This window comes from Malikia spinosa (assembly GCF_002980625.1).
GTDB lineage: Bacteria > Pseudomonadota > Gammaproteobacteria > Burkholderiales > Burkholderiaceae_C > Malikia > Malikia spinosa.
Window position 1 is genome coordinate 108,693 of sequence record NZ_PVLR01000024.1, and the last position, 53,892, is coordinate 162,584.

The following is a 53,892-nucleotide window of genomic DNA, read 5'->3' on the forward strand; positions in this document are numbered from 1 at the left end:
ATGCCGATGCCTGTCGACACCAGAACGACCAGGAAGGCGGCATAGCCGGTCAAGGCGGATGCGATCGACTGCAGGCGGCGTGCGCTGCGGGGCAGGTCGCGGCGGTGGCGGAAAGTCATGGCTGCGTCTCCAGCATGGCGTAGCGCGGCAGCACGGCGGCCGGAACCGCCTCGATGCGGTCGCCTTCCAGGCGGGCCAGCTCCAGGCGCACTGCGGGCGCATCGCGACCGGCCTGGCCGATCGCGTCCTGCAGGTCGGCGGCTATGGCCTGCTCGAATTCGTGGTCGCTCGGGCCGTCGAGCAGTGCTGCGACAGCGAGCAGGCCCATCGTGACGGCGGCCACCAGGATCAGGTGGTTCACGCGGTGGTACACGCGGTTCACGCCACCACCTCGGCGTCGTCCACGCGCTCGACAGATTCGATCGCGCAGCCGGTGATCGCCGCGGCGGCGCGCTGGGCGTGCTCGGCGCTGCTGGCCTTGACCTGGATGATGGGCAGCACGCCGGATTCGGACAACTGGGTGCCGCCGTAGGCGTCCCGTGGGTGGTAGGTGCAGCGGTAGCTGCGGGCAGGCGTGACATTCATGGGTGACTCCTGGGGTGGGTAGAAAAAAGCCCGCCAGTGCGTCGTGGCAGCTGGCGGGCAAAACCCCGTCGTTGCGACAGGGCAGGGAGGTCGGATCGGCGGTGGACGCACCACCCGGGAAACGCCCTGGCGGAACACATATCTCCGCCTGCTGGCCCATCCAGCCGGTCGGCGTCAGGGCATTTCCTGGGTGGTCCCCGTCTCTCCGGGGTGTCTGTGGCCGGTCAGGCGGTCGTTTCGGGCTCGGCCTCGGTAGCCTGCGCGGCCGATTCCACGGCCTGGCCGGCTGCCAGCAGCGTGACCAGGTTGTCTTGGCTGGCGACCTGGATATCGAAGCGCGATTGCGCCGCGTGTCGAACGGCTTGCGCCTGGTTGGCAGCGCGGATCAAGCGCCGGGTCTGGGTGTCTCGGTCGGTGACCAGGTAGATGCGGGTACTCATCGGGGTGATGTCCTCTGGTGGTTGAAAACCTGAGCACCCTCAACCTGAAGGCGCTCAGGTTTTGCCCGTCTTTCCGGGCTGTCACCCATATCTCAAGCGCTTTCAGAGGTGCGCTGTATCCTTTGGTTTGTCACAACTGAAAGGATTCGGGATGATTCTTGAGATCTGCACCAAGAATGGCGCGCTCGTGCGCTCGGTGGAAATCGACGCGCCCCATGTGCCGCGCGTGGGCGAGGTGGTGTATTCGCCTGCGGACGCCGACGACCTGCAGGGCATTGATTCGCTGCTGGTGGTGGACGTGCACCATGTGCTGAGCGAATCACGGCTGACCACCGTCGTGCGCTGCATGGCGCGCGGCGAGCCGACCAGCATGCGACTGGTTGAGCTGCAGGAAGCTGGCTGGCTGCCGTCAACCTAAAGCTGGCTGACCTCGACGATCAGCTGCTTGATTTCTTCCTGGTACTTCATCATCAGCTGCTCGCCGCGCTGATGGTTGATTACCTCCAGGCTCAAGGCGTGCTCTGCTGCGAATGAAGCACCGAGCGCGTTCTTCAGGTGTTCGATGGCCCGCTGCTTGAGCATGGCCTTGTTGAAGCCTTCCGGCTCGTCTCTGACTTGCATGCGTACTCCTTCAGAAAACCCCAGCCCCCTCGATGCCAAGGAAGCTCGGGTTTTCGGCCTACCGGTTTCGTTTCTGTCCAGCCCACCTACTATTTCTGATGGGCTTCCATGGTCCGACCTGTCAGGCCTGTGCCTGTCGTTACCACGCCACGACAGGTGTGTGCTGCCTTGCTGCGACAGTTCCTGCGGCTTCATTGCCGCTCACATCACCGAAATGACTAGGTATCGTTTGGCTTCCACCAGCTGCCGGTCTGCTTGAATGGCTGCGCGCAGCTGTGCTTCGCACGCCAGCTGCTCGTTAAAGTCCATGCCGTGCGTGTCCAGTGTCAGAAACAGCGCTGGCCCGGTCTCTTCCTGCTCGATGCTGATATCGAGGCTCAAGCGCTGCGCAGCTTGGAAGGCCTGGGTCGTCATGTCACAGATACGCTGCACCGCATCCAGATCGACTGCTGGAATTTGCAGCTTGATTTTTTGGGTCAGCTCGAAAGAAAACTGGCTCATGGGCGTGCTTGTCCTCGCTTGGTTGGAAAACCCCAGCGCCCTCAATGCAAAGACGCTCGGGTTTTCGGCCTGCCGGTTTCGCCCTTCGCGCCTGTCCGTGTGTTGCCACGGACCTGCACTACCTGGTGCGACCTGTCGGGCCTGGTGCCCAGGATTACCCGCCATCCTGGGCGTCCACAGGCTCTTCGAACTTCCTGTGCGACTGGCGTCCTTTGCAGGACAGCCCCGACATGTGACACGCCGCAGGATCGCTACGGGCGTGCCGGACTCATGGCCGGGCTGTTTTCGGCCCTTCATCCGCTGGCCGGTGTGTGGGAGCGGGGCCTCATCTCACGACTGCGCCCAAGTAATCCCGTCTGTTCTGTGACTTTTGAAAGATCCGTTCAGGCTGCCCAGTCGCATGGCTTGCTGCGCACTGGGCGGTTTCGGCGCTACACATTGCCTATGCGCCGAAACCTGCCTGCTGGGCTGTACGTCGATCCGTTGGCCCTTGCCGCTGGCTTTCGCTGCGGCATGGGATAAATTAAACACCACGTTTAATAATATGTCAACGCTACGTTTACACGCTGTGTGTAAATTTTTCCGGAAATCTTTACCCACTTACTTCAATGCCTGGCGCTGGGCGGGAGGAGGCTGGCCTGCTGAGTCCGAAAAATTTGCAGGGGCATGACGGTGAACGGGATGGGTGGTCATCCTGCGGGCTTGTTCTGGTGTTGACAGTAACCACCGCTGGGTTATCATGACCACCATGAACAGCAAGCAAGTCATCAAGCAACTGGAGGCCGACGGCTGGTATTTGGCCCGCGTGAAGGGCTCACATCACCAGTTCAAGCACCCCAGCAAGCCAGGCTTGGTGACGGTCAAGCACCCAGACGGCGACATACCGACGCCCACGCTGTACAGCATTCAGCGCCAGGCCGGATGGCGCAAGTAACAGGAGCCGAACACCATGAAATTCACCGTAGTTCTTCACACCGATGACGGTCAACGCTACGGCGTGACCGTGCCTGACCTGCCGGGCTGTTTCTCGGGCGGCGACAGCTTGGATGAAGCGCTGGACAGCGTGCTGGAGGCGATCGACCTGCACGTCGAAACGCTGCTCGAGGATGGAGAATCGCTGCCTGCCCGTCAGCCGCTCGCAGTCCATCAATCCAACCCGGACTATGCGGGAGGTGTCTGGGCCGTGGTGGATGCCCCGGTCGAGAAGTACTTCGGCCCCGCCGACAAGATCAACATCACGGTGCCGCGTTTGATCCTGGCCCGGATTGACGACTACGCCAAGCGCCACGGCATGAGTCGCAGCGGCTTCCTGGTCGAGGCAGCGCGCACGGCCATGCACGCCTAACCAGGCCAAAAAAAACCGCCCGAAGGCGGTTGGATGAGTTTGAAAGCTGAAGGCCTGCTCAGTCTGTGTTCGGTGACGCGGCGGCGATGGGATGGCCCGCCTGGTCCAGAATCTCTTGCACGCGTTGCATCCACTCGGTGCTGGTCATCTGCAGGTTCGGGGAAGCGGTTGCGATGTGACCCAGAATCGACCGGCACATCTCGACCAGCGCTGCGGTTGGCATCACCAGCTCGCAGCGCACGCGATGTTTTTCGTGGTCATGGTGCTCTTGCGGCGGAGTCGTCATCACGTCATAAAAATGAACCCGACTGTTGGGAAATCCCAGCAACATCTGGGCGATCCCCTCCACATAAATGGTGGGCACATCTTGTGGGATCACGAGGCTCAACGGGCGCGGAGTAGCTTTGGATGTGGTCATGACTTAGCAAAGAAAGTGTGGACGGTTGTGTGCATGGAGCTGCCTATGTCGGAGCTCTTGATCCGCAGCCACGCGCCGAACGTGGGTTGCTCCATAGAAATCTGTTTCAGTGATTGGTTGCTCGCAAGGCTCTGCGCTGGCTCGTCAATGACCATGTGGTAGGAAGGCGTGCCATCGTCGAAACCGACATATTGGGCTTCTTCCTCGAACGCGGGGACCAGGCGATTGGCATGCTTGGGGTGGTAGGTCTCCTTGAGCATGGTCACCAGAGACACGAAGCGCACCTGAAGGCCGGTGTCGAACGCCTTGCTGAGTTGAAAAAGTGTTTGCAGCGAGAGGCGCCCATAGTCAGGGTTCTCCAGCCGGGATACCACGGCCTGGGTAGTGCCCAGGCGTCGCGCCAGTTCGCCCTGAGACCAGCCGCGCTGCTGGCGAATGGCGCGGATCTGGTGGGACAGCGCAGTCGTGACTTCTGCCTGCACATAAGCATCGCGTGCCTCGGTGCTATTGACCATCTTCCGGAAAGTTCGCTCCATCGACCTGGAGAGCAGCAGTCGTTGCTTGACCAGACCGGATCTGCTCCATTCTGGTGTGGGCGGTATTGAAGGCACTCGCCGGCTTGTAGACCTTGTCCTTGTGGTTGCAGATGACAAGAATGACAAAGGTGCCGGCGGCATCATCGAAGTAGCCGAGCGCGCGCTCCTGTCGCCGGAACGCTTGGTATCGGATTTCGTAGAGCGGGTCTTCATTTTTCAGCTTCTTTCCGTGTGGTTCGTCCCATTGCTTCTTGGGCGAGACTGCCAAGTGCATGACGGCTCGTTCGAACATGGTTTGTCCGTAGATGTCATAGCCGTCTATCGCATCTTGTACGTCATTGCGCCCAGTGGGCGAGACATACGTTTGGAACTTCCATTGGAGCATACCAAATTTGCAATGTGTGTCTAGATCGTGGGGGCTTGGCAGAGGCTGGAAGCCCCTTGACGCTCCGACGGGCTTCGTGGTCGCGCCATGGAGTGAGCAAAGGTCACCGCCTGATCGCCCCGCGCCGCACCCGGCCGGCCACCAGCTGGATGCGCAAGATCTCAGCCAGCGGGATGGTCAGCGGGCCGAAGTGGTTGTTGATCGACAGCAGTTGCACCTCGCCGTCGCGCGCCCAGTTGAGCTCCTTGAGCAGCTTGCGGCCGTCGTGCAGGGCCACCACCACATCATCACCGGGTTGGGCTTCGAGGCTGGGCTCTACCACCACGAACTCGCCCGCCCGATAGCGTGGGTGCATGGAATCGCCGCGCACGCGCAGCGCGTAGGCACACGGATCGCTGGTGGGGTAGTCCACCACGCCCTCGCCATGACCGACCGGGTAGTCCAGCTCGGTCAGGTAGCCGTCGTCGCCGCCCTTGACCTCGCCGACGACGGGGATCTCGCGCGTAGGCTTTACGGCTGGTCCCGCTTCCACGTTGGGCTCCACTCTGCGGCCTTCCGGCAGCATATCTCCTTCGCCGCTCTCCAGCCAGCGGGGGTCTATGCCGAACAGCTTGTTGGCCTTCAGGATGCCCTGCTTCGATATTCCGCGACTTTTCCAGTTTGTGATGGTGGCTGCGCTCTCACCCAGGAACTGAGCTGCCTTCCCTGGCTCTTTGTAGCCGTCTATTTTTGCCAGCTCAACCAGAGCATCAAAGAGGCGTTTTGTCGTCGCATGCATCCCTGTATTTTTCAACATAATGTTTAAACATGACGTTGACTTAAAGGTAAACATGATGTTTAATGTGCTCCATGAAAGACGCCGAAACCATAAAGTCTCTTGGGGGACCGACAGCAGTCGCCAGGCTTCTCGGTCTAGAAATGCCGGACGGATCACGTCGCGTCCACAACTGGATCAAGCGTGGGATACCGGCGGCCATCAAGGTAAAGCACCCGGAAATATTCCTGAAGGCATACGACCACCCGTCAGCCTTCAGCGATGTCATGCCGCTTCACCCAACCCCGGCTGGCTCGGATATCGAAACGGCTGCGGCCGGGAAGGGGGCGTGAGATGAAGCCGAAGAAGGTTATCGCATGGCGACGCCGAGCTGCGGCTGCCGAGGCGCTGGCTCGTGAGGCGCAGCTGACCGCGCGCTCTGTCGAGTTCCAAAAGGTCGTGGCAGAGGCTTTGCTGAGAGAGCTGCACGGCTTGCGTTTTGAAGTCGAGGTCCTGCGCGACGATCTCAGGCATCGCACCATGATAGGCGGGATGGTGTTTCCTATCACCTCGGCGGGTGCGACTCGTCCTGCTGATGACGGAGTGTCGCAATGACGCTGGCAACCCCCTCGAGCTCCTCCAGGGCCAATTTGGCCAATTCGTCCCAGCGTTGCCTCCTGAAGACTTCGACCTCCTCGGCGGTCATGTCTCTCGTCATGGCTCTGGCCATCTCTATTCTGCGCTTGCCAATTTCTGCTGCAAGCAAGAGTTCTTCTGTCGTGAATTTCATGGGTCGGTCCTTTTCTGGTGAACGTTGGCAGAGTGAGAACTCCAATGGTAGCCGACTGGACCGACCCGCCATTTTTCCGGCCACGGCCGGGCAGGGGGCGTGATGTTGAAGTCCATGCGCGCAGTGGACCTGCTGGCTGACGAGCTACCCGACCGCCATGCGCTGAAGATCCAGATCGACACCGACCAGGCGCTCGCTGACCTGGATCTACTTGCCAAGACGGCCGCGCGATCGCCGCAGCTTCGCCAGCGATTGCTCGACCTTGGCGATCTCGGCGCGTATCTGCGTTTTGCCCAGGTCGAACTCGCTGCCGCAGAACCGGCAAGGCAGCTTCTATACCGCCTGGAGCTTTGCGGCCGTCTCGATGATCTTGTGCTGGCAGTGCGAGCAGGGAGTGTGAGATGACACCCACCCTTACCCCCGAGCAGGACCATGCTTTGACGCTGGTACGGGAATGCTTCGGCGGTTTGTCCGATGAGTTCCTGCGCTTCTGCCGTTTCCTGGTGGAGCACAAGCAGGGGCAGGAGTGGAAGGACGAGCCTATTCCGCCTGGCGCTTGGGCGTCAGCAGCACGTACTCCACCTCCCGGCCGTTGATGCGCTGCCAGTCCGACACGGCCCGTATACCCATGCCTGCAAAGCAGCTCACCATGGCATCCCATCCATCCTCCGGCGTGCCGGCTCTGAAGTACGCGTTGCGCAGCATCAGCCAGAGTGTTTCGGCGTGGCCGTTGCGCTTGGCCTCTGCTGCCAAGTGGTCGATCTCGTTGCCTGCTTTCATGGGCCGATCCTTCCTTCGATGGGTGTGTGAGAGCTTCCATCGTACCGGGCTGGACCGGCCCGCCATTTTTTCTGCTGCCCGCCAGGCTTGGCTGGCAGCGTGCAACGGTTTCCACCGGGTGGACGCGACCGATCGCGTTGGCCTGGACGCGGCGGAGCGCTCCTGCCCGCCCTTCGACCAGGTCGGTGGTTTTTTCTTTGGAGCAGCCGCTCATGTCAACTGCTCAACCAGGCGGTCGAGGGCGGCGAGTTGCTGTGCAGATGCAGATCCGCTCCGGCGCATGTGCGCGCCGGCCAGTCTGGTCCATGTGGCCAGCAGGGTCGCGGTGATGGCGGGCTCCGTCTCAAGCAGCAGCACCAACTGTTGCAGGAACAGTTCGATGGCGTCCACCCGATCCTCGATGGAGGGGAGTGGCGATTGATTAGCAAGGGAGGCGTGGCTCATGGCGGCGTGTCCTTTCAATGGTTTAGCAGGAGCGATTTCATGAAAACAACTATCTCAATTTCTGGCTCATCCTCAAACGTTAATTCGGAGTGGGGGGAGTACATCAGGACAAGCATCGACGTGCTTGATGCGGCCTATCACACGGCGCACCGCTTCCCGGGCGGTGTGCCTGCGCTGGCGGGGCGCATGGGCATAGTCCCAGGCGTGCTGCAGAACAAGGTCAACGCCAGCAACACCTCTCACCACCTCACCTTGCGCGAGGCCATGGCCATGCAGGAGATCACCGGCGACGTGGCGATCCTGCATGCCATGGCCGACGCGCTGGGCTACGTGTGCGTGCGCGGCACGCCCGCCAACCCCGAGAACCTGCAGGCCCTCCATTGGCAGATGGTCTCCGCGTATGCCGATCTGGGGCACTCGATCGTCGACGCGATATCGGCTGGGGCTGTGTCCCGGAACGCCATGCGTCGCTGCGAGGCAATGGCAGCCGAGCTGTCGTCCGCGATCAATGCGGTGCTGGGCTCCTTGCGTGCCCGCATGCCGTCGCCACCCAAGGGCAGTGAAAAATGATCGCGCAGCCCCCCTCCCCCTGGTTTGAGAGAGCGCACAGGTGTGCGAAACGCGGCTCTGTTCCTGCAGCGATGCGGGGTCATGCCGGTCGTGGGTCCTCCCCCGCGGATACCTATGCGGGTAATTCGAGCCCCTCTGTCTGTGTAGTCAGTGAGTGGAGGACTTACTGAATGGCGTCGAACTACGAGGATGTGCTCGGCCAGCTGCGCGCCGCTGGCTTGCTGGTCGACAGCCTGGAGGTGGGGCGTCTGCGCCGTTGCAAGGTCGACGGGGACCGCGAGCGACGCGGCTGGTACCACCTGCACGAGATGCGCCTGCAGACCGGCGACGACTTGATCGTCGGCAGCTATGGCATCTGGCGTGGCGCCGAGAACAACGCGGTCAAGGTTGAGCTGCGCAGCACGGCACTGAGCCAGGAGCAGCGTGACAGCCTGCGCAAGCGCCTGGCCGAGGACCGACGTCTGGCTGAGGCGGCCCGCCAGGCGGACGCGAACCGCGCAGCGAACAGGGCGGCAGCAGCGTGGAAGCGCTGTTCGGAGGATGGCGACTGCGAGTACCTGCACCGGAAGGCGGTGGGCGCTCATGGCGTTCGCTTCAGCCCGCAGGGTGCGATGGTGGTTCCGCTGCTCGACGTGGGCGGCAAGATCCACGGTCTGCAGATCGTGCGCGGCAAGCAGGCCGGATCTGCCAGGCGCCTGGAAAAGGAATACTGGCCGCAGGGCCTGATCAAGAAGGGGCACTTCCATCTGATCGGCATGCCGGGTCCGATCATCCTGGTGGCCGAGGGCTACGCGACGGCAGCGAGCCTGTTCGAGGCGACGGGCCTGTGCGTGGCGGTGGCCTTCGACGCCAACAACCTGGCGCCGGTGGCTGCAGCGCTGCACAAGCGCTACAAGGCGGCGCGCATTCTGGTCTGCGCTGACGACGACGAGGCCCAGAAGTGCCAGAACAGCGCCTGCCGCCAACGCGTCTGGCTTTCCGACGGTCCTGATTGCCCGCACTGCGGCGAGCCGCACAAGGCAGGCAATGCCGGGATCTCGTGTGCCAGCAGCGCTGCGATGGAGGTCGGAGGAGCATGGGTTGCGCCCATGTTCGCCGACCAGCCCGCGCGGCGCTTGGCCTGGCTCGAAAAGGGGTCGAAGCTCAGCGACTTCAACGATCTGCACCAGGCCGAGGGCTTGCATGTCGTTCGCACGCAGATCGAGGCCCGCCTCACGGTGTTGGGCTGGCGGATCGCCCAGGTCGTCCAGCGCGCTGCCCAGCCCAAGGGGGAGGGGGGCGTGCCGGAAAAGGACCCGCTGCGCCCCATCGATTCCCTGGATGAGCTGCTCGAGCGCTTCGCCCTGGTCTATGGCCAGGGTGGCACGGTGTTCGACCATCAGGAGCACTGCCTGGTCACGCTGAGCGACATGCGCGACGCCTGCCTGAAGCGCGAGCTGCACCGGGCCTGGGCCGAGCATCCGGACAAGTCGATGGTGCGCGTGACTGAGGTCGGCTTCGACCCGGCCGGTACCGACCCCAACATCCGCTGCAATTTGTGGTCGGGCTGGCCGACGACGCCGCGGGCGGGCAACTGCCAGAACCTGCTGGACCTGTTGCGCTACATGTGTGCGGCTGACAGCCGGCCTGAAGAGCTGTATCAGTGGGCGCTGCGCTGGCTGGCCTATCCGATCCAGCACCCTGGCGCCAAGATGAAGACCACCCTGGTGATCCACGGACCGCAGGGCACCGGCAAGAACATGTTCTTCGAGGCCATCATGGCCATCTACGGTCGCTATGGCCGGGTGATTGACCAAAGTGCGATCGAGGACAAGTTCAACGACTGGGCCAGCCGCCGGCTGTTCCTGATCGCCGACGAGGTGGTGGCCAGGTCGGACCTGTATCACATCAAGAACAAGCTCAAGGCCTTCATCACCGGGGAGTGGATTCGCATCAACCCCAAGAACATGGCGGCCTACGAGGAGCGCAACCATGTCAACATGGTCTTCCTCTCCAACGAGGCCATGCCCGTGGTGCTGGAGGAGGATGACCGCCGGCATGCGGTGATCTGGACGCCCGAGAAGCTCAGCCCCGAGTTCTACGCCGCCGTGAAGGCCGAGATCGATGCCGGCGGCATAGCCGCTCTGCATCACTACCTGCTGCATCTGGATCTGGGGAGTTTCAACAGCGCCACGCTGCCGCCGATGACGGATGCCAAGCGCGAGTTGATCGACCTGAGCCTGGACAGCCCCAGCCGGTTCATCCTGGCCTTCGAGTCCGGCGACGTGGCGGGCTTTCCCGCCAAGCGGGCACCGGCCCTGCTGACGCCCTGCCTCGGCCAGGACCTGTATGACCTCTATGCCGCCTGGTGTCACCACGCGGGACTCAAGGCCTTGAACCAGCCGCGCTTTGCCAACGCTGTCATGCGCAAGCACAAGGGCGTTTCGCTGCGCAAGCGCTACGACAGTGGTGCCGGCACTAAGGGCCCTAGCGCCATCACCTACCTGCCTGGCGGTCATGAGGCCCCAGTGGGGAGCAGCGAGACCGTGTGGCTGGGCGAGCGTATCGAGGTCTTCCGCACCGCGCTCAAGGACTACAAGGGCATGAGTTTCAGGGCATGACCACCATGAAAACCTCCATTCGTCCTGTTCTGTGCGGTATGTGCGGTATCAAGTGCGGTATTCCGTGCGGTGCTAAGTCATTGATTTTTATTGCTTGTGCGGTATGTGCGGTATCAGCCTTTACACGGGCGTGCAGGCGGGCGTGCGCGTACACATGCAGGCGCGCACATGCCTGCACACATTCGCATACCGCACATACCGCACACACCGCACACGCCTTGCACATCAAGCACTTACGCGATTTCGCATACCGCACACCATCCCCCACATACCGCACAAAGAAAAAAATGGACGAACCAACCTCTACCCGGGTCATTCGCTGCACCGAGGAAAACGTGAAGGAGTTTCGGCAGGTGGTCAAAGCCTGGCCGGAGCTGCACGACCTGGTGAAGGGCCTCCAGGAGCAAAACCTTTTCCCGGGCCTGCGCGCCATGCAAATCACGCTCACCGGCAGCGCTGAGCATGTCGGCAAAGGGTTGGCTGCCCTCCTGCCGGAAAACGCGCCTGTGGCCGCGCAATCCACCCACGCCGGCTGACTGGGGAACGCCATGAAGATCGACATCAAGATAAACGGCATCGAGAAGGTGAAGAAGGAACTCGAGGCCCTGAGCGGCCCGCAGTTCAAGAGCGCGGTAGCCACCACGCTGAACCAGATCGCTGGCCGCTACGCCCGAGGCATCCGGAATGAAATGTCCCGGGTCTTCGACCGTCCCACGCCCTACATCCTGAACAGCGTCAAGGTCGAAGCGGCGACGTCGTCCAGTCTGACGGTCACCATTTCCCCATCGATCAAGGCGCCATCCGGCGGCAAGGGCGGCAAGATCAGCGTGGACCCTCAGAAGATTCTGAGCGCACAGGCCTTGGGCGGGGCCCGCAGGGACAAGAAAACCGAAGTCCTGCTGCGTCAGCGCGGCTGGCTGCGCGCCGGCTACCAAACCGCCATACCCGAGACGCCCTACCCAGGCAGCGACGACGGCCGCGGCAACCTGCGGGGGCCTTTCCTGCGCAGCGTCATGAGCTACCTGCAGATGTACTACGAGCAGGGCCACTTCCAGAACATGAAGAAGGGCGCAATCGCCAGGAAGGAAGACCGCCGGGCTTACAGCGTGATCGCCACGCGCCGTTCTGGGCGGGACATCAATGGCGTGGTGTTCTTCATTGCGGGCCCGCAGATGACGCTGCAGATCGAGGGTGGCGAGCGCGCTGTCATGCGAGCGACTGGGGGCTCTCGCTCACGGCATTTGCATCCTGGCATCTGGGCCAAGACGGGCGGATCGCGCGGCGCCAAGCTGCAGCCAGTTCTGCTGTTTGTGCGCAGCGGCACCTATCAGCCACGGCTGGACATGGACAAGATCGCACGCGAGCTGGATGTGCAGGGACTTTTCGCGAAGTGGTTGCGCGGCAACATTCGCGACCAGTACCGGATGATTTCGGTAAAGGCAGGTGCTTGATCATGACCGCACCTGAACAGCTCAGCAAACGGGCCTTTGCCGATCGCATCGGCGTCAAGCCCAGCTACGTGCGCCAACTGGAGATTGACGGCCGACTGGTGCTCACGCCCGACGGAAAGGCCGTCCTGGTGGCCGAGTCCATCGCCCGCATCGAGGCCACGCGCGACCCGAGCAAGCAGGCGGTGGCCGAGCGCCATGCCACCGAGCGCGGCGCGCCGGCCCTGACTGGGCATGATCGCGCGCCAGTTGGCGATGATGAGTCGGTAGTTGATGAAATGCCGCTTCCCCAGTATGACTTCCAAATCTCCAAGGCCAAGAGAGAGCATTGGGCTGCTGAGCGCGAGCAAGCTGCCTTCCGCAAGGAGGCTGGTGAGCTGATCGAGCGCGCCGAGCATATTGCCGCCTTTGCCCGCGCGGGCGCCAATCTGCGCGCCAAGCTGGAAGCCTGGTCCGCCGTACTGCCGCCACAGTTGGTGGGCCGCGATGAGGCTGCAATTCGGTCCACGCTGGTGGAGCAGTTGGAACAGGTGCTGCGCGAGCTGGCAACCGCCATCACTGCCCAGGCGCAGGAGACGGCTCATGCTGGCTGAGTCCATGAGCTTTTTTTGCTCGCCGGAGGTCGGCCTGCGCGCCATGGCCCGAGCTCTGGCCCCGCGCAAAGCCCTCACCGTCAGCCAATGGGCTGATGACAACCGGCACCTCTCCAGCAAAGGCAGTTCCGTTACCGGGGAGTGGGTGACCGATCGCAACCCGCCGCTGCGCGAGCCGATGGACTGCCTGAGCGCGCGCAGCAATGTGCGCGATGTAGTGCTGATGTTCCCGATCCAGTTCGGCAAGACCGAGGTAGCCGTCAACGCCTTGGGCTACTGCATGGACCACGACCCCTGCCCGGTGATGGTGTGCCTGCCCGGCGAGGTCAGCATGCAGAAGTGGGTGGCACAGAAGCTCAACCCGGCCATTGACGAATCTCCGGCCATGAAGCGGGCCCTTACCAGCGTTGCCAGCCGCGACGCCACCAACACTCGAACCTTCAAGGATTTCGCCGGCGGCCAGCTGTACGTCGAGCACGCCGGCAGCCCGAGTCGCCTGAAATCGACGACCGTGCGCAAGCTGATCGTGGATGAAGTGGATGAGTTCGCCAACAACTTCAGCGGCGGCGACGACCCGCTGGAAATGCTCAACGGCCGCACCAGCGCTTTCCCCACCACCAGCCAGCGGTTGTACATCAGCACGCCGCAGATCAAGGGCATCAGCCGCATCGAGCAGCTGTGGCTGAAAAGCGACCAGCGTCGCTACCATGTGCCGTGCCCGCACTGCGGTCACCTGCAGCACCTGGAGTGGTCTGGCCTGCACTGGACACCCGACGTCAGCCAGGTCTGGTACACCTGCCAGGAGTGCGGCGCCCAGATCGACGAACACCACAAGACCGCCATGATCGCGGCCGGCCAGTGGATCCCTGGCAATCCAGGCGCCAAGGTGCGCGGCTACCACATCAACTGCCTGTACTACCAGTTCGGCCTGGGCCCGCGCTGGGCCGAGCTGGCAGAGGCCTGGCGCGAAGTGCAGAGCGACCCCGCGCGCCACAAGACCTTCATGAACGACCGTCTTGCCGAGCCCTGGGAAGACGCCGCCATGCGCGCCGTGCGCCACAACGCTATTGCCGACCGGGCCGAGCCATACAAGCTGCGCGTGGCACCCATGGGCGTGCTGGCCGTCACCGCCGGCGTGGACACGCAGGACAACCGCCTGGCCGTGCACATCACCGGCTGGGGCCGTGGCATGGCCTTCTGGACGCTGGATTACGTGGAGCTGATGGGCGACCCAGCCGACGACGCCGTGTGGGTCGCGCTGACCGAGCTGCTCAACACGCCGATCCAGCACGAGTGTGGTGCCACCCTGCGCATCGAGGCCATGGCCAACGACATGGGCGGCCACCGTGGCGAGGCGGTCAAGGCCTATGTGCGCGACCGGCGCGTGCGCCGGCCCATGGTCATCTTCGGCGCCACCGCCAACAACGCGCCGGTGCTCGGAAAGGGCAAGTTGATGGACGTGGACTGGCGCGGTCGCGTGGACAAGCGCGGCGTCACCGTCTACCAGGTCGGTACCGTGGCGGCCAAGCACTGGTTGTACGGGCGCCTGTCCACTGACGCCGACAAGCCCAGCGACCAGCGCCAGACCCACTTCAGCCAAGACCTGGAGCCCAGCTACTTCGCTGGCCTGGTCAGCGAGACCTACAACCCGGCCAAGAACCGCTTCGACAAGCGCCGCGGCGCGCGCAACGAACCGCTGGACACCTGGGTCTACAGCTACGCCGCCGCGCACCACCCGGAGCTGCGGCTGCACCGCGCCACCAAGGCCGATTGGGACCGCCGCGAGGCACAGTTGCTGGCCATGGCCCAGGCAGGCAGCGCGCCTGCTGAGGTGCTGGTGCAAACCCAACCTGTTACCGCATCCACTGCGCCATCGACCAATCTGTTCGATCTTGCCTACGGAAGCTGATCCTATGACACCCGAGAACTCGACCCGCATGAAGAAATTCACCGACAACATCGACCCCGTGGCCGTGATCGAACAGGAGGCGCGCGCGGTCGCGCTGTCGTTTGGCGTCAGCACGCCGGACGATGCCGCCGCCGCCCTGGTCGAGCGGGTGCTGATGCGGTTGGGAGGAGGGCAGCTCTACCTGCCCAAGAGGTCCGCTCAGTTGCAACGTGCTCGGCACCAAGAGATTCGTGCCCGCTTCAAGGGCAACAATGTGGATGAACTGGCGCGAGAGTACGGGTTGACGTCGCGCAGCGTGAGGCGGATTGTGCAGGTTTGAGAGGCGTGTTGCATATATACCGCATCTGCGGGTGCTTGGATATTGTTATCAATTTGACTTTGTGGTTTATCTTTGCTGAAATGTCACTTAGTAAAACACAACCGAGGACAAACGATGATTTCTTTGTATTATTTTTTAATTGAGCACTGGAATGAAATTGTAATTAATCTTACTGCTAGTGCCATAGTATTTCCAGCGGAGGCATTAATAACAATATTTTGCATCAATAAATTAATTTCACGTCGAGAATATAAACGGTGGAGGCCGGCTCGTAGGAACGTTGTAAAAGTATTGTATGAGGCACATCGCACGTTATTCAATGCGGCACATCACGTTGTTGATCCTGGTTTCCATGTTGAAAAGAGGGGGCATATGATTCCAGAAAGTGTAACGCAGGCGGATGCTAATTATTGGGGTAAATCTGTTTTCATACCACCTTTGGATGATGTTATGGATAGGCTTAAAAAAACTATTGAGTACAATAATGCTGCACTTGATTCTGAATTTCTTCCGGCAATTTCTGATTTTTTAATCTCGGCAGAAGAGTTGCATGGAAATATTAAATTTATGATTAATGCGTACAATCCAAAAAATCCTCAAGGTATTTCATGTTTTCATCCGCGAGAACATCTTTATAAGATGGAGTTGGTCTATAAAAAAATGATTAATACATTTCCAGAGATAAAAAATGATTTTGGTAATGGCCCGGTGGCTATTTTGACGGCTGTGCAATTGGAAAAAATTTACGATAAGGCCGCATTGAGTAATAATAAAATTGAGTTCATCGAGAATCGGGGTGTGTGAAATATTCTTTCGTAATAAATGCGGACATTTTTTTGTGACGCCTGTCAACTAGAAATGTCCGAGCCAGCCCGGCAAAGTGCTGGGCATGGGTATCTACAGCCACCTCAGCACCGATGAACTGACAGCCAAGCGCGACCGTCTGCTGGCCGCGCTTGAGTCGCGCCTGACCGGCCCGAGCAGTGTGTCGTCCACCGGCCGCTCGGTCGGCTACCAGCACGCCAACCAGACCGCCGAGATCCGGCGCGAGCTGGACGCGATCAACGTCGAACTGTCGCGCCGCGATGGTGCCCCGGCCCGTGGCCCGATCTACCTGGTGTGACGATCGTGGCAGGCATTCCGTCGCTCATCTCCAAAGGCTGGCGCTCCGCTGTATCGGTGCTCGGCCTTGGTGGTGGCGCGCAGATGTCTGCCCACCAGGCGGCTGGCAACAGCCTGCCGCTGATGAACTGGAACCCGCTGCGGGCCAGCGCCGACGCCGACACGCTGCCCGACCTGTCCACGCTGACGGCGCGCTCGCGCGATCTCGCGCGCAACAACGGCCTGATGGCCGGCGGCATGCAGACGCTGCGCGACAACATCGTCGGCGCGACGCTGCGTCTGAGTGCAACGCCCGACTACCGCCTGCTGGGCTGGAGTCGCGAGCAGGCGCGCGAGTGGGGCAACCAGACCGAGTCCAAGTTCCGCACCTGGGCCGAGACCAACGAGTGTGACGCCTCTCGCACGCTCAATCTGCTGGGCCTGACGCTGCAGGCGCTGGGTGGAACCATGCTCAATGGCGATGCGCTGGCCTTGCCGCTGTGGTTGCCAAGCCCAGGGCTGAAATGGAACACCCGGCTGCTGATGGTCGAGTCCGACCGCCTGTGCACGCCGCAGGAGCTGCGCCACCGCGATGACATTCGGGGCGGCATCGAGTTCGATGTCTACGGCGCACCGATGGCATATTGCGTGCTCAAGCATCACCCGGGCGATTGGATCAGCACCCGATCGGGCTACCAGGAGTGGGAGCGCATTCCGGCGTACACCGCCTGGGGCCGCCGCCGCGTGCTGCACCTGCACGACAAGGAACGCACCGGACAGAGCCGGGGCAAGCCCGTGGTCGCCAGCGTGATGACCGAATTCCACATGGCTGGCAAGTACGCAAGCAACGAGCTGCAGGCCAGCCTGGCCAACTCGCTGGTGGCGGCTTTCCTCGAGTCCGACTTGGACCCGACATCGGCCGCCGAGATTTTCGGCACCGATGTCAGCGGTGCCTGGAAGGACTTCGTGCGCCGCAAGCCCACGGTGCGCCAGATGGAGGGTGCCGCCATCCTGCCGCTGCCGCCCGGTGCCAAGCTCAACAGCTTCACCCCAGGGCGGCCGAACGCGGCCTTCGAGGCCTTCATGCTGGCGAGCCTGCGCAACATCGCCGCCGGCATGAACATGCCCTACGAGCTGCTGCTCAAGGACTTCAGCAAGACCAACTACTCGTCGGCACGCGCCGCGCTGCTGGAGGCCTGGCGCTACTTCAACGGCCGCCGCCGCTGGCTGACCGACTACTGGCTGCGCGAGGTCTACCTGTTGTGGCTGGAGGAGGCCATCAACGCCGGCGAGATCGAGGCCCCCGGTTTCTACGACAACCGCTATGCCTACGCACGTTGCCGCTTCATCTTCGGTGGTCGTGGCTGGGTGGACCCAGTCAAGGACGCCACCGCGTCCAAGATCCGGCGCGAGTCCCAGGTCAGCACGCTCGAGCAGGAATGCGCCGAGCAGGGCCTGGACTATGAGGAAGTGCTGGACCAGCTGGCAATCGAGCGCCAGATGATGCTGGCGCGCGGCCTGAACCCGGATGCCGCCAGCCCGGTGGCCGTGGCTGCTGCCAGCGCACCAAGCTCGCCGGATGAGGCATCCGACCCAGAGGACGGCACCGACCCGCAGGACGGCGCCGATCAGGAACCACCCCAGGACCCCGCCGCATGAGCTTCGCCCGCCATTACCCGCACCTGGCCGCGCGCGTGTTCAACACGCCGCTGCTGGTGCACCCACAAAAACTGGACGCCATCATTGCCGGCATTGGCCCGCGCTTGCTCGGCCTGGGGGATGGTGCCGATGTGGCAGCGCTGAAGGCCAGTCAGGCCGGCGCGCAGCTGCTGCCGGCCGAGCTGTTCAGCACCAAGCGCGACACCAGTAGCGATGGCCAGCCCTACGCGGTGTCGGATGGGGTCGCCTACATCCCTGTCAGCGGCGCCCTTGTGCACCGCAGCCGCATGGAGGCTGATTCCAGCCGTCTGCTCGGCTACAACGAGGTGGCCATGCTGGTCGAGGAGGCAATGGCTGACCGCTCGGTCCATGCGCTGCTGCTGAACTTTGACAGTCCCGGCGGCGAGGCGCAAGGCGCCTTCGAGTTTGCCGACCGCCTGGCCGCGCTGCGCGGGCAGGGCAAGCGCATCGTTGCCATGGCCGATGGCATGGCTGCCAGCGCCGCCTATCTGGCAGCCGCTGCCGCCGACGAGATTGTGTTGACCTCGAGCGCCTACGTCGGCTCGATCGGCGTGGTGATGCGCCACGTCGACTTCAGCCAGGCGCTGGCCAGCGATGGCGTCAAGGTCACGCACATCTATGCCGGCGCCCACAAGGTCGACGGCAACCCCTACGAGCCGCTGCCGGCCGCCGTACGTGCCGACATGCAGGCCGAGATCGATGGGCTCTACGAGATGTTCGTGCAGTCCGTCGCCGCCAACCGCCGCCTGGAACCGTCCGCCGTGCGCAAGACACAGGCGCAGGTGTACCGCGGCGCCGCCGCACTCGCCGTTGGCCTTGCTGACCGCCTGGGCACCACCGATCAAGTCATCACCGAGCTGGCCGCGCAGCGGTCCCGCTCTTTCCCTGTCGGGCAGACCGCCCGCGCAAACGCCACCCCTGGAGCAACCACCATGGCAAACCAAGCAGGCGGTCAATCGGCCGCCCCGGGCGCGCAAGCGCCGCAACCGGCCGTCGCCACTGCCACCACTCCCTTCTCTGCCGACCCGGCGCAGGCCCGCAGCGAGGGCCACGCCGCCGGCGTACAGGCCGAGCGCGAGCGTGTCGGCGCCATCCTGGGTCACGAGCGCGCTGGCGCCCACATGGCCGTGGCACTGACCTGCATCAACACCGGCCTGAGCGCCGAGCAGGCGGGCCAGATCATGGCTGCGCTGCCTGGCGCTCAGCCGGTGGCTGCTGCTGCTGCTGCTGCCGCTGCCGCATCGGCCACCACGGCATCGGCGCCCAACCAGTTTTCCGCCGTCATGGCCTCGATCGGCAACCCGGCCGTCTCGGGTATCGAGCCCGCTGCCGCCAGCGCCGCTTCCGAGCAAGAAACCCTTGCCGCGCAAGTGCTGGCGACCTTCCGCGCGAACACGCGCTGATCTGAAAAAGGAGCAACGCTATGGACTACCAAGCCACTTTTGGCACCGAGGGCGTCTTGGCCCACGACGCCCTGATCGCAGGCAACGCCCACCTGCTGGTGGGCCGCAAGATCACCATCGCTGCGGGCCAGAACCTGGTGCGCGGCGCTGTGCTGGGTAAGGTCACGGCCACCGGCAAGTACCTGCTGTCGCTGTCGGCCGCCGCCGATGGCAGTCAGACCCCTGACCTGATCTTGGCCGAGGACTGCAACGCCAGCGCCGCCGACAAGTCGGTGCTGGCCTATGCCCGCGGCGACTTCAACAGCCGCGCGCTGACCCTGGGCGCTGCGCACACCGTCGCATCGATCACCGAAGGCCTGCGCGCCAAGGGCATCACGCTGCTGGCGTCGATCGCCTGAGCCGTCTTCTTACCCACTGAATCCAGGAGATCCCCATGGAGATTTTCAGCACCGCCGTCTTGGGCCGCGTCGTGGCCGAGCTGCCGCTTCCCGCTCCCTTCATCCTCAACAGCTTCTTCGGCATGATCCAGACCGAGACCAGCGAGGAAATCCACTTCGACATCGACAGTGGCAGCCGCCGCCTGGCACCCTTCGTGTCGCCCATCGTGGCGGGCCAGGTCGTGCAGTCCAAGGGCTACCAGACCAAGACCTTCAAGCCGGCCTACGTCAAGGACAAGCGCGTCTTCGATGCCAGCCGTCCCTTCAAGCGTCTGGCGGGCGAGAGCATCGGCGGCCAGCTCGCTCCGGCCCAGCGCCTGCAACTGGCCCTGGCCACGGAGCTGAGCGACCAGATCAACATGGTGATTCGCCGCCAGGAGGTGATGGCGATCGAGGCACTGCGCACCGGAAAGGTCACGGTGACGGGTGACTTCTATCCGACCGTCGAGGTCAATTTCGGCCGCGACGCGAGCCTGACAAAAGCGCTGGCCGGTGCCACCCGCTGGGGCGAGGTGGGCGTGGAGCCGCTCGACGACGTGCAGGCCTGGTCGCTGCTGGCGACCGAAAAGTCTGGCGCCACAGCCAACACCCTGGTGATGGATGTCGAGGCCTGGAAGCTGTTCAGCGCATCGGCCAAGGTGCAGAAGCTGCTTGACCGCTTCCGCGGCGCCGAACAGCTCAACCCGACCGTGACGGGCGCGGGCGGGCGCTACATGGGCAGCATCGGCGACTTCGACATCTGGGTCTACATCGGCTGGTACGAGGACCCGGCCACCGGCAACCTGCTGCCCTTCCTGCCGGCCAACACCGTGATCGTGACCAGTCCGGACCTAGAAGGCACCCGCGCCTACGGTGCCATCAAGGACGAGGCCGCAGGCCTGCAGGCGCTGCCGTGCTTCGCCAAGTCCTGGATTCAGGAGGATCCGGCGGTGCGCTACCTGCTGCTGCAGAGCGCCCCGCTGACCGTGCCTTACCGCGTCAACGCCAGCCTCTGCGCCACGGTGCGCTGATCTGCCGCACGCCGCCATGAACCAGCCCGCTCCCTTTGCCGAGCTCGAGGCACTCGTGAATCGCGAGACGGTCGCGCACCTCTCCAACGCCGTCGCTACCTTTGCTGGCGGCGAGCAGGTGCGCGGCATCTTCGACGACGAGCACGCTCGCGGCGACGTCGGCATGCTCTCCATGGCCGACTCGCGCCCGACCTTCACGCTGCTGACCGCCGACATCCCGCTGGCGGTGCGCAACTGGTTCGTGCTCTATGTGCATCCAGGCCTGTCGCACGAAGATCCGGATGCGGTAGACCTGCGCCTGGTGCTGCGTGGCCTGACCTATCGGGTGACCGAGCACGAGCCCGACGGCACGGGCATTAGCACCCTGGTGCTCAAGCGAGAGCCAGCATGAAAACCGCCTTCAAGTCGGTGCTCGACACCATCGTCGCGGCGCTGTCCGCCTACCCGGCGCCGGCCGAGGTCGTTGCCAACCCGCGGCACTCGGTGCCCGAGTCGCGACAGCGACAGATCGCCGTCCACCTGGGCAATTCGAAAGCCAGCAGCGGCCCACTGGGCGTGACGCGCTGGACCACGCCGATCGTGGTCGAGTGCTATGCGCGCGGTGATGTCGACGAGCTGCTCGACTCGGCCTGGCGGCGCCTGTTCGGCCCTGAGGCCCGGATCACGGGGGCTGGCATCGAGGGCCTGGAGCAGGACGGCATTGACTGGGACTACGCCGGCTCCCGTACCGATATGGAGTGCGCGGCGCTGCAGTTCCTGGTGCGCCATCGCACCCCGACCCATTCACTGACCCCCTGGGCCTGACCATGAAATCACCCACCAACCAAGCCTCTGCACCGGATCCGGACGCCACGCCTCAGCGCGGCGGCAGCTACATCCGTCAGCCCGACGGCTCGCTCGAGCGCGCCTTGACCGCCGCGCCGCCTGTCGCCGCTCCGGCCCACGCGCCTGAGCCGGCTACCGCGCCCGCTACCAACACCAAGGAGTAACCATGCCCCGCATGACCCAGATGTCGGCCGTCCTGGCCAAGCTCGAGACGACCTACGCGACCGATGCAGTTCCGACCGGCGCGGCCAACGCGATCGTCTGTAGCGAGCCGCAATTCGAGCTGGTCTACGACAGCAAGGAGCGCAACGTCTTGCGTACGCATTTCGGTGCGCAGCAGGCGATGCACAACACCCGGTTTGCCAAGGTCTCGTTCGACGTCGAGATCGCGCCGTCTGGCGTTGCTGGCACCGCGCCGGCCTTCAGCCCGCTGTTGCGTGCCTGCGCCCTCAGCGAGACCATCACGGTGACGACGCGCGTCGAATACGCCCCGATCACGCTGAGCCAGGAATCGGCCTCGATCTACTACTACCTCGACGGCGTGCTGCACAAGCTGCTCGGCGCGATGGGCACGGTCGAATTGGGGGCGAACGAGGGCGAAATCCCAGTGCTGAAGTTCCAGTTCACCGGCATCGATGGCGGCATCGTCGAGGGTGCGCTCCCGAACCAGACCCTGACCGCCTGGAAGACCCCGCAGCTGATCAGTGGCGCGGTCCTGAAGTTCGGCGGCACCTACAGCGCCGGCGTGCTGACCGGCGGCACTGCGTTCCCCTCGCGTGGTCTGAGCCTGAACTTGGGCAATGACATCAAGCCCCGCCGCATGCTCGCAAATGGCAACGGGTACTCGAGCTCCGGCCAGGCCGTCAACGCCATGGGCCGCAAGGCCAGCGGCTCGGTGCAGATCGAGCTGACCGCCGCGCAGGAAGTCGCGCTGATCGCCGACATCAACGGTTCCGTCTTGGCCTCGATGTCGTTCGAGCACGGCAGCGTCGCCGGCAGCAAGACGCTGATCCATTGCCCGTCGGTTCAACGCCTGTCGCCCAAGCGGGCCGACTACGAAGGCGTGGCCCAGCTGGGCCTCGACCTCGCACTGCAGCCTGTCAGCGGCAACGACGAGCTGCGACTGGTGTTCAGCTGATTCAGTCTCCACCACCCCATTCATCCAGCCCTTCAGGCAACAAGGAATCCACATGACATTCGTTCTGCAGCAGAAACCGACTTTCACCGCACCGGTGGCATTCAACATCCCGTCCGATGGCGGCAAGACCCAGAAAGTCACGTTCAGCGTCGTGTTCAAGATGCTGGCCGCCAGCGAGTACAAGGAGTTGAACTCGCGCATCGCGCTGAGCAATGCGAATCACGCCGCGCTGATCGAGAAGCTGGTGGCCGAGCAGAAAGAGCGCAGCGGCGCGCCGCTGACCGAGATTCCTCTGCCGGAATGCACCGACCGCGACACGATCAATGCCGTCCTGGTTGGCTTCGGCGCCGATCTGCTCGACGAGGACAAGACGCCGCTCGAGTTCAACGAGTTCAACCTCGACCGGCTGCTCGAGGTCAATGGCTGCGCTCAGGCCATCGTCTCCAGCTTCTTCAAGCACTACGCGGAGCAGCCGGCAAAAAACTGATCGCCATCGTCAGGCACGCGCTGCGGCCGGACGTTGAGCCAGTGGCGAGCAGCGAGAGCCTGGAGCGCCAGACGAAAGCGCTGAATGCCTTCGGGCTGGTGATCCAGACGGATGACGGGCAGGCAGAGGCGGGGTCGGACTGCGAAGTCTTCCCTGACAACGTGCCGGCCTTCCAGCTCTTCATGTCCTGCGCCCGGCACTTGACGATGGTCACCAGCCTCGGTGGCACCCGCTGGCGGGCTGCTCCACCGAGCGAGGTCAGGCAGGTCATGCAGTGGCAGGGCGCGAAGCCGGGCCAGCGTGGCGAGTTGTGGCAGCAGTACCAGGTGATGGAGATCGAGGCCTTGAGGATCTTGAACGAGCGCGAAGCCGCTGCAGCGCGCAAGGCGAAATGACAACGTGAAATGACGATGAGCACGAACCAAATCGGAATTGTCCTGACTGCTGACGGTCGCCTGGTGCAGTCCGAGCTCGACCGCACCGGTAAGTCCCTGCAGCGCTTCGGCGAGCAGGCTGGCCAGGCGTCGGCGCAGGTCGATCGCGGCATGGCGCGTGCTCGGGATTCGATCTCGTCGCTGGCATCTGGTGCGGCCAAGCTGCTGCTGGTCACCCAGGGCATCCAGTCCATCTCGGCAGCCCTGTCGGCACTGCCACGCGCGGCGTTCGATTACAGCAAGAACCTCGAAACCTCGGCCGTCGGCATGGCCGGCATCATCGGCTCGGTGGCTGCGCTCAACGGTGCGCAGATCGAGTTCAACCAGGCGCTTGGCATCAGCCAGGGCATGATCCGCCAGCTCAACGACGATGCGCTGCGCACCGCTGCCAGCAGCCAGGAGCTGGTCGGCGCCTTCCAGGCGCTGCTTGCTCCAGGCCTGGCTGCCGGGATGAAACTCGACGAGATCCGACAGCTGACCGTGGTCGGCACCAACGCCGTCCGCAGCATGGGGCTGACGAGCAACCAGGTGGTGCAGGAGCTACGCGACCTGGTCGCCGGCGGCATCACCGCCAGCAGCTCGACGCTGGCCACTTCGCTGGGCCTCAAGGATGCGGACATCGCCAAGGCCAAGGCCAGCAGCGAGGGCTTGTTCAACTTCTTGATGGAGCGGCTCAGGGGCTTCGAGGCCTCGTCCGCCGCCTTCGGCAACACGCTCGAGGGGCGTCTCAGCACGCTCAAGGAAGGCGCAACCCGCGTTGCTGCCGACGGCATGGCGCCGCTGACGCAGGCGATCTCGACCGCTGCCGGGCAGATGTCCGATCTGCTGGTCACGTTTGACAAGGCGGGACGGGCGCAACTCAATCCCGGGCTGGTCGAAGGCCTGCGCGGTGTCGCCGAGTCGATGGTCGGCATCATGACGACTGGCCAGGCGGCTGCCTCGGCGCTGTGGGCCAACCGAGAGGCCGTGTCGACCCTGGCGGCGGCCTATGCGGCGCTCAAGATCGGGCAGTGGGCCTCAGAGGCTCAGGTCGCTGTAGCGGCCAAGCTGGACCTGGTGCGCGCCTCGCAGCTGGCTGCCGTGCAGGCGGCTGCAGAAAGTGCGGCAAATCAAGCGGCGGGGATGACTGCGCGAGAGAAGATCGCTGCACTGCTGTCTGAATTGCAGGCCAAGGCCAATCTGATGCAATCCAATGCGGCACTGGCGGCGACTGAGGTCTCCAGGTTGTCAGCGACCCAGGAAGGCATCGTGGCCGCCCGCGCGCAGAGCGCCGCTGCATTGGAGGTCACGCGATCGACCATCGCCCAGGCTGAAGCACAGCTGTCTGCGGCTCGCGCTGCCGGCGCGCAGAGTTTCGCCCTGGCGCTGGTGCGTGAAGCCACGGACACCTTGACGGCTGCCCAGGCTCGTCATGCCGCCCTGATCGGTGATCTGGCAATGCTGGGCCGTCAGCAGGCCAGTGTGCAGGCCAATGTTGCATCAGCGTTGGCGGCTCAGACCGCTGCGTCGAATGCGGCATCGGAGGCTGCGATGCGGCTTTCGGCCGCTACAAGCGCCGCCAGTGTTTCTGGCCGGGCCATGGGTGCTGTCATGGGGGCACTGGGTGGGCCGGTTGGCATTGCAGTGATGGCAATCAGCGGGCTGGTGATGTGGCTGGGCCATGCGGCCGGCAAGGCCAGCGATGCCGAGCAGGCACTCGTGAAGTACCAGCGCGCCATGGCTGCCGCGCGCGACGGCAAGCTTGTCGACGTGGGCGATCTGTCCACGATGCGCGCTTCGTTGCAGACGCTCAAGGATGAGCGCGACGCTCTGCTGGCGGACAAAGCCAACCCTGGCGTGCTGGCTTTCCTGTTCGGGGACGACTACCAGTCTGGCCTGGACAGCAAGCTTTCCGGGGTGAATGGCAAGATTCAGCAGCATGTCGATGACATCCAGCGCGTCGAACAGGCTACCCAGGCGGCAGGGGCTTCGACCGCCGGCATGACGCTGACCCTGGCCGGTGCCGAGCAGGCCTGGAAGAAAGCCAACGACGGCCTCAAGACGGCCTCCAGCATCCAGTCGGACTACCAGGAGAAGCTGTCCGCCTCGAGGCGGTCGTTCGAGGATTACATCAAGCTGGCGCGCGACAAGGGGATGTCCGAGGAGTTCATCCGCAAGCGCCAGGCCGAGCAAGGCCAGGCCGAGTCGGCACTGCTCAAGCAGCGCGATGCTGCGCTCAAGGGGCTCAACGGCACAAGCACGCAGGCCGCGCAGACGGCAGAAAAAGAGATCGCTGCGCTGCGCGCCAAGATCGACGCCGAGAGGGCCTACCAGGCCGCCCTCGAGCAGCATGGCCCGCTGGCTGAAAAGCTGACTGCCGGCGAGAAGGAGGCGATCCAGCTGCGCCGCGAGGCCGCCATACCGTCGCTCGATGCCAAGACCAGGGCGCACTTGCTCAGCAAGGCCGCCATCGCCGATGAGCTCGGCGCGCTGCAGAAATCGAATGCGGCCATCACCGAGATCTACACCCGTACTGACACGATCAAGGGCCGCGCCAACGCGATCGAGGCCGAGAACGCTGTGTGGGGCAAGAGCAAGACGGCGATCGAGGAGGCCACGCTGGCCGAGCTCCGCAACCAGTTGGCCAAGGAGCGCGCTTCTGGCGCCTCTGCGTTGCGGATCAAGGCGCTCGAGGACGAGATCGGCCAGCAGCAGCGCTTGGTTGATGGGCTGCAGGCGGCCGATTACAAGAAGCTCGACCAGCAGGCCGAGGAGCTGTTGCGCGCCGCTCGCGAGCAAAACGGCCTGTACCAGGACGAGTTGACGCTGGTCGGCATGACCGCGCTCGAGCGCGACAAGATCGTCGCGCGCCGCCAGGTCGAGATCAAGTACGCCAAGGAGCTCGCTGCGATCGACCGTTCCACGCTCAGCGAGGCGGAGAAGGAGGCGTTGCGCGAGAAGGCCCGCACTGCCGAGCGCATCGAGTCGGCGGCCGCCGTCAACAAGGTGATCTTCGCGGACTGGAGCAAGACGTCCGACCAGATCAGCCAGAGCCTGACCGATGCGTTGATGCGCGGCTTCGAGTCGGGCAAGGACTTTGGCCAGAACCTGATCGACACGCTCAAGAACATGTTCTCGACGCTGGTCCTGCGGCCGGTGATCCAGGCGGTCATCAACCCGGTAGCCGGCGCGATGACCGGGGCGCTGGGCCTGCCTGGTGCGGCTAGCGCTGGTCAGGCGGGGCAGGGCGCTAATCCGATGTCCCTGGCCAGCTCAGCCAGCAGCGCCTACAACCTGCTGACCACCGGGGTCCGGGACTCCATCTCGAAGGGCTTCACGAAGCTGGCCTCTACCGATCTGGGCCAGCAGCTGGGCTTGTACGACGCCGATGCCGGCGTGCGCTCGCTGACCAGCAGTGGCCAGGCAGTCAACTCGGCGCTGCAAAGCGCCGGCGGATCGATGATGGCCTACGGCTTGAGCAAGGGCCTGTCGGGTGGCTACCAGGTCGGCAACGGCAAGATCATGGACGCGGCCACGCTGGTCGCTGGCTGGTTTGATCCGACGGGTGGCCTGATCGCCGGGGCCGTCAGCGGCGCGATCAACCGGGCATTCGGTCGCAAGCTGGCCGACAGCGGCCTGCAAGGCACTTTTGGTGGCAACGAGGGTTTCAGCGGCAACAGCTACCAGTTCTACAAGGGCGGCTGGTTCAGGTCCGACAAGACCAAGACCAGCGCTCTCGACCCGGATGTCGAGGCCGGCTTGGCCGATCAGTTCCGCGCACTGCAGGCCTCGACCGGCCTGATGGCCTCTACCCTGGGCCTCGGCACCGAGGCCATCAGCAGCTTCACGTCCAGCATCCAGCTCAGCTTCCAGGGCCTGACCGAAGAGCAGATCCAGACCCAGCTGGCCGAGGAGTTTGCCAAGGTGGGCGAGAGTCTGGCCTCCACGGCCTTGGGCACGGAGCGTTACACCCGCGCCGGCGAGACCGCGGTGCAGACGCTGCAGCGCCTGTCCAGCAGCCTGAGTACGGTCAACGGCACATTCGATGTGCTGGGCCGCACGCTGTACGCAGCCAGCCTGACCGGAGCCGACATGGCCAGCCAGCTGGTCGACCAGATGGGGGGGCTGGCCCAGTACCAGAGCACCACGGCCGCCTATTACCAAGCCTACTACACCGAGGCCGAGCGCAACGCAACGGCGACGCGCCAGCTCACGGCCTCCCTGTCGGCGCTGGGCCTGACCCTGCCCACCACCCGCGCCGCCTACCGCGCCCTGGTCGAGGCCCAGGACCTGACCACCGATGCCGGCCGTCGCACCTATGCGGCCCTGCTGGGCCTGTCGGCGCAGTTCGATAGCCTCGCTCCCAAGCTCGACACGCTGGCTGGGAAGTTCGGCAGCCTGGTCGCCGGCCTGTCGGACGAAGCCACCCGACTCATCGACAGCCAGATCCAGCTCAGCCAGGGCGCGGCCCGCACGGCGCGCGAGGCCTCCGACGCCTACCGCGCGGCGATGACGGATCTGCGCTCGGCCGCCGAGTCCATCCTGCTGCAGCGCGCCGGTGGGCAGTCGGCGCGTGCCGCCTACCAAGCACAGCTGACGCGTGCCCAGGGCGGCGATGTCAAGGCGATGCAGGCCCTGCCCAGCCTGGCCGATGCGCTGATCGCAGAGACCAAGAACAGCTCGCGCACCGCCGTCGAATTCGCGGTCGCGAGCGCCCAGGTCGCCAACCAGCTCGATGGCGTGGCCGCGGTGGCGGACGTGCTGGGCATCGGCGCCGACTACCAGGCCAAGCTCTATGACGTCAACACCTCGCTGCTCGAGATCACGCGCGAGCAGTTGGCCAGCGGCAACCTGACGGTCGATCTGCTCCAGCAGATCCAGACGGCACTCGGCCGAGTCGACGGCTCGATCCAGGCCAGCGCGCAGTTGACGATCGGCACCATGCAGACCGGCAACGGCGGCATCGTCGGGGCGCTGGTCGACAACGCCGGCACGGTCGTTTCCAGCCTGGATTCGACGACGGTGCTGCAGTTGGCTGGTATGCAGGGCCAGACCGCGGCTGCTGACAAGCAGGCCGTCAGCCTGGGCGGGCTGTCGAAGGATCAAATCACCAAGCTGCAGTTGCTCGGCGAAACCCAGTCGAAGGCACTCGGGCTGACCGATCTCGTGGCCGCTGCCACGGACGGCAGCGAGACCCTGCTCGGCGCGGTGCTCAATCGGCTGTCGAAGCAGGACAGCGGCACCACTGACATCGTCAGCGCACTCAATCGTGGCAACGTCGATCTGCTCGGAAAGCTGGCGGGTATCGAGGCGGCCATCCGGCAGCAATCCTCGGACCAGGCGGCCGAGTTGCAGCGGCAGCAGTCGCTGGCCAATGCGCAGGCGTCCCTCGAGCAGTACGCGGGTATTCAGCGGGCGACCGTCGATTCGGTGAAGCAGGGCATCGAGGCGCTGTGGTCGTTGGCAAGCGCCAATGGCGTGGATTTGCTCAATGACAAGGGCGCCAAGGCCTATATCTACGTCAGCGAGGATGGACTGCTGGGCTCCAACTACCAGCAGACATCGACGACCAGCGGCGACGGCTATGCCAATTACATCCGGGAGTTCTACCAATCAGGCGGTGTTTACGACCAGGTCTACGGAAAAATCGGCCAATTGCAGTCGATCTCGGAGGATGTGAAGGCTGCGCGCGACCTGGTCGTTTCGCTGGGTGGCGTGCCGGCCTACAGCGTCGGCGGCTACACCGGGCCTGGCGCCATCGATGAGCCGGCGGGCATCGTGCACAAGGGCGAGGTGGTCTGGTCCCAGGATGACGTGGCGCGTGCCGGCGGCGTGCGGGCGGTCGAGTCGCTGCGCCTTGGGGGGCTGCCCGGGTTTGCTGACGGCGGTGCCGTTGGGTTGCCCGTGTTTCCGATCGCGGCCGCCCTGTCCGACGATGGCGAGGTGCGCGCACTGCTGCGCGAACTGGTGCAGCAGAACCGTGATCTGGTACAGCAGAACCGTGAGTTGACGCGCCAGATGGCCGATCTGTCCAGCCAGGTCGATCGCATGCGATCCGAGAACAACATCGGCAACGCCCAGATCGTCGGCGAGACCAAGAGCCAGTCACGCATCCTGAAAACGTGGGAGCAGGTCGGCATGCCGGCTGCGGCTGCCTGAGGATCGATCATGCTGAAAGTGCTCGACCCGATCCGCATCAAGGACAGCATGCTGCTGCACAGCAGCATCCCGGAGGACGACTGCCCCGAGTGGGTGCCTGGTGCCACCTATGCCGCCCAGGCATCAGCCGCCGGCCAGCTGAGCGACTACGTCAATCTGGCGGGGGCAAACCCGTTCAATGGACTGACCGAGTGGTATTCGTCGAACGGCGTTCCCGTCGTGGTCAATGCTGCCGGCAATGGTGGCCACGGCGAGCTCCGGACAACGGCCCGGGATACGCTGGCTGGCACCAACGGCTGGAGCCCTGGATCTGGATCGTTCGTCGTCTATCCGGGTGAGTTGCTGCACATCGCCTGCGACGTCGATTCATCCGGCAGCACGCTGGCCGGCGCCGTGGGCGTGATGGTCTGGGACGAGAACGATCGGTGCCTGGGTTGGCTGGGAGCCGGTTACTCGCCGGGCCTGGCGTACCACCGTATTGCTGGATCGGTGACGATGCCTGGTAGCGCAACGCGCGCCGCCATCTGGCTGCAGATTGACGGTCCGCATGGCGTCCAGCACCCGGCGGTCGGATTCTCGCGGCTCTATATCGGCCGGACGCCGGAGACGGTTTTCGGGCCGTTCGTGATGCGCTCATCCCGGCACGAGATCTATCAACGGGTCGATGACGGCATCAGCCTGCTGCCCCCCGAAAGCGACCCTGATCACTGGATACGCGTGGGGCTGACGAATCGCTGGGCGATGTTCGACTCCAACGTCAACACGCGCAGCGTCGGCGGCGCAGATGGCCTGCAGGTCAAGCTCAGACCCGGCATGTGCAATGGCGTCGCGCTGCTGAACCTGGTCGACGTCCGGGAGATGACCATCGTTTGCCGCCACCCCTCGGCCGGCCAGCCCGACAGCGACACGACGCGCGATTATGCGCAGGGCATCACGCTGCGCACGCTGGTGGCTGGCGGTGAGGTCCAGATGATCTACCAGGTCAAGCTCGAGCGCCGCAATGTCTCGGACTGGAAATCGTTTTTTGTCGAGCCGTACGAAATCCGCGCGGATGTCTTTTTCGGATTCCAGTCTCGGTCCGACATGACGATCGAAATCAGCGTGCCAGGTCGAAATCCGCAGGTTGGCGCGTTGATCGTGGGGAATTTCGTTGAATTGGGACAGGTGCAGCTCGGAATTCGCGCCGGGGTCGAGGACTACAACCGCTACGACACCAACCAGTTTGCGGAAACCTCGATCACGCAGATCGGTTTCCTGAAGACCTCCTCGTACTCCATTGCCGTGCCTCGATGGGCCATCAATCGGGCGCATAGCACGCTGACATCCGTGATGGGTCGTCAGACGGTGTTCATCGCGAGCGACGATTACCAGCTGGCTCCGACCACGGTATTCGGGCGCTGCAGGAATTTTGAAATGACGCTCGATTTGCCGACCGAGGCAATTTTCACGGTAGAGACACAGGGCGTCACGCTCTGAAGAAAACAGGAGGGCCCATGGCTAACTTCACCCCATTCACAAAGATACCGGTCGCCGGCACTTCAACATTCGAGGCCGATGTCGGAACCTTCCTGCAGGAAGTGCCTGAGCGGTTCGCGCAAATCAAGGACATCGCCGATGAGGTGGTGGCCAAGGCCGCCATCGTCGACGTCTCCGGCAGCGCTACCCTGGCTGCCACGGCTGCCTCCCAGGCCAGCCGATCGGCCACTCGTTCTGCTGCCAGCGAGGCCAATGCCAAGCTTGCCGCCGAATCGGCTGCTGCCGATGCCGCCACGTCCCGCCTGCGAGCCCAGGACGCAGATCTGTCGGCTGGCCAGGCGGCGGAAAACGCCATTGCCTCAGCAGAGCACCGGGAAGCGGCAGAGGCCGCCGCCGCCCTGGCTGATTCGGCGGGCAATGCCACGGCCGCCCAGCAGGCCAGGCTCGGCGCCGAAGCCGCGCGCGACCGCTCCGTCCAAGCCGAACTGGCTGCGCAGCAGGATGCCGATGCCACGGCCGACGACCGCGTGCAGACCGGTCTCGACCGTGTCCAGACCGGATTGGACCGTGCGCAGACGGGCGCTGACCGAGTGCAGACCGGCCTGGATGCCGCGGCCGCAGACGCCGATCGGGTGCAGACCGGCCTTGATCGTGTCCAGACTGGACTGGACCGCGCGCAGACAAGCGCCGACCGCCAGGCCACCTACGAGCTCAAGCTTGCCACCGGCACCAGCGCCTCTGATGCCGCCGCACAGAAGACCCTGGCCACCCAGCAGGCCGTGATAGCGACGGCCCAGGCGACCGCTGCCTCGGGCTATGCCGCCCAGGCCAGCACCCATGCCGGCACCGCCAATGCCCAGGCTGCCACCGCGACCACGCAGGCCAACTCGGCCGCCAGCGCTGCAGCTGCCGCCAACGCCGCGCTGCTCGCGTTCGGCAACGTGCTGGCCAACGGCATCGGCATCTTCTCGGTCAACGCCAACGGCGAGCTGATCGGCTCCTACAACGACCCCACCGTCACCAGTATGACCGTCAACGCCAGCGGCGAGTTGGTCGTGACCTACTGACCCCTCCGAAAAAGGACCTCCCATGCCTTCCGTCAACCTTGGCCGCATCAAGATCATCCAGCGCGGTGCCTACCTCGCTGGTACCACCTATCAGCCGCTGGACATCGTGACCTACAACGGCCTGCAGTACATCTGCAAGGCCACGAGCACCGGCAATCTGCCCAGCAACACCAGCTTCTTCGATGCCATCGTCGACGTGTCGATCTGGTCGTCTGAACAGCCGGCGCCCGGCAAGATCCCGCTGGCGGATGCCCAGGGCAAGATCACCTATCTGTGGGTGGCGCTGACTCCGCTGGTCGAGCAGTCGGACATCGGGACTGCGCCCAATCAGGTGCCGAGGAATGGCGACCTGGGCAGCATGGCCTGCCAGTCGCATGAAGCCGTGCGGATCTCGGGTGGAGTCGTCGAGGGCCAGATCCGCCGCCGGGCTCCCGTGATCAAGACGGCCGCCTTCACGGTCGCCGACAACGAGCACTGGCTGATCTGCAACGGCACGGCCTCGATCGCGGTCACGCTGCCGGATGCCGCGACCAACATGGGCCGGGAAATCATGCTCACGAACCGCGCCGCGTTCACTGTCGTGTCGGCGTCGAGCAACGTGGTGCCGTTGGCCGGTGGCGCTGCAGGCACAGCCATGCTGGCTGCCGCGGCAGGCAAATACGCAACGCTGGTGTCCGACGGCACCAACTGGATCATCACGCAAGCGAACTGAGGACTGAATCATGGCCATCGCATCCAATTTCCCCGCAATCCGTCCTTCGTTGAACCTCGATTTCGCCAACGCCAAGGCGCTCGACCCGCGCATCAGCTTCAGCCGCGCCAGTGCTGCTACCTATTACGACGGCAAGACGGTGGCGAAGGCGGAAGAGAACCTGCTGCTTCGGAGTCAGGAATTTACATCTACAGCGTGGACAAAACTTGGCGCTTCGATTGCACAGGTAAATCTTGTCGCACCAGATGCTACGGCAACAGCATCTTCATTAACTGAAGATTCTTCAAATGCGCAGCACTATTTTACTCAAAGCTGTACCACGTCTGCAGGCTTGCCTTATACTTTCAGTATTTACTGCAAAGCTGGCGGCAGAAATTTCGGTGCTATCTACCTCAGTGTTTCAACTTTTCCGGTAGGAGCTACAGTATTTTTTGATCTATCTTCTGGGGTAATAACTTCTACTGGCGCTGGAGTTTCTGCTTCATCTATTCAGGGTGTTGGAAACGGCTGGTTTAGAGTTTCTATCTCAGCAGTCGGCACGGCATCAGGAACAGGTATTGCAGCCGTCTACCTAAGCAATAGCGATAGTAGCACTGCGGCTTATCAAGGCGACGGCTCCAGCGGCATCTACATTTGGGGCGCCCAACTTGAACAGCGCAGTCAAGTTACAGCTTACACGCCCACCACGACGCAGCCGATTACCAACTATATCCCGGTCCTGCAAACCGCACAGGCTGGTGTGCCTCGCTTCGACCACAATTCTGTGACGGGTGAGTCCTTGGGGCTGCTGGTGGAAGAGCAGCGGACGAACTTGCTGTTTCGATCGGAGGAGTTTTCTAACTCGATATGGGCAAAATTTAATACTAATGTAGAGCAAAATGTAGCAATTGCTCCAGACGGAACTTTGACTGCAGACAAGCTTTTCGAGAGTAGCACTGCACTTGTTGTGCATGGCCTTGATCAAGCTATTACTACATCTGCTAATACATATTCGGCATCTATATATGCAAAGGCGGCTGGTCGCACAAAATTTAGGCTGTCTAGTAACAGCGGACAAAGTCCTGCTGCTGAGTTTGACCTGACATCAAATACGGCAATACCTATCGGAAGCACATCATCTGCAACAATAACTCCAGTTGGTAACGGTTGGTTTAGATGTACAGCCACAAGGACCGTCGCAGGAGGTGCAGAAGCTTTCCAAATTCAGTTGATGAGTGCTGCTTCCACTGCTTATATCGGAGACGGCTACTCCGGCATCTACATCTGGGGCGCCCAACTCGAAGCCGGTGACAAAGCAACGTCGTATATCAAGACAGAAGCCTCGCAGGTCACTCGCGCGGCAGACCAAAATCTGACGGCTGCATTGGGCCAGCCTGGAGCTGGGACGATCTACGTGGACGCCACTGTTCGCTCTGGCAACACGCTCGCCACTTCTGGCGCGACAACCTTTCCTGCCACGGCATCTACCAGGCAGAAGACCGCTGTGGCCTATGACGCTACCAGCACACGAAAGAGCATCAACGGGGCAGCGGTGACATCGTCTGCTGGCACGCAAGGAGGCAGCAATATCTCGATCGCTCCCGGAGCTACGGGCTGGATCAGCAAGCTGTCGATCTACCCGCAGAAGTTCGGCGATGCCCATCTGCAATCCCTGACCGCATAAGGAGCCACCATGGACATCATCGGCACCATCTACACCCAGGCCATCCTCGATGCCGAGGGCAACATCGCCACCGATCCGCAGGCCCTGCCGGGCTGGCACATCAACACGCCGGAGGCCATTCCAGGCTGGGAGCAGCACCAGGTCTTCCCCGAAACCCCGATGCGGGTCTACGCTGGCCATCCGACCGTGTGCTACGCCTTCACGGACGAGGCGGCATTCACGGCAGCAGCGATCGAGGCCGGGCTGCTGCCAGCGCCCGAGCTGATCGAGGCCGCCCCCGCCGAGGTGACGCCGTGAAGGTCAAGACCGCCACCGGCCTGATCCGCGCCTACATGCGCCTGTGCGGATTCGCCGGTTGGACCTCGTTTTGGAACACCGTCTATGTGCTCCCTGGTCGCGAGTCCGACCAGCGTTTACTGCGTCACGAGCGCTGCCACCTGGAGCAGATCCAGCGAGACGGCCGCCTAGTGTTCGCCGTCAAGTATCTGTGGTGGCTGCTGCTGTACGGCTACCTGGACAACCCCTATGAGCGCGCCGCCCGCGCAGCAGAAGACCCACCGAGAGGCCACGCATGAGTACTACCCAGCAATCCGCAGCCGAATCGGCCAGCGCGATGATCGCCAAAACCGCGCCGCCGGCCAGTGTCTCGATCGCCACGATCGCCGGCATCCAGGTCTCGGAGCTGGTCCTGTGGGCCACGCTGGTCTACACCGTGCTGATGATCTGCCACAAGGCGCTGGCGTTCTGGCGCGATCTGCGGCGGGATCACTGCCGCGTTCAGGAGGACAGCTGAGATGCACTGGATGATTCTGGCCATCTGGCCGCACCTGTGGTGGAGGCTGTATCGTGGCTGACTTCCTGCCCGCATTCGAGAGGGCTCTGCTGGCCGAGGGAGGCTACAAGCTGCACCAGGTCGCCGGTGACACAGGCGGCCTGACCTACGCTGGGATCGCGCGCGCCAAGAACCCGCAGTGGCCGGGCTGGGCCTGGATCGACCGCGGCGAGACACCGCCGTCCCAGCTGGTGCGGGACTTCTACCGCGCCGGCTGGTGGTTACCGATCCGCGGTGACGAGATCCGCGACCAGTCCGTCGCTGAGTCCATCTACAGTTTCGGCACAAACGCCGGGCTGAAAACCGCCGTGCGCTTGGCCCAGATCGTCGCCGGCGTCACGCCCGATGGCGCGATGGGCGGCAAGACGGTCGAGGCCATCAACGCCATGGAGGCCAGGCTGTTCCTGGCGCTCTACGCGCTGGCCCGCATCGCACGCTACCGTGACATCGTGGCGCGTGACCGCACGCAGGCCCGCTTTCTGCTTGGCTGGATCAACAGGACGCTTTCTGAAGCCGCAACATCATGACACCACTACTTGCCCTGGGTGGCATCGTCCAAGCCGTTGGCCAGATCGCCGACGACCTGATCACGACCGATAAGGAGCGACTCGACGCCGAGCTCGAGCTGCGCCGCCTGGGCCTCGAAGAGCGCAAGGTCGAGGCCGACTTGGTGCGCGGGCAGCTTGAGGTCAACCGCGTCGAGGCGGCCAGCAGCAGTCTGTTCGTGGCCGGCTGGCGGCCAGCGATCGGCTGGATTGGGGCGACGGCGCTGGGCTATCAGTTCCTGGCCTATCCGCTGCTGGTCTGGGCCTGGGCGCTGCTGCAGGCGCGCGGCCTGGTGCCTGCTGGCCTGCAGCCGCCACCCATGCTCGACACCGACGCGCTGTGGGTGGTGCTGTCCGGCATGCTGGGGATTGCCGGCCTGCGCACTGCCGAAAAGGTCAAGGGTGTGGCGCGGTGATGAGCATTCCGAGCTGACTTGCGATCCTGTACGGCGTAGGTTTTGGTGTAGGTTTTATGCCTTTCCTATGAGTTTTCATAGGTGGGTGTGGTTCTGCCATTGAACTACACCCGCATAGACTATCATTTTACCGCAGAAACCGGCGCCGTTCGGCCCGCCGCTGCACGGCTTGATCGGCAGCGTCGGAATGCACCGGCACGCGACGTTTCAGCGCAGGATGTCGCCCAGGCACAGGTACTTGATCTCGACATAGTCGTCGATGCCAAAATGCGAGCCCTCGCGGCCCAGGCCCGACTGCTTGACGCCGCCGAACGGCACATGTTCGGTCGCGAGGATGCCGACGTTGATGCCGACCATGCCGTACTCGAGCGCCTCGCCGACGCGGAAGATGCGGCCGACATCGCGGCTGTAGAAGTAGCTGGCCAGGCCGAATTCGGTCGCGTTGGCGCAGGCGATCGCTTCCTGTTCGGTCTCGAACTTGAACACCGGCGCGAACGGACCGAAGGTTTCCTCTCGCGCGCACAGCATGTCGGCGCTGGCATCGGCGACCACGGTAGGCTCGAAGAACAGGCCCGGCAGTCGCTTGCCGCCGACCAGGACCCGACCGCCCTTGGCCAGCGCGTCGTCGACATGGCGCTGCACCTTGACGAGTGCGGCCTCCTCGATCAGCGGGCCCTGGTTGACGCCGTCGTCGAAGCCGTTGCCGACCTTGGCGGTCCGGACTTTCGCCGCGAACTTGGTGACGAACTCGTCGTAGACACCGGCTTGCACATAGAGCCGGTTGCTGCATACGCAGGTCTGGCCGGCGTTGCGGTACTTGCTGGCGAAGGCGCCCTCGACGGCGGAGTCGATGTCGGCGTCGTCGAACACGATGAAGGGCGCGTTGCCGCCGAGTTCGAGCGAGAGCTTCTTGACGGTCGGCGCGCATTGCGCCATCAGGATGCGGCCGACCTCGGTCGAGCCGGTGAAGCTCAGGTGGCGCACCACGTCGCTGGCGCAGAGTGCCTTGCCGACCGCGATCGATTGCTCGGCGTCAGCCGTGATGACGTTGAGCACGCCGGCCGGGATGCCGGCGCGCAGTGCCAGCTCGGCGGCGGCCAGCGCGGTCAGCGGCGTGAGCTCGGCCGGCTTGATGATGACCGGGCAGCCGGCCGCCAGCGCAGGCGCGACCTTGCGCGTGATCATGGCGAGCGGGAAGTTCCAGGGCGTGATCGCCGCGCAGACGCCGATCGGCTGCTTGAGCACGAGCAGGCGGCGGTTGTTGTCGAACTGGGGCAGGGCTTCGCCGTTGATGCGCTTGGCTTCCTCGGCGAACCACTCGACGAAGCTCGCGCCGTAGGCGACCTCACCCCGCGACTCGGCCAGCGGCTTGCCCTGTTCGGCGGTCATCAGTCGGGCCAGGTCCTCCTGATGCGCCATCAGCAGGTCGAACCAGCGGCGCAGCACGATGCTGCGTTCCTTGGCAGTGCGTGCCTTCCAGGCCGGCCAGGCCGCGTTGGCGGCGGCGATCGCGGCTTGCGTCTCGGCTGGGCCGAGGTTGGCGACATCAGCGAGCTTGTGTCCGGTGGCCGGGTCATGCACGGGAAAGCGCGAATTGCCAGCCACCCAGTCGCCGGCGATGAAGGCATCGGTCTTGAACAGGGTCGGGTCCTGCAGTCGGTCGAGTGGATTTTTCATGGAAAGCAAGCTTACACCGCCGGTTTGATCCCTGCTCGGACCGGCGCGGCGACCGAGGCCGGCAGCCCGACAGAAAACGATAATTCTGGGTTTTCTATGGGGAGAAGAGGCATTGGGTCAGGGTTTAATCAGTGCATCTTGCTATTTTTGCGCAGCCCGTACCGAGCCCGTATCACCATGGACACCAGGACCCTGATCTTCTCTCTCGGTTTGTTCAACTTGTCGTTTGCGCTGGTGGTCTTCGTCTATCAGCGCTGCCGCAAGCACGACATGCCGCATCTGCGCGCCTGGCAGCTGGCCAAGCTGGTCGCCGGATCGGGTTACCTGCTGGGCTGGTCGCGGCCGCTGTGGGGCGCGGAATGGGTGCCCTGGATCTATGCCGGCAATCTGATGCAGTGGCTGGGCATCGCCATGGAGCTGGCGGTCTATGCGCGCTTTCTGGGAGCGCCGCGCTGGGTCCCGGTGGTCCGGGCCGCCATGATGGTGGCTGTGCCGGTCTTCATCGCCACGGTCTGGCTGGCCAGCAGCAACCATCCGATGATCCTCGTCGGCACCGGCATTGCCGCCTTGCTCTACCTGGCGATGTCGGCCTTGAGCCTGAACCAGTTCCGCCAGTCGCCCCAGTTGCTGCTGATGATGAGCGCGCTCGACGGAGCGCTGGGGGGCTGCTTGGCGCTGAAGGTGATCATCGGATTGCTCGGCGTCGAGCTGGTGTCCTACCAGAACAACGGGATCAACATCGGGCTCTACACCCTGGCCTTCGTGGTCATGTGCATCAATGGCTTCGGCTTCCTGCTGCAGGTGCAGCAGCGCTTCGAGCAGCAACTCCAACAGGCCAAGGAGGCGGCCGAGCGACTCAACCAGGCGCTGGAGTCGGCCAATGCGCAGCTCAGCCACATGGCGACCACGGACATGCTGACAGGGCTGTGGAACCGCCGTCACTTCGAGAGCATGGTGCGCCAGGAAATGGCCCGGGCCGACCGGCACGAGCAGGCGCTCAGCCTGTTGATCTTCGACCTCGATCATTTCAAGGATATCAACGATATCCATGGTCATCTGGCCGGCGACCGCGTGCTGGTGGAGTTGACGGCCCTGGCGCGCCAGCACACCCGGGGCTGCGACCTGCTGGCTCGCTGGGGCGGGGAGGAATTCATGCTGCTGATGCCCGATACCGGGCCGCAGCAGGCGATGACCGTCGCGGAGAAGCTGCGCTCGGCCTTCGAGGCGCAACAGATCCCGCAGGTCGGCCGGGTGACCGCGAGCTTTGGTGTCGCCGGCTATTTGCCGAACGAATCGCTCGACAGCTGGATCAGCCGGATCGATGCGGCGCTCTACCAGGCCAAGCAGGCGGGGCGCAACAGCGTCAGGCTGGCGTCCGTTTCAGCGCTGCGGCCGGCCCGCCACCGGCCAAGGGAAACGCGGCCGAGCTGAGGCCGGCAGCCGCCGGCTGACCAGTCCCGGACCAGCCCGGCCCTGCATCCAGGCCTACACCGCCCAGCTCGAGCCATGCTCGGGCACGACCGCCTGCCAGTGCAGTTCGCGCTCGATGCGCTGGCGCAGCGCGTCCGAGGCTTCCAGGTCGCCGTGGACCACGAAGGCCCGGTGCGGCCGGCCCGGTACTGCGCGCAGCCAGGTCATGAGCTGGGGCGCGTCGGCATGGGCAGACGCGGTTTGCAACTGCACGACCTCGGCCCGCACCGGCAGGTCCTGGCCGTGGATGCGCAGCGTAGCGCTGCCATTGACCAGTGCGGCGCCGCGCGTGCCCGGCGCCTGGTAGCCGGTCAGCAGCACCATGTGGCGGTGGTCGCCCAGGTATTGCACCAGATGGTGCAGCACCCGCCCGCCGGTGGCCATGCCGCTGGCCGCCAGCACGATCTTGGGGCCGTGCAGCGCGGCGATGGCCTTGGATTCGTCGGGCGTGCGCACCATGGTGGCGGCGTGCGCCATGTCGTGCACCTGGCCGGCGTCGAGCCGGTGCTCGCCTGGGTGGTGCGCGAACACTTCGGTGCTGTGGATTGCCATCGGGCTGTCGAGGTAGACCGGCAGGCCGCGCGGCAGCCGGTGCTGCTGCTTGAGCAGGGCAATCGCATGCAGCAGCGCTTGCGCCCGGCCGACCGCGAATACCGGCACCACAGCCGTGCCGCCGCGTGCCGCCACCCGCGCGAGCGCCGGCGCCAGTTCGTCGAGCAGGTCCTGCGGCGGATGTTTGCGGTCGCCATAGGTCGACTCGATGATCACGGCGTCAGCGCCGGGTGGCGCTTCGGGCGGCAGCATCAGCAGGTCGTCCGAGCGCCCGAGGTCGCCCGAGAACAGCAGCCGCTTGCCGCCGACCTCGATCAGCAGGCTGGCCGCGCCGATGATGTGACCGGCCGGCTGCAGCCTGGCCTGCCAGCCCGGCAGCGGCTCGAAGGCATGGAAGGGCGGCACGGTCTGCAGCCGTTCCAGGCAGGCCTTGGCATCGGCGACGGTGTAGAGCGGCAGGGCAGGGTGGTGCTTGGAGAAACCATGCCGGTTGGCATAGGCGGCATCTTCTTCCTGGATATGGCCCGAGTCGGGCAGCAGGATCTGGCACAGGTCGCGCGTGCCCGGCGTGCACCAGACCCGGCCCTGGAAGCCCTCGCGCACCAGCAGCGGCAGGTAGCCGCTGTGGTCGAGGTGGGCATGGGTCAGCACCACCGCGTCGATCTGGCCGGGAGCCACCGGCGGCGGCATCCAGTTGCGCAGCCGCAGCTGCTTGTAGCCCTGGAACAGCCCGCAGTCGACCAGCAGCCGCTGATCCTGGTGCTGGATGAGGAACTTGGAGCCGGTCACGGTGCCGGCCCCGCCGAGGAAGCTGATCTGGACGCTCATGCGCCCATTTCAGCATGTTCTTCGTCTTAAGAGAAGAACTCGGTGAACTTGTCGAACCAGCCCTTGTCGTTCGGGCTGTGCTTGTGGCCGCCCTTCTTGAACGATTCGTCGAGTTCCTTCAGCAGCTTGCGCTGGTGCTCGGTCAGCTTGACCGGGGTCTCGACATCGACATGGACGTAGAGGTCGCCGGGGTAGCTTGAGCGCACGCCCTTGATGCCCTTGCCGCGCAGGCGGAACTGCTTGCCATGCTGGGTGCCTTCGGGGATGTCGATCGCGGCCTTGCCGGCCAGGGTCGGCACCTCGATCTCGCCGCCGAGCGCCGCGGTCGTGACGCTGACCGGCACTTTGCAGTGCAGGTCGTCGCCGTCGCGCTCGAACAGTTCGTGGCGCTTGACCCGGATCTCGATGAACAGGTCGCCTGCGGGTCCACCGTTGCGACCGGGCTCGCCGTTGCCGGCCGAGCGGATGCGCATGCCGTCGTCGATGCCGGCCGGGATCTTGATCTCGAGCGTCTTGTTTTTCTTGATCTTGCCCTGGCCGTGGCAGCTGGTGCAGGGCTCGGGGATGATCTTGCCGCTGCCGTGGCAATGCGGGCAGGTCTGCTGCACGCTGAAGAAGCCCTGGCGCATCTGCACCGCGCCGCTGCCCTGGCAGGTGTTGCAGGTCTTGGCGCTGGTGCCGGGCTTGGCGCCGCTGCCGTGGCAGGTGTCGCATTCGTCCCAGCTCGGGATGCGGATCTGGCTGTCCTTGCCGGCGGCAGCTTCCTCCAGCGTGATCTCCATCGCATAGGACAGGTCGTTGCCGCGGTAGACCTGACGGCCGCCGCGCTGACCGCCACGCTGGCCGCCAAAGATGTCGCCGAAGATGTCGCCAAAGGCATCGCCAAAGCCGCCGAAGCCCTCGGCGCCACCCGGGCCGCCGCGCATGTTCGGGTCGACGCCAGCATGGCCGTACTGGTCGTAGGCGGCGCGCTTTTGCGGGTCGCTCAGCATCTCGTAGGCTTCCTTGGCCTCCTTGAACTTCTCTTCGGCGGCCTTGGAAGCCTCACCCTGGTTGCGGTCCGGGTGGTGCTTCATCGCCAGCTTGCGATACGCCTTCTTGATCTCGTCGTCGCTGGCGGTCTTGCCGACGCCCAGGATTTCGTAAAAGTCTCGTTTGGCCATGGTGCTTGCAGGGGGTAGGGCTGATAGTGCGAACGCCGCGCCGGGTCGGCAGACCCGCGCGCGGCGGTGTTCAGGTCAGGAAAAGAGGGAGCTTAGTCCTTCTTGACTTCCTTGACCTCGGCGTCGACCACATTGTCGTCGGCCGGACGGGCGGCGCCTTCAGCACCGGCGGCAGCGGCAGCGCCCTGCTGGGCCTGCATGTCGGCGTACATCTTCTCGCCGAGCTTCTGGCTGACGGTCATCAGCGCTTCGGTCTTGGCTTCGATGGCGGCCTTGTCGTCGCCCTTGATCGCTTCCTCGACTTCCTTGATCGCGGCTTCGATCGCGGTCTTCTCGGCCGCGTCGATCTTGTCGCCGTACTCGGTCAGGCTCTTCTTGACCGAGCTGACCATGGCATCACCCTGGTTGCGCGCCTGCACGAGCTCGACCTTCTTGTGGTCTTCGGCGGCGTTGGCTTCGGCATCCTTGACCATCTTCTCGATCTCGGCTTCCGACAGACCGGAGTTGGCCTTGATCGTGATCTTGTTTTCCTTGCCGGTGCCCTTGTCCTTGGCGCCGACATGCAGGATGCCGTTGGCGTCGATGTCGAACGAGACTTCGATCTGCGGCGTGCCGCGGCTGGCCGGCGGGATGCCTTCGAGGTTGAACTCGCCCAGCGCCTTGTTGCCGGCGGCGATTTCGCGCTCGCCCTGGAACACCTTGATCGTGACGGCCGGCTGGTTGTCCTCGGCGGTCGAGAACACCTGGCTGAACTTGGTCGGGATGGTGGTGTTCTTGCCAATCATCTTGGTCATGACGCCGCCCATGGTCTCGATGCCCAGCGACAGCGGGGTCACGTCGAGCAGCAGCACGTCCTTGCGGTCGCCCGACAGGACCTGGCCCTGGATCGCGGCGCCGACGGCGACGGCTTCATCGGGGTTGACGTCCTTGCGCGGCTCCTTGCCGAAGAATTCCTTGACCTTCTCCTGCACCTTGGGCATGCGGCTCATGCCGCCGACCAGGATCACGTCCTGGATGTCGGAGACCGACACGCCGGCGTCCTTGATCGCCATGCGGCAAGGCGCGATGGTGCGCTCGATCAGCTCGTCGACCAGGCTTTCGAGCTTGGCGCGGGTCAGCTTGATGTTGAGGTGCTTCGGACCCGACGCGTCTGCCGTGATGTAGGGCAGGTTGATGTCGGTCTGGGTGCTGTTGGACAGCTCGATCTTGGCCTTCTCGGCGGCTTCCTTCAGGCGCTGCAGGGCCAGCACGTCCTGCTTGAGGTTGACGCCGGCTTCCTTCTTGAACTCGTCGATGATGTAGTCGATGATGCGCTGGTCGAAGTCCTCGCCGCCCAGGAAAGTGTCGCCGTTGGTCGACAGCACTTCGAACTGCTTTTCGCCATCGACGTCGGCGATCTCGATGATCGAGATGTCGAAGGTGCCGCCACCGAGGTCGAACACGGCGATCTTGCGGTCACCGGTGCCATGCTTGTCGAGGCCGAAGGCCAGCGCAGCGGCGGTCGGCTCGTTGATGATGCGCTTGACTTCGAGGCCCGCGATGCGGCCGGCGTCCTTGGTTGCCTGGCGCTGGGCGTCGTTGAAGTAGGCCGGCACGGTGATGACGGCCTCGGTCACGGCTTCGCCCAGGTAGTCCTCGGCGGTCTTCTTCATCTTGCGCAGCACTTCGGCCGAGATCTGCGGCGGGGCGATCTTCTTGCCGCGCACTTCGACCCAGGCGTCACCGTTGTCGGCGGCCGCGATGGTGTAGGGCATCAGGTCGATGTCCTTTTGCACTTCCTTCTCGCCGAACTTGCGGCCGATCAGGCGCTTGACGGCGTACAGGGTGTTGCGCGGGTTGGTGACGGCCTGGCGCTTGGCCGACGCGCCGACCAGCACTTCGCCATCTTCCTGATAGGCGATGATGGACGGGGTGGTGCGCGCGCCTTCGCTGTTCTCGATGACGCGGGTGGTGTTGCCTTCCATCACGGCCACGCAGGAGTTGGTGGTGCCGAGGTCGATGCCGATGATCTTGCCCATGAGGTGCTCCGATGAATCTTGGAAAAAACGGTGGAAATTCGCTTGAATCAGAGGTGAGGACGCTGTGGGCTTTTTCAAGACCCGCGCTGGCGTCGGGTCTCTGCCGGCGTCCGGCTGGTTCTTATTTGGGGGCGGTCACGGTGACCAAGGCCGGGCGCAGCACGCGCTCGGCGATCAGGTAGCCCTTTTGCAGCACGGCGACCACGGTGTTGGCCTCCTGCTCGGCCGGCACGACCGAGATCGCCTGGTGGTGATGCGGGTCGAACTTCTCGCCGGCGGCCGGCGCGATGGCGATCACCTTGTTGCGGGCCAGCGCCGACTGCAGCTGCTTGAGCGTAGCTTCCGAGCCTTCGCGGATCTGCTGCACGGTCGCTTCCTGGATGCTCAAGCCGGCTTCGAGGCTGTCGAGCACCGGCAGCAGGCTCTCGGCGAAGCCTTCCACGGCGAACTTGCGCGACTTGGCGACTTCGTCCTCGGAGCGGCGGCGGATGTTCTCGACCTCGGCCTTGGCGCGCAGGAACTGCTCGGCCAGCTCGGCGTTCTGCGCCTTGAGGCTCTCGATCTCGTTGACCTGGGCGGCTGCGGCGTCGGCCTGGCCGGCAGCGGCCGCGGCTTGCGCTTCCTCGGGACTGATGGGGGCGGTTTGACCGGCTTCGGTGGAGTGGAGGTCTTGCGGTGCAGACATGACAGGCTCTAGGGTTGCAACAATGAAGATTTGCCACCAGCTTGGGACGCCTTGTCAGGATTTCAAGCGCTGTCAGCTGAAAAAATAGCGTCAATCCGCCGGCCCTGTCCCGGCCCGTTGCGACGCAATGGCCCTGGCGCTCTGCCTGGAGCCGGATTGCGGGCCTGGCCGCCCTGGATCGAGACTCTACACTCGGCAGCCTGGCGCGGCCATGGAGTCCAAAGGAGTCGCGCCGCCACAACAAAAGACAAGACAAAAGACAAGATCGATGACAAAAGACAGCGTGGAGCAGACCATTCACGAGCGCCTGGAGAGCTTTCGCCAGCAAAGCCGGATCAAGGCCGGTTCGCTGATCGTTTCGGTGTTCGGTGACGCCGTGCTGCCGCGCGGCGGCCGGATCTGGCTCGGCAGCCTGATCAACCTGCTCGGGCCGCTCGACCTCAACGAGCGGCTGGTGCGCACCACGGTGTTCCGTCTCGTCAAGGATGACTGGCTCACGACCCAGACCCAGGGCCGCCGCACCGACTACATGCTGACGGCTTCGGGCCAGCGCCGCTTCGAGGAGGCTGCGCGCCAGATCTACGCCGCCGAGGCACCGCTGTGGGACCGGCGCTGGCGCCTGGTGATGGTGCTGGGCGAACTCGCGCCGCGCGAGCGCGAGCAGCTGCGCCGCGCCCTCTACTGGCAGGGGTTCGGTGAATTCAGCCCGACTTGCTTCGTGCACCCAGGCGCCGACCTCGAGTCGAGCTTCGATGCCCTGGGCGCCGACGGCATGAGCGGGCTGCTGCCCAAGCTGATGCCGCTGCTGGCGGTCAATCCGCGGCTGGGCCAGTCGGCGCACGATGCCGACATCGTCCAGTCGGCCTGGAACCTCGAGAGCCTGGCGGGCGCCTACACCGACTTCGTGGCCTGCTACCAGCCGATCCTGGACGCCCTGCGCCAGTCCGCGCCCGAGGGTGTCGACGAACAGAGCGCCTTCCTGGTGCGCATGCTGTTGATCCACGACTTTCGCCGCCTGCTGTTGCGCGACCCGGAGCTGCCCGAGGTGCTGCTGCCGTCCGGCTGGCCGGGCCATGCGGCGCGCCAGCTTTGCAAGGCGCTCTATCGCCGCCTGCTCGGGCCGTCGGAGCGGCATCTGGACCGCCATCTGCTGCTGGCCAACGGCGAGCTGCCGCCGGCGTCGAGCCTGGTGAGCGAGCGCTTCCAGGGCCAGGACGCCTTGACCGAGCTGGCCTGAGCGAGCGCACGCGCCAGCACGGTCAAGCCATCCGGCAACGGGGCGATGGATCAGGGGAAACCCTGATCCTTTTTTTTATTCTCATGTGATACATTTTTTGTAGAAATTAAATTAAGTTTGTAATGTGTTTGGACGGCAGCTGCACCGCTGCCGGCCTCCCGGGTCTCAACTGTTCTGGAATCAATTGATGTCACATCTCCTGTTTGATAAGCACCGTGCCACGCTCGATGGCGCACTCCATGCCATCGCCACCCGTGGCTACTGGTCGCCCTACAGCGAAATGCCGAGCCCCAAGGTCTATGGCGAAACCGCTGCCGCCGACGGCAAGCAGGCGTTCGAGGCGCATCTGGGCCGGAACTTCGAGCTCGACCAGCCGGGCCAGAGTGGCTGGGGCGGCAAGGAGGCCTCGCCCTACGGTGTTGCGCTTGATGTGCGCTATCCCCTGTGCGACCACGAGGCGCTGATCGCTGCCGGCCTGGCCGCCATGAAGGGCTGGCAGGCCGTGGGCGCGGCCGGGCGCACCGGCATCTGCCTGGAAATGCTCGAGCGCCTGAACCGCCAGAGCTTCGAGATCGGCCATGCGGTCATGATGACCACCGGCCAGGGCTGGATGATGGCCTTCCAGGCTGGCGCCGCCCATGCCCAGGACCGCGGCCTGGAAGCCGTGGCCTATGCCTGGCGCGAGCAGAGCTTCGTGCCGGCCGAGACGGTGTGGGAAAAGCCGCAGGGCAAGAACCCGGCGCTGGTCATGAAGAAGCAGTTCGAGCTGGTCGGCCGTGGCGTCGGCCTGGTGGTCGGCTGCGGCACCTTCCCGACCTGGAACACCTATCCGGGCCTGTTCGCCGCGCTGGCGACCGGCAACGCCGTCATCGTCAAGCCGCACAGCAACGCGATCCTGCCGGCTGCGATCACCGTGCGCACGCTGCGCGCCGTGCTGGCCGAGAACGGCATCGACCCCAACCTGGTGACCCTGTGCGTGGCCGAGCAGCGCAGCGTGACGCAGGCGCTGGCGACCCACCCGGCGGTCAAGTCGGTCGACTTCACCGGCAGCAATGTGTTTGGCCAGTGGCTGATCGACAACTGCAAGCAGGCCCAGGTCTATGCCGAGCTCGCGGGCGTCAACAACATCGTGATCGACTCGACCGACGCCTACAAGGCGATGCTGGGCAACCTGGCCTTCACGCTCTCGCTCTACTCGGGCCAGATGTGCACCACCAGCCAGGCCATCATCGTGCCGGCTGGCGGCATCGAGACCGACGAAGGCCACAAGAGCTATGACGAGGTCTGCGCCGACCTGGCCAAGGCGGTCGAGCGCCTGCTCGGCAAGCCCGAAGTCGCCTGCGCCGTGCTGGGCGCGATGCAGTCCACGGCCACCGCCGAGCGGGTCGAGCAAGCCAATGGCGCCAGTCTGGGCCGCGTGGTGCTGGCTTCCAGGAAACTCGAGAATCCCGAGTTCCCGGGTGCCGACGTGCGCACCCCGGTGCTGCTGGCGGTGGACGCCGCCGACGAGGCTTGCTATATGGAAGAGCGCTTCGGCCCGATCAGCTTCATCGTCAAGGCTGCCGACACGGCTGCGGCGATCGCGCTGTCCGAGCGCATCGTCAGCACCCATGGCGCGCTGACCGTCGGCCTGTACTCGAGCAGCCAGGACGTGATCGACGCCATGACCGAAGCCACCTGGCGCGGCAAGGTCGCGCTGTCGATCAACCTGACCGGCGGCGTGTTCGTCAACCAGTCCTCGGCCTTCTCGGACTACCACGGCACCGGCGGCAACCCGGCGGCGAACGCGTCCTACGCGGATTCGGCCTTCGTGGCCAATCGCTTCCGCGTCGTGCAGCGTCGCTACCACGTCTGAGGCGATACAGATGAGCTACCAGCAGATCCTGTTCGAAGTCACTGACGGCGTGGCGCGCCTGACGCTGAACCGTCCTGACAAGATGAACAGCTTCACGGCGGCGATGCATACCGAGCTGCGCGACGCGCTCGACAGCATCCAGGCCAATCCGGCGGTGCGCGTGCTGGTGCTGACCGGCGCCGGTCGCGGTTTCTGCGCCGGCCAGGATCTGGCCGATGCCGAGGTGCGCTTCACGCCCGGCCAGACCCCGCCCGATCTGGGCGACCTGGTCGATCGCCATTACCAGCCGCTGGTCATGCGTCTCAAGAACCTGCGCGTGCCGACCATCGCTGCCGTCAACGGCATTGCCGCCGGTGCCGGTGCCAGCCTGGCGCTGGCCTGCGACCTGGTGCTGGCCGCGAAGTCGGCCTCCTTCCTGCAGGCCTTCAGCAAGATCGGCTTGATCCCGGATACCGGCAGCACCTGGCTGCTGCCGCAGCGCGTCGGCATGGCGCGCGCCATGGGGCTGGCGCTGCTGGCCGACAAGCTGCCGGCCGAGCAGGCCGCTGCCTGGGGCCTGATCTGGGCCGTCCATGACGACGCGGTCTTTGGTTCGGAAGTCGATGCGCTGGCCGCCCGGCTGGCCGTCATGCCGACCAAGGCCCTGGTGCGCACGCGCCAGCTGATGCAGGCCGCGCCGACCCACACGCTGGAGCAGCAGCTGGCGATGGAGGGCGGTTTCATGCGCGAGCTCGGTCGCAGCGCCGACTATGTCGAGGGCGTGAGTGCCTTCCTGGACAAACGCGCGCCGCGCTTCACGGGAGCCTGAGCATGAGCATGAGCATGAGCAAGCAGGCATTGCCCCTTTCCACCCCGGTGGCCGTCATCGGCGCCGGCGCCATGGGTGCCGGCATCGCGCAGGTCGCGGCCCAGGCCGGTCATCCGGTCCGGCTGCTCGACAACCGCGCCGGCGCGGCCGAACAGGCCGTGGCGGGTATCCGCGCCCAGCTGACCAAGCTGGCCGACAAGGGCAAGCTGAGCCCCGAAGCGGCGCAGGCCGCGGCTGAGCGCCTGTCGGCTGCGGCGTCGAGCGCCGAGCTTGCCGATGCCGGCCTGGTGATCGAGGCCATCGTCGAGAACCTCGAGGTCAAGCGCGCGCTGTTTCGCGAGCTCGAGGCGATCTGCGGCGCCGACTGCATCTTCGCGACCAATACCTCGTCGATCTCGGTCACCGCGATCGCCGCCGGCCTGCAGCGGCCCGAGCGCCTGGTCGGCATGCATTTCTTCAACCCGGCGCCGCTGATGGCGCTGGTCGAGATCGTCTCGGGCCTGGCGAGCGAGCGCCAACTGGCCGACACGCTGTTCGACACTGCAGCCGCCTGGGGCAAGACCCCGGTGCACGCCAAGTCGACCCCCGGCTTCATCGTCAACCGCGTCGCGCGCCCCTACTATGCGGAAGGCTTGCGCCTGCTGCAGGAGGGCGCGGCCGATTGCGCCACCATCGACGCCGTGATGCGCGAGGCCGGCGGCTTCCGCATGGGGCCGTTCGAGCTGATGGACATGATCGGCCATGACGTCAACTTCGCGGTCACGAAATCGGTCTGGAACGCCTTCTACCAGGACCCGCGTTTCCAGCCCTCGCTGATCCAGCAGGAGCTGGTCGATGCCGGCTTCATCGGCCGCAAGAGCGGGCGCGGCTTCTACGACTACCGCGCCGGCGCCGAACGTGCGCAGCCGCAGAGCGCTGTCCCCGTCGGCGTGCCGGCGGACATCCTGGTCTGCGGTGACAGCCCGGCTGCGCTGGCGCTGGCCGCGCGCTTGCAGGCCGCCGGGGTCGCGTTCAGCCGCGCCGCTTCGATCGACGGCCGCATTGCCGAGACCGGCAGCGTGGTGCTGTTCCAGACCGATGGCCGCAGCGCGACCCAGCGCGCCTGCAACAGCGGCATCGCCAATCTGGCGCTGGTTGACCTGGCGCTCGACTACGGCCAGGCCAGCCGTCTGGCGCTGGCGCTGGCACGCCAGGCGAACCCGGCTGCGCAGCAGGCGGCCGTCGGCCTGCTGCAAGCTGCCGGTTATGCGGTGGCCCTGCTGGCCGATGTACCGGGCCTGGCCGTCATGCGCACGGTCGCGATGCTGGCCAACGAGGCCGCCGACGCGGTGAACCAGGGCGTCTGCGACGCCGCCGCTGCCGACGCCGCCATGCGCCTGGGCGTCAACTACCCGCGCGGTCCGCTGGCCTGGGCCGATGCGGTCGGCGTCGAGCGCATCCGCACCGTGCTGGCCCATCTGAACCAGTTCTATGGCGAGGACCGCTACCGTGTTTCCCCGCTGATCCAGCAAGCCGTCCATGCCGGGAGTCCGATCCATGGTTGAAGCCAACAGCCCCAGCCCCAGCAGCGATCCGCAGGCACTGGCCGATGCCGCTGCCGATGCCATGTGGTCGCGCGACGCCGTCGCCCGGGCGCTGGGCATGGAGCGGGTCGAGGTCACGCCCGGCCATGCCACGCTGCGCATGCGCGTGCGCTCCGACATGGCCAACGGCCACCATATCTGCCATGGCGGAATGATCTTCACGCTGGCTGATACCGCCTTTGCCTACGCCTGCAACAGCTACAACCAGAACACCGTGGCCTCGGCCTGCCACATCGACTTCCTGGCGCCGGGGCGCGAAGGCGATCTGCTCGAGGCGCAGGCCGTCGAGCGTGCGGCGGGCGGTCGCACCGGCGTCTATGACGTCACGGTCAGCGTCGTCGGCGGCAAGACCCTCGCGCTGTTTCGCGGCAAGAGCGCCCGCATCAAGGGCGAGGTGACGGCCAGCCTGGCTGACGCGCAGTAAGCCTCGTCCCGCAACCACCATCACAAGAATCGACAGAGGAAACCCATGACCGTCAAGAAACCCCTGCCCGGCGAACTCGATGCGATCGAAACCGCCAGCCGCGACGAGATTTCCGCGCTGCAGCTCGAGCGCCTCAAGTGGTCGCTGCGCCACACCTATGACAACGTGGCGCCCTACCGCGAGAAATGCCTGGCCAAGGGCGTGCATCCGGACGACCTCAAGACGCTGTCCGACCTGTCCAGCTTCCCCTTCATGACGAAGCTGGACCTGCGCGACCATTACCCGTTCGGCCTGTTCGCGGTGCCGCGCAACAAGGTCGCCCGTCTGCATGCGTCGAGCGGCACCACCGGCAAGTCGGTCGTGGTCGGCTACACCCAGCAAGACATCTCGAACTGGGCCGACCTGATCGCGCGTTCGCTGCGCGCCGCTGGCCTGCGCGCCGGTGACATGGTGCAGAACTCCTACGGCTACGGCATGTTCACCGGCGGCCTTGGCGCGCACTACGGCATCGAGCGCCTGGGTTGCACCGCCGTGCCGATGTCGGGCGGCCAGACCGAGAAGCAGGTCCAGCAGATCATGGACTTCAAGCCCGACGGCATCATGGTCACGCCGTCCTACTCGCTGGTGATTGCCGAGGAATTCGAGCGCCAGGGCATCGCGCCCGAGGACATCTCGCTCAAGGTCGGCGTCTTCGGTGCCGAGCCCTGGGGCGAGGGCATGCGTGCCGAGATCGAGCGCAAGTTCGGCATCGACGCGATCGACATCTACGGCCTGACCGAGGTCATGGGCCCGGGCGTGGCCTGCGAATGCATCGAGACCAAGGACGGCCCGGTGATTTGGGAGGACCATTTCTACCCCGAGATCATCGACCCCGAGACCGGCGAAGTGTTGCCCGACGGCGAGGAAGGCGAGCTGGTCTTCACCTCGCTGACCAAGGAAGCCTTCCCGGTCATCCGCTACCGCACGCGCGACCTGACCCGTCTGCTGGCGCCGACCGCACGTTCCTTCCGCCGCATCGGCAAGATCACCGGCCGCTCGGACGACATGCTGATCGTGCGCGGCGTCAACGTCTTCCCGACCCAGGTCGAGGAGCAGATCCTGCGCGACCAGCGCCTGTCGGGCAACTACCAGATCCACCTGGAGCGCGATGGCCACCTCGACGCGGTCGAGATCCGTTGCGAGCTGCAGCGCTCGCTGTCGGGCAAGCTCGGCGCGAGCGAGGTCCAGCAGATCGCCAAGGAGCTGCAGCATCACATCAAGACCATCGTCGGCATCTCGACCAAGGTCAGCGTGCTCGATGCCGATGCGCTGCCGCGCACGCTGACCGGCAAGGCCAAGCGCGTGTTCGATACGCGTCCCAAGCAGCTCTGAGCAGGTCAGGAAACATCCCATGTACCAGACTCTGAGCATCGAGCGCCGCGACCGCGTCGCCACGATCTGGATGGACCGGCCCGAGGTGTTCAACGCCTTCGACGAGCAGCTGATTGCCGACCTGCAGGCGGCCTGCGCCGAACTCGACGCCGATGACTCGGTGCGGGTGGTGGTGCTGGGCGGCAAGGGCAAGCATTTCTCGGCTGGCGCCGACCTGAACTGGATGAAGCGCGCCTCGGCCTTCAGCGAGGAAGAGAACCGCGCCGACGCGCGCCGCTTTGCCGCCATGCTGCGCGTCCTGTCCGGCCTGTCCAAGCCGACCATCGCGCGCATCCAGGGCGCTGCGCTGGGCGGCGGCACCGGCCTGGCCGCGGCCTGCGACATGGCGGTGGCCAGCCATGACGCCTCATTCGCGACCTCCGAGGTCAAGTTCGGCATCATCCCGGCGGTCATCAGCCCCTATGTGCTGCGCGCGATTGGCCCGCGCCAGGCGCTGCGCTATTTCCAGAGCGGCGAGCGCTTCAGCGCCCGGCGTGCCTACGAGATCGGCCTGGTCAACGAGGTCTGCGAGCGCGACGACCTCGACGCGACGCTGGCGCTGCTGATCGAGCCGCTGATTGCTGGCGCGCCGCGGGCGCAGCAGGCCGCCAAGGATTTGATCGCGGCCGTCGACGGTCGCCCGATCGACGACGCTGTCAGCGAGGAAACCGCCCAGCGCATCGCGCGTCAGCGCGCCACCGACGAGGCGCGCGATGGCATCGCCGCCTTCCTCGACAAGAGATCCCCGAGCTGGCTGCTCTGAGCGGCCGATTCCGTCAACCGCTTCATTCCCCAGGAGTCAACACCATGTACACGCAATCCTTCAGCGTATCGGATGAGCCGGGCAAGCCGCTCAAGCCGGTGGCTTCGACCGAACCGGTCGAATTGATGGCCAGGTTCGATGCCCGCATCGACGCCGACGGCCGCATCGAGCCGCAGGACTGGATGCCAGAGGCCTACCGCAAGACCCTGGTGCGCCAGATCAGCCAGCACGCGCACAGCGAGATCGTCGGCATGCTGCCCGAGGGCAACTGGATCAGCCGCGCCCCGAGCTTGAAGCGCAAGGCGATCCTGATCGCCAAGGTGCAGGACGAGGGCGGCCATGGCCTGTACCTGTATTCCGCCGCCGAAACGCTGGGTACCAGCCGTGACCAGATGCTCGACGGCCTGCATTCGGGCAAGGCCAAGTACAGCTCGATCTTCAACTATCCGACTCTGAGCTGGGCCGATGTCGGCGTGATCGGCTGGCTGGTCGATGGCGCCGCCATCATGAACCAGGTGCCGCTGTGCCGCTGCTCCTACGGCCCCTATGCCCGTGCCATGGTGCGCGTCTGCAAGGAGGAATCCTTCCACCAGCGCCAGGGCTACGAAGCGCTGCTGGTCATGATGCAGGGCACCGAGGAACAGAAGGCGATGGTGCAGGACGCCGTCAACCGCTACTGGTGGAAATGCCTGGCCATGTTCGGACCGCCCGACGCCGACAGCCCCAACAGCGTGCAGGGCATGCGCTGGGGCATCAAGCGCATCAGCAACGACGATCTGCGCCAGAAGTTCGTCGACGCGACCGTGCCGCAGGCCAAGGTGCTGGGCGTGACCCTGCCCGATCCGGACCTGAAGTGGAACGAGGAGCGCGGCCATTACGACTACGGTCAGATCGACTGGGACGAGTTCTGGCAGACCGTCAACGGCAACGGCCCTTGCAACAAGGAACGTCTGTCGACCCGCGTGAAAGCGCACCACGATGGCCAGTGGGTGCGCGATGCCGCGCTGGCCCACGCCC

62 protein-coding genes (2 of these 62 running past the window's edge) are annotated in these 53,892 nt (G+C 64.7%); 44 read left to right on the plus strand and 18 right to left on the minus strand.

The annotated features are described in order from the left end of the window. From C6P61_RS17960 to C6P61_RS09635, 4 genes are all read right to left on the minus strand, one after another. Window positions 1–119 carry the 5' portion of a hypothetical protein gene (locus C6P61_RS17960; RefSeq protein ID WP_170067359.1) on the minus strand. Its footprint begins 46 nt before the window's first position, so 119 of the gene's 165 nt are visible here — the first part of the coding sequence; its start codon is at window positions 117–119; its stop codon lies off the left edge, out of view. Next, the gene (locus C6P61_RS09625) at window positions 116–382 is read right to left on the minus strand and encodes a hypothetical protein (protein ID WP_105729709.1); all 267 of its coding nucleotides are present in this window, start codon (window positions 380–382) and stop codon (window positions 116–118) included. The genes C6P61_RS17960 and C6P61_RS09625 overlap by 4 nt, the downstream gene beginning before the upstream one ends. Next, the gene (locus C6P61_RS09630) at window positions 379–585 is read right to left on the minus strand and encodes a hypothetical protein (protein ID WP_105729710.1); all 207 of its coding nucleotides are present in this window, start codon (window positions 583–585) and stop codon (window positions 379–381) included. Before C6P61_RS09630 ends, C6P61_RS09625 begins: the two co-directional genes overlap by 4 nt. Before the next feature lie 224 nt (window positions 586–809). After that, window positions 810–1,025, minus strand: a complete 216-nt coding sequence (locus C6P61_RS09635; RefSeq protein WP_105729711.1) for a hypothetical protein — start codon at window positions 1,023–1,025, stop codon at window positions 810–812. A gap of 151 nt (window positions 1,026–1,176) precedes the next feature. Here C6P61_RS09635 and C6P61_RS09640 point away from each other — a divergent pair, with 151 nt between their 5' ends. After that, window positions 1,177–1,443 (plus strand): hypothetical protein, encoded by a 267-nt coding sequence (locus C6P61_RS09640; protein WP_105729712.1) that lies wholly within the window; start codon window positions 1,177–1,179, stop codon window positions 1,441–1,443. Here C6P61_RS09640 and C6P61_RS09645 read toward each other — a convergent pair. Together C6P61_RS09645 and C6P61_RS09650 are read right to left on the minus strand one after the other, a co-directional pair. Continuing rightward, on the minus strand, window positions 1,440–1,646 hold the full coding sequence (locus tag C6P61_RS09645) for a hypothetical protein (protein ID WP_105729713.1): 207 nt from the start codon (window positions 1,644–1,646) through the stop codon (window positions 1,440–1,442). The two genes, C6P61_RS09640 and C6P61_RS09645, sit on opposite strands and share 4 nt — an antisense overlap. Window positions 1,647–1,847: 201 nt before the next feature. Then, window positions 1,848–2,147, minus strand: a complete 300-nt coding sequence (locus C6P61_RS09650; RefSeq protein WP_105729714.1) for a hypothetical protein — start codon at window positions 2,145–2,147, stop codon at window positions 1,848–1,850. Between the two features lie 748 nt (window positions 2,148–2,895). Between C6P61_RS09650 and C6P61_RS09655 the strand changes: the two genes are divergently transcribed. Together C6P61_RS09655 and C6P61_RS09660 are read left to right on the plus strand one after the other, a co-directional pair. Further along, on the plus strand, window positions 2,896–3,081 hold the full coding sequence (locus C6P61_RS09655; RefSeq protein WP_105729715.1) for a type II toxin-antitoxin system HicA family toxin: 186 nt from the start codon (window positions 2,896–2,898) through the stop codon (window positions 3,079–3,081). Window positions 3,082–3,096: 15 nt separating this feature from the next. Then, window positions 3,097–3,492, plus strand: coding sequence for a type II toxin-antitoxin system HicB family antitoxin (locus tag C6P61_RS09660; RefSeq protein ID WP_105729716.1), 396 nt, complete (start codon window positions 3,097–3,099; stop codon window positions 3,490–3,492). Window positions 3,493–3,550: 58 nt separating this feature from the next. Here C6P61_RS09660 and C6P61_RS09665 read toward each other — a convergent pair whose 3' ends face one another. The 4 genes from C6P61_RS09665 to C6P61_RS09680 all read right to left on the minus strand — a co-directional run bounded on the left by C6P61_RS09665 (window position 3,551) and on the right by C6P61_RS09680 (window position 5,627). Continuing rightward, window positions 3,551–3,880, minus strand: a complete 330-nt coding sequence (locus C6P61_RS09665) for a hypothetical protein (protein WP_170067361.1) — start codon at window positions 3,878–3,880, stop codon at window positions 3,551–3,553. 26 nt (window positions 3,881–3,906) lie between these two features. Further along, window positions 3,907–4,425 (minus strand): helix-turn-helix domain-containing protein, encoded by a 519-nt coding sequence (locus C6P61_RS09670; RefSeq protein ID WP_105729718.1) that lies wholly within the window; start codon window positions 4,423–4,425, stop codon window positions 3,907–3,909. Continuing rightward, window positions 4,415–4,738: a hypothetical protein gene (locus C6P61_RS09675; RefSeq protein ID WP_146115017.1), complete on the minus strand. Its 324-nt coding sequence runs from the start codon at window positions 4,736–4,738 to the stop codon at window positions 4,415–4,417. The genes C6P61_RS09670 and C6P61_RS09675 overlap by 11 nt, the downstream gene beginning before the upstream one ends. Before the next feature lie 196 nt (window positions 4,739–4,934). Beyond that, window positions 4,935–5,627, minus strand: a complete 693-nt coding sequence (locus C6P61_RS09680; protein ID WP_170067362.1) for a S24 family peptidase — start codon at window positions 5,625–5,627, stop codon at window positions 4,935–4,937. Window positions 5,628–5,680: 53 nt separating this feature from the next. On the opposite strand from C6P61_RS09680, the gene C6P61_RS17965 reads away from it, so the two are divergent. Together C6P61_RS17965 and C6P61_RS17680 are read left to right on the plus strand one after the other, a co-directional pair. Next, complete coding sequence (locus tag C6P61_RS17965) at window positions 5,681–5,938, plus strand: hypothetical protein (protein ID WP_170067356.1); 258 nt, start codon at window positions 5,681–5,683, stop codon at window positions 5,936–5,938. Between the two features lies 1 nt (window position 5,939). Next, on the plus strand, window positions 5,940–6,200 hold the full coding sequence (locus tag C6P61_RS17680; RefSeq protein WP_146115018.1) for a hypothetical protein: 261 nt from the start codon (window positions 5,940–5,942) through the stop codon (window positions 6,198–6,200). On the opposite strand, the gene C6P61_RS09690 is transcribed toward C6P61_RS17680, so the two are convergent. Further along, window positions 6,151–6,375 carry a hypothetical protein gene (locus C6P61_RS09690; protein ID WP_105729722.1) on the minus strand — a complete coding sequence of 75 codons (225 nt, stop codon included), beginning with the start codon at window positions 6,373–6,375 and terminating at the stop codon, window positions 6,151–6,153. The two genes, C6P61_RS17680 and C6P61_RS09690, sit on opposite strands and share 50 nt — an antisense overlap. Before the next feature lie 102 nt (window positions 6,376–6,477). Between C6P61_RS09690 and C6P61_RS09695 the strand changes: the two genes are divergently transcribed. Next, on the plus strand, window positions 6,478–6,780 hold the full coding sequence (locus tag C6P61_RS09695) for a hypothetical protein (RefSeq protein WP_105729723.1): 303 nt from the start codon (window positions 6,478–6,480) through the stop codon (window positions 6,778–6,780). Between the two features lie 135 nt (window positions 6,781–6,915). Here the strand turns inward: C6P61_RS09695 and C6P61_RS09700 are convergent, their stop codons facing one another. Together C6P61_RS09700 and C6P61_RS09705 are read right to left on the minus strand one after the other, a co-directional pair. Further along, entirely contained in the window at window positions 6,916–7,155 is a 240-nt protein-coding gene (locus tag C6P61_RS09700) for a hypothetical protein (protein ID WP_105729724.1), read from the minus strand. A 210-nt stretch (window positions 7,156–7,365) separates the two neighbouring features. Further along, entirely contained in the window at window positions 7,366–7,599 is a 234-nt protein-coding gene (locus tag C6P61_RS09705; protein ID WP_105729725.1) for a hypothetical protein, read from the minus strand. A gap of 39 nt (window positions 7,600–7,638) precedes the next feature. On the opposite strand from C6P61_RS09705, the gene C6P61_RS09710 reads away from it, so the two are divergent. From C6P61_RS09710 to C6P61_RS09845, 29 genes are all read left to right on the plus strand, one after another. Continuing rightward, window positions 7,639–8,169, plus strand: coding sequence for a phage regulatory CII family protein (locus tag C6P61_RS09710; protein ID WP_146115019.1), 531 nt, complete (start codon window positions 7,639–7,641; stop codon window positions 8,167–8,169). 170 nt (window positions 8,170–8,339) lie between these two features. After that, window positions 8,340–10,769 carry a DUF5906 domain-containing protein gene (locus C6P61_RS09715; RefSeq protein WP_105729726.1) on the plus strand — a complete coding sequence of 810 codons (2,430 nt, stop codon included), beginning with the start codon at window positions 8,340–8,342 and terminating at the stop codon, window positions 10,767–10,769. Window positions 10,770–11,056: 287 nt separating this feature from the next. Beyond that, window positions 11,057–11,305 (plus strand): hypothetical protein, encoded by a 249-nt coding sequence (locus tag C6P61_RS09720; protein ID WP_105729727.1) that lies wholly within the window; start codon window positions 11,057–11,059, stop codon window positions 11,303–11,305. A 12-nt stretch (window positions 11,306–11,317) separates the two neighbouring features. Beyond that, window positions 11,318–12,220 (plus strand): hypothetical protein, encoded by a 903-nt coding sequence (locus tag C6P61_RS09725; RefSeq protein ID WP_105729728.1) that lies wholly within the window; start codon window positions 11,318–11,320, stop codon window positions 12,218–12,220. Between the two features lie 2 nt (window positions 12,221–12,222). Next, complete coding sequence (locus C6P61_RS09730) at window positions 12,223–12,810, plus strand: hypothetical protein (RefSeq protein WP_105729729.1); 588 nt, start codon at window positions 12,223–12,225, stop codon at window positions 12,808–12,810. Window positions 12,811–12,853: 43 nt separating this feature from the next. After that, entirely contained in the window at window positions 12,854–14,719 is a 1,866-nt protein-coding gene (locus C6P61_RS09735) for a phage terminase large subunit family protein (protein ID WP_105729795.1), read from the plus strand. Window positions 14,720–14,747: 28 nt separating this feature from the next. Further along, window positions 14,748–15,038: a Mor transcription activator family protein gene (locus tag C6P61_RS09740; RefSeq protein ID WP_170067363.1), complete on the plus strand. Its 291-nt coding sequence runs from the start codon at window positions 14,748–14,750 to the stop codon at window positions 15,036–15,038. A 114-nt stretch (window positions 15,039–15,152) separates the two neighbouring features. Then, window positions 15,153–15,842: a hypothetical protein gene (locus C6P61_RS17685; protein ID WP_146115020.1), complete on the plus strand. Its 690-nt coding sequence runs from the start codon at window positions 15,153–15,155 to the stop codon at window positions 15,840–15,842. 85 nt (window positions 15,843–15,927) lie between these two features. Continuing rightward, on the plus strand, window positions 15,928–16,161 hold the full coding sequence (locus C6P61_RS09745; protein WP_105729731.1) for a hypothetical protein: 234 nt from the start codon (window positions 15,928–15,930) through the stop codon (window positions 16,159–16,161). A gap of 83 nt (window positions 16,162–16,244) precedes the next feature. Further along, window positions 16,245–17,798, plus strand: a complete 1,554-nt coding sequence (locus tag C6P61_RS09750) for a phage portal protein (RefSeq protein ID WP_105729796.1) — start codon at window positions 16,245–16,247, stop codon at window positions 17,796–17,798. After that, window positions 17,795–19,222: a S49 family peptidase gene (locus C6P61_RS09755; protein ID WP_105729732.1), complete on the plus strand. Its 1,428-nt coding sequence runs from the start codon at window positions 17,795–17,797 to the stop codon at window positions 19,220–19,222. Before C6P61_RS09750 ends, C6P61_RS09755 begins: the two co-directional genes overlap by 4 nt. 20 nt (window positions 19,223–19,242) lie before the next feature. Continuing rightward, entirely contained in the window at window positions 19,243–19,620 is a 378-nt protein-coding gene (locus C6P61_RS09760) for a head decoration protein (protein ID WP_105729733.1), read from the plus strand. A 35-nt stretch (window positions 19,621–19,655) separates the two neighbouring features. Then, on the plus strand, window positions 19,656–20,669 hold the full coding sequence (locus C6P61_RS09765) for a major capsid protein (protein ID WP_105729734.1): 1,014 nt from the start codon (window positions 19,656–19,658) through the stop codon (window positions 20,667–20,669). 16 nt (window positions 20,670–20,685) lie between these two features. Then, entirely contained in the window at window positions 20,686–21,060 is a 375-nt protein-coding gene (locus C6P61_RS09770; protein WP_105729735.1) for a head-tail joining protein, read from the plus strand. Further along, complete coding sequence (locus C6P61_RS09775) at window positions 21,057–21,473, plus strand: hypothetical protein (protein ID WP_105729736.1); 417 nt, start codon at window positions 21,057–21,059, stop codon at window positions 21,471–21,473. Before C6P61_RS09770 ends, C6P61_RS09775 begins: the two co-directional genes overlap by 4 nt. A gap of 2 nt (window positions 21,474–21,475) precedes the next feature. Continuing rightward, complete coding sequence (locus C6P61_RS09780) at window positions 21,476–21,658, plus strand: hypothetical protein (protein WP_105729737.1); 183 nt, start codon at window positions 21,476–21,478, stop codon at window positions 21,656–21,658. Between the two features lie 2 nt (window positions 21,659–21,660). Then, a complete protein-coding gene (locus tag C6P61_RS09785; protein WP_105729738.1) occupies window positions 21,661–22,632 on the plus strand; it encodes a phage tail tube protein in 972 nt (323 codons plus the stop codon). A 52-nt stretch (window positions 22,633–22,684) separates the two neighbouring features. Continuing rightward, complete coding sequence (locus tag C6P61_RS09790) at window positions 22,685–23,119, plus strand: phage tail assembly chaperone (protein ID WP_105729739.1); 435 nt, start codon at window positions 22,685–22,687, stop codon at window positions 23,117–23,119. A 41-nt stretch (window positions 23,120–23,160) separates the two neighbouring features. Further along, on the plus strand, window positions 23,161–23,514 hold the full coding sequence (locus C6P61_RS17970) for a DUF1799 domain-containing protein (RefSeq protein WP_170067364.1): 354 nt from the start codon (window positions 23,161–23,163) through the stop codon (window positions 23,512–23,514). Between the two features lie 15 nt (window positions 23,515–23,529). Next, entirely contained in the window at window positions 23,530–29,691 is a 6,162-nt protein-coding gene (locus tag C6P61_RS09800; RefSeq protein ID WP_146115021.1) for a hypothetical protein, read from the plus strand. A 9-nt stretch (window positions 29,692–29,700) separates the two neighbouring features. After that, entirely contained in the window at window positions 29,701–31,167 is a 1,467-nt protein-coding gene (locus C6P61_RS09805) for a hypothetical protein (protein ID WP_105729742.1), read from the plus strand. Window positions 31,168–31,184: 17 nt separating this feature from the next. Further along, entirely contained in the window at window positions 31,185–32,234 is a 1,050-nt protein-coding gene (locus tag C6P61_RS09810; RefSeq protein ID WP_105729743.1) for a hypothetical protein, read from the plus strand. A 22-nt stretch (window positions 32,235–32,256) separates the two neighbouring features. Beyond that, on the plus strand, window positions 32,257–32,946 hold the full coding sequence (locus tag C6P61_RS09815; RefSeq protein ID WP_105729744.1) for a hypothetical protein: 690 nt from the start codon (window positions 32,257–32,259) through the stop codon (window positions 32,944–32,946). Between the two features lie 10 nt (window positions 32,947–32,956). After that, a complete protein-coding gene (locus C6P61_RS17690) occupies window positions 32,957–34,609 on the plus strand; it encodes a phage head spike fiber domain-containing protein (RefSeq protein ID WP_146115022.1) in 1,653 nt (550 codons plus the stop codon). Between the two features lie 9 nt (window positions 34,610–34,618). After that, entirely contained in the window at window positions 34,619–34,906 is a 288-nt protein-coding gene (locus C6P61_RS09825; RefSeq protein WP_105729746.1) for a hypothetical protein, read from the plus strand. Beyond that, the gene (locus tag C6P61_RS09830; RefSeq protein WP_105729747.1) at window positions 34,903–35,184 is read left to right on the plus strand and encodes a hypothetical protein; all 282 of its coding nucleotides are present in this window, start codon (window positions 34,903–34,905) and stop codon (window positions 35,182–35,184) included. The genes C6P61_RS09825 and C6P61_RS09830 overlap by 4 nt, the downstream gene beginning before the upstream one ends. Continuing rightward, complete coding sequence (locus C6P61_RS09835; RefSeq protein WP_146115023.1) at window positions 35,181–35,402, plus strand: hypothetical protein; 222 nt, start codon at window positions 35,181–35,183, stop codon at window positions 35,400–35,402. Before C6P61_RS09830 ends, C6P61_RS09835 begins: the two co-directional genes overlap by 4 nt. A 53-nt stretch (window positions 35,403–35,455) precedes the next feature. Continuing rightward, a complete protein-coding gene (locus tag C6P61_RS09840; RefSeq protein ID WP_105729749.1) occupies window positions 35,456–35,968 on the plus strand; it encodes a glycoside hydrolase family 108 protein in 513 nt (170 codons plus the stop codon). Then, window positions 35,965–36,402 carry a holin family protein gene (locus C6P61_RS09845; protein ID WP_105729750.1) on the plus strand — a complete coding sequence of 146 codons (438 nt, stop codon included), beginning with the start codon at window positions 35,965–35,967 and terminating at the stop codon, window positions 36,400–36,402. The genes C6P61_RS09840 and C6P61_RS09845 overlap by 4 nt, the downstream gene beginning before the upstream one ends. A 207-nt stretch (window positions 36,403–36,609) precedes the next feature. Here the strand turns inward: C6P61_RS09845 and C6P61_RS09850 are convergent, their stop codons facing one another. Then, window positions 36,610–38,079 (minus strand): NAD-dependent succinate-semialdehyde dehydrogenase, encoded by a 1,470-nt coding sequence (locus tag C6P61_RS09850; protein ID WP_105729751.1) that lies wholly within the window; start codon window positions 38,077–38,079, stop codon window positions 36,610–36,612. A gap of 177 nt (window positions 38,080–38,256) precedes the next feature. On the opposite strand from C6P61_RS09850, the gene C6P61_RS09855 reads away from it, so the two are divergent. Continuing rightward, entirely contained in the window at window positions 38,257–39,510 is a 1,254-nt protein-coding gene (locus tag C6P61_RS09855; RefSeq protein WP_170067365.1) for a GGDEF domain-containing protein, read from the plus strand. 54 nt (window positions 39,511–39,564) lie between these two features. Here the strand turns inward: C6P61_RS09855 and C6P61_RS09860 are convergent, their stop codons facing one another. From C6P61_RS09860 to grpE, 4 genes are all read right to left on the minus strand, one after another. Then, window positions 39,565–40,929 carry an MBL fold metallo-hydrolase gene (locus C6P61_RS09860; RefSeq protein ID WP_105729753.1) on the minus strand — a complete coding sequence of 455 codons (1,365 nt, stop codon included), beginning with the start codon at window positions 40,927–40,929 and terminating at the stop codon, window positions 39,565–39,567. 26 nt (window positions 40,930–40,955) lie between these two features. Continuing rightward, a complete protein-coding gene (gene dnaJ / locus C6P61_RS09865) occupies window positions 40,956–42,092 on the minus strand; it encodes a molecular chaperone DnaJ (protein ID WP_105729754.1) in 1,137 nt (378 codons plus the stop codon). A 92-nt stretch (window positions 42,093–42,184) separates the two neighbouring features. After that, a complete protein-coding gene (dnaK, locus tag C6P61_RS09870; protein ID WP_280524139.1) occupies window positions 42,185–44,158 on the minus strand; it encodes a molecular chaperone DnaK in 1,974 nt (657 codons plus the stop codon). A gap of 73 nt (window positions 44,159–44,231) precedes the next feature. After that, the gene (grpE, locus tag C6P61_RS09875) at window positions 44,232–44,795 is read right to left on the minus strand and encodes a nucleotide exchange factor GrpE (RefSeq protein ID WP_105729756.1); all 564 of its coding nucleotides are present in this window, start codon (window positions 44,793–44,795) and stop codon (window positions 44,232–44,234) included. Between the two features lie 268 nt (window positions 44,796–45,063). On the opposite strand from grpE, the gene paaX reads away from it, so the two are divergent. The 8 genes from paaX to paaA form a co-directional block, all read left to right on the plus strand. After that, window positions 45,064–46,032, plus strand: a complete 969-nt coding sequence (gene paaX, locus C6P61_RS09880) for a phenylacetic acid degradation operon negative regulatory protein PaaX (RefSeq protein WP_211296957.1) — start codon at window positions 45,064–45,066, stop codon at window positions 46,030–46,032. A 187-nt stretch (window positions 46,033–46,219) separates the two neighbouring features. Then, window positions 46,220–47,887 (plus strand): phenylacetic acid degradation protein PaaN, encoded by a 1,668-nt coding sequence (gene paaN / locus C6P61_RS09885; protein ID WP_105729757.1) that lies wholly within the window; start codon window positions 46,220–46,222, stop codon window positions 47,885–47,887. A gap of 10 nt (window positions 47,888–47,897) precedes the next feature. Continuing rightward, window positions 47,898–48,695, plus strand: a complete 798-nt coding sequence (gene paaG / locus C6P61_RS09890; RefSeq protein ID WP_105729758.1) for a 2-(1,2-epoxy-1,2-dihydrophenyl)acetyl-CoA isomerase PaaG — start codon at window positions 47,898–47,900, stop codon at window positions 48,693–48,695. A gap of 2 nt (window positions 48,696–48,697) precedes the next feature. Further along, window positions 48,698–50,239: a 3-hydroxyacyl-CoA dehydrogenase PaaH gene (gene paaH / locus C6P61_RS09895; RefSeq protein WP_105729759.1), complete on the plus strand. Its 1,542-nt coding sequence runs from the start codon at window positions 48,698–48,700 to the stop codon at window positions 50,237–50,239. Further along, complete coding sequence (gene paaI / locus C6P61_RS09900; RefSeq protein ID WP_105729760.1) at window positions 50,232–50,702, plus strand: hydroxyphenylacetyl-CoA thioesterase PaaI; 471 nt, start codon at window positions 50,232–50,234, stop codon at window positions 50,700–50,702. The genes paaH and paaI overlap by 8 nt, the downstream gene beginning before the upstream one ends. A 45-nt stretch (window positions 50,703–50,747) precedes the next feature. Next, a complete protein-coding gene (gene paaK, locus C6P61_RS09905; protein ID WP_105729761.1) occupies window positions 50,748–52,073 on the plus strand; it encodes a phenylacetate--CoA ligase PaaK in 1,326 nt (441 codons plus the stop codon). 19 nt (window positions 52,074–52,092) lie between these two features. Further along, entirely contained in the window at window positions 52,093–52,875 is a 783-nt protein-coding gene (locus C6P61_RS09910) for an enoyl-CoA hydratase/isomerase family protein (RefSeq protein WP_105729762.1), read from the plus strand. Between the two features lie 44 nt (window positions 52,876–52,919). After that, on the plus strand, window positions 52,920–53,892 hold the 5' portion of the coding sequence (paaA, locus tag C6P61_RS09915) for a 1,2-phenylacetyl-CoA epoxidase subunit PaaA (protein ID WP_105729763.1). Its footprint extends 38 nt past the window's final position; only the first 973 of its 1,011 coding nucleotides appear in the window; its start codon is at window positions 52,920–52,922; its stop codon lies beyond the right edge, outside the window.

Coding starts and splice junctions, on each gene's coding strand:
- C6P61_RS09740 (WP_170067363.1), top strand. CDS start 14,748: ATGAAGAAATTCACCGACAACATCGACCCCGTGGCCGTGATCGAACAG.
- C6P61_RS09785 (WP_105729738.1), top strand. CDS start 21,661: ATGCCCCGCATGACCCAGATGTCGGCCGTCCTGGCCAAGCTCGAGACG.
- grpE (WP_105729756.1), bottom strand. CDS start 44,795: ATGTCTGCACCGCAAGACCTCCACTCCACCGAAGCCGGTCAAACCGCC.
- C6P61_RS09705 (WP_105729725.1), bottom strand. CDS start 7,599: ATGAGCCACGCCTCCCTTGCTAATCAATCGCCACTCCCCTCCATCGAG.
- dnaJ (WP_105729754.1), bottom strand. CDS start 42,092: ATGGCCAAACGAGACTTTTACGAAATCCTGGGCGTCGGCAAGACCGCC.
- C6P61_RS17690 (WP_146115022.1), top strand. CDS start 32,957: ATGGCCATCGCATCCAATTTCCCCGCAATCCGTCCTTCGTTGAACCTC.
- paaI (WP_105729760.1), top strand. CDS start 50,232: ATGGTTGAAGCCAACAGCCCCAGCCCCAGCAGCGATCCGCAGGCACTG.
- C6P61_RS09780 (WP_105729737.1), top strand. CDS start 21,476: ATGAAATCACCCACCAACCAAGCCTCTGCACCGGATCCGGACGCCACG.
- C6P61_RS09750 (WP_105729796.1), top strand. CDS start 16,245: ATGTCTGCCCACCAGGCGGCTGGCAACAGCCTGCCGCTGATGAACTGG.
- C6P61_RS17965 (WP_170067356.1), top strand. CDS start 5,681: ATGAAAGACGCCGAAACCATAAAGTCTCTTGGGGGACCGACAGCAGTC.
- C6P61_RS09690 (WP_105729722.1), bottom strand. CDS start 6,375: ATGAAATTCACGACAGAAGAACTCTTGCTTGCAGCAGAAATTGGCAAG.
- C6P61_RS17680 (WP_146115018.1), top strand. CDS start 5,940: ATGAAGCCGAAGAAGGTTATCGCATGGCGACGCCGAGCTGCGGCTGCC.
- C6P61_RS09735 (WP_105729795.1), top strand. CDS start 12,854: ATGGCCCGAGCTCTGGCCCCGCGCAAAGCCCTCACCGTCAGCCAATGG.
- paaK (WP_105729761.1), top strand. CDS start 50,748: ATGACCGTCAAGAAACCCCTGCCCGGCGAACTCGATGCGATCGAAACC.
- C6P61_RS09745 (WP_105729731.1), top strand. CDS start 15,928: ATGGGTATCTACAGCCACCTCAGCACCGATGAACTGACAGCCAAGCGC.
- C6P61_RS09675 (WP_146115017.1), bottom strand. CDS start 4,738: ATGTTCGAACGAGCCGTCATGCACTTGGCAGTCTCGCCCAAGAAGCAA.
- C6P61_RS09635 (WP_105729711.1), bottom strand. CDS start 1,025: ATGAGTACCCGCATCTACCTGGTCACCGACCGAGACACCCAGACCCGG.
- C6P61_RS09640 (WP_105729712.1), top strand. CDS start 1,177: ATGATTCTTGAGATCTGCACCAAGAATGGCGCGCTCGTGCGCTCGGTG.
- C6P61_RS09800 (WP_146115021.1), top strand. CDS start 23,530: ATGAGCACGAACCAAATCGGAATTGTCCTGACTGCTGACGGTCGCCTG.
- paaX (WP_211296957.1), top strand. CDS start 45,064: ATGACAAAAGACAGCGTGGAGCAGACCATTCACGAGCGCCTGGAGAGC.
- C6P61_RS09855 (WP_170067365.1), top strand. CDS start 38,257: ATGGACACCAGGACCCTGATCTTCTCTCTCGGTTTGTTCAACTTGTCG.
- C6P61_RS09775 (WP_105729736.1), top strand. CDS start 21,057: ATGAAAACCGCCTTCAAGTCGGTGCTCGACACCATCGTCGCGGCGCTG.
- C6P61_RS09850 (WP_105729751.1), bottom strand. CDS start 38,079: ATGAAAAATCCACTCGACCGACTGCAGGACCCGACCCTGTTCAAGACC.
- paaN (WP_105729757.1), top strand. CDS start 46,220: ATGTCACATCTCCTGTTTGATAAGCACCGTGCCACGCTCGATGGCGCA.
- C6P61_RS09770 (WP_105729735.1), top strand. CDS start 20,686: ATGAACCAGCCCGCTCCCTTTGCCGAGCTCGAGGCACTCGTGAATCGC.
- C6P61_RS09805 (WP_105729742.1), top strand. CDS start 29,701: ATGCTGAAAGTGCTCGACCCGATCCGCATCAAGGACAGCATGCTGCTG.
- C6P61_RS09760 (WP_105729733.1), top strand. CDS start 19,243: ATGGACTACCAAGCCACTTTTGGCACCGAGGGCGTCTTGGCCCACGAC.
- C6P61_RS09710 (WP_146115019.1), top strand. CDS start 7,639: ATGAAAACAACTATCTCAATTTCTGGCTCATCCTCAAACGTTAATTCG.
- C6P61_RS09725 (WP_105729728.1), top strand. CDS start 11,318: ATGAAGATCGACATCAAGATAAACGGCATCGAGAAGGTGAAGAAGGAA.
- C6P61_RS09720 (WP_105729727.1), top strand. CDS start 11,057: ATGGACGAACCAACCTCTACCCGGGTCATTCGCTGCACCGAGGAAAAC.
- C6P61_RS09860 (WP_105729753.1), bottom strand. CDS start 40,929: ATGAGCGTCCAGATCAGCTTCCTCGGCGGGGCCGGCACCGTGACCGGC.
- C6P61_RS09755 (WP_105729732.1), top strand. CDS start 17,795: ATGAGCTTCGCCCGCCATTACCCGCACCTGGCCGCGCGCGTGTTCAAC.
- C6P61_RS09700 (WP_105729724.1), bottom strand. CDS start 7,155: ATGAAAGCAGGCAACGAGATCGACCACTTGGCAGCAGAGGCCAAGCGC.
- C6P61_RS09630 (WP_105729710.1), bottom strand. CDS start 585: ATGAATGTCACGCCTGCCCGCAGCTACCGCTGCACCTACCACCCACGG.
- C6P61_RS09790 (WP_105729739.1), top strand. CDS start 22,685: ATGACATTCGTTCTGCAGCAGAAACCGACTTTCACCGCACCGGTGGCA.
- C6P61_RS09835 (WP_146115023.1), top strand. CDS start 35,181: ATGAGTACTACCCAGCAATCCGCAGCCGAATCGGCCAGCGCGATGATC.
- C6P61_RS09910 (WP_105729762.1), top strand. CDS start 52,093: ATGTACCAGACTCTGAGCATCGAGCGCCGCGACCGCGTCGCCACGATC.
- C6P61_RS09765 (WP_105729734.1), top strand. CDS start 19,656: ATGGAGATTTTCAGCACCGCCGTCTTGGGCCGCGTCGTGGCCGAGCTG.
- C6P61_RS09845 (WP_105729750.1), top strand. CDS start 35,965: ATGACACCACTACTTGCCCTGGGTGGCATCGTCCAAGCCGTTGGCCAG.
- C6P61_RS09660 (WP_105729716.1), top strand. CDS start 3,097: ATGAAATTCACCGTAGTTCTTCACACCGATGACGGTCAACGCTACGGC.
- paaH (WP_105729759.1), top strand. CDS start 48,698: ATGAGCATGAGCATGAGCAAGCAGGCATTGCCCCTTTCCACCCCGGTG.
- C6P61_RS09730 (WP_105729729.1), top strand. CDS start 12,223: ATGACCGCACCTGAACAGCTCAGCAAACGGGCCTTTGCCGATCGCATC.
- C6P61_RS09680 (WP_170067362.1), bottom strand. CDS start 5,627: ATGTTGAAAAATACAGGGATGCATGCGACGACAAAACGCCTCTTTGAT.
- C6P61_RS09825 (WP_105729746.1), top strand. CDS start 34,619: ATGGACATCATCGGCACCATCTACACCCAGGCCATCCTCGATGCCGAG.
- paaG (WP_105729758.1), top strand. CDS start 47,898: ATGAGCTACCAGCAGATCCTGTTCGAAGTCACTGACGGCGTGGCGCGC.
- C6P61_RS09695 (WP_105729723.1), top strand. CDS start 6,478: ATGTTGAAGTCCATGCGCGCAGTGGACCTGCTGGCTGACGAGCTACCC.
- C6P61_RS09715 (WP_105729726.1), top strand. CDS start 8,340: ATGGCGTCGAACTACGAGGATGTGCTCGGCCAGCTGCGCGCCGCTGGC.
- C6P61_RS09815 (WP_105729744.1), top strand. CDS start 32,257: ATGCCTTCCGTCAACCTTGGCCGCATCAAGATCATCCAGCGCGGTGCC.
- C6P61_RS09645 (WP_105729713.1), bottom strand. CDS start 1,646: ATGCAAGTCAGAGACGAGCCGGAAGGCTTCAACAAGGCCATGCTCAAG.
- C6P61_RS09655 (WP_105729715.1), top strand. CDS start 2,896: ATGAACAGCAAGCAAGTCATCAAGCAACTGGAGGCCGACGGCTGGTAT.
- C6P61_RS09670 (WP_105729718.1), bottom strand. CDS start 4,425: ATGGTCAATAGCACCGAGGCACGCGATGCTTATGTGCAGGCAGAAGTC.
- C6P61_RS17685 (WP_146115020.1), top strand. CDS start 15,153: ATGATTTCTTTGTATTATTTTTTAATTGAGCACTGGAATGAAATTGTA.
- C6P61_RS09810 (WP_105729743.1), top strand. CDS start 31,185: ATGGCTAACTTCACCCCATTCACAAAGATACCGGTCGCCGGCACTTCA.
- C6P61_RS09650 (WP_105729714.1), bottom strand. CDS start 2,147: ATGAGCCAGTTTTCTTTCGAGCTGACCCAAAAAATCAAGCTGCAAATT.